The 45458-nt window shown below is 61.8% G+C and carries 39 protein-coding genes and 3 pseudogenes (1 of these 42 cut by a window edge); 21 read left to right on the top strand and 21 right to left on the bottom strand.

The features are described 5' to 3' along the window. Positions 1-1333, bottom strand: a 1333-nt coding sequence (locus tag SIL87_RS02225; RefSeq protein ID WP_319612643.1) for a DUF2786 domain-containing protein, incomplete at its 3' end; no start/stop codon positions are given. Positions 1334-1735: 402 nt separating this feature from the next. On the opposite strand from SIL87_RS02225, the gene recQ reads away from it, so the two are divergent. The 3 genes from recQ to SIL87_RS02210 all read left to right on the top strand — a co-directional run bounded on the left by recQ (position 1736) and on the right by SIL87_RS02210 (position 7457). Further along, positions 1736-3622, top strand: coding sequence for a DNA helicase RecQ (recQ, locus tag SIL87_RS02220; RefSeq protein ID WP_319612642.1), 1887 nt, complete (start codon positions 1736-1738; stop codon positions 3620-3622). 249 nt (positions 3623-3871) lie between these two features. Continuing rightward, on the top strand, positions 3872-4516 hold the full coding sequence (locus tag SIL87_RS02215) for a recombinase family protein (RefSeq protein ID WP_211477180.1): 645 nt from the start codon (positions 3872-3874) through the stop codon (positions 4514-4516). Next, positions 4467-7457: a Tn3 family transposase gene (locus SIL87_RS02210; RefSeq protein ID WP_319612641.1), complete on the top strand. Its 2991-nt coding sequence runs from the start codon at positions 4467-4469 to the stop codon at positions 7455-7457. Before SIL87_RS02215 ends, SIL87_RS02210 begins: the two co-directional genes overlap by 50 nt. An 88-nt stretch (positions 7458-7545) precedes the next feature. Here SIL87_RS02210 and SIL87_RS02205 read toward each other — a convergent pair whose 3' ends face one another. Beyond that, complete coding sequence (locus tag SIL87_RS02205; protein ID WP_319612560.1) at positions 7546-8949, bottom strand: ISKra4 family transposase; 1404 nt, start codon at positions 8947-8949, stop codon at positions 7546-7548. 159 nt (positions 8950-9108) lie between these two features. On the opposite strand from SIL87_RS02205, the gene SIL87_RS02200 reads away from it, so the two are divergent. Then, positions 9109-9915 carry a tyrosine-type recombinase/integrase gene (locus SIL87_RS02200; RefSeq protein WP_319612561.1) on the top strand — a complete coding sequence of 269 codons (807 nt, stop codon included), beginning with the start codon at positions 9109-9111 and terminating at the stop codon, positions 9913-9915. Here the strand turns inward: SIL87_RS02200 and SIL87_RS02195 are convergent. The 5 genes from SIL87_RS02195 to SIL87_RS02175 all read right to left on the bottom strand — a co-directional run bounded on the left by SIL87_RS02195 (position 9896) and on the right by SIL87_RS02175 (position 15044). Continuing rightward, positions 9896-10609 carry an IS1096 element passenger TnpR family protein gene (locus tag SIL87_RS02195; protein ID WP_319612562.1) on the bottom strand — a complete coding sequence of 238 codons (714 nt, stop codon included), beginning with the start codon at positions 10607-10609 and terminating at the stop codon, positions 9896-9898. The two genes, SIL87_RS02200 and SIL87_RS02195, sit on opposite strands and share 20 nt — an antisense overlap. Before the next feature lie 326 nt (positions 10610-10935). Beyond that, positions 10936-12201 carry a 3-oxo-tetronate kinase gene (otnK, locus tag SIL87_RS02190; RefSeq protein ID WP_319612640.1) on the bottom strand — a complete coding sequence of 422 codons (1266 nt, stop codon included), beginning with the start codon at positions 12199-12201 and terminating at the stop codon, positions 10936-10938. Continuing rightward, the gene (gene otnI / locus SIL87_RS02185) at positions 12198-12971 is read right to left on the bottom strand and encodes a 2-oxo-tetronate isomerase (RefSeq protein ID WP_319612639.1); all 774 of its coding nucleotides are present in this window, start codon (positions 12969-12971) and stop codon (positions 12198-12200) included. Before otnI ends, otnK begins: the two co-directional genes overlap by 4 nt. 41 nt (positions 12972-13012) lie before the next feature. Further along, entirely contained in the window at positions 13013-13915 is a 903-nt protein-coding gene (ltnD, locus tag SIL87_RS02180) for an L-threonate dehydrogenase (RefSeq protein ID WP_319612638.1), read from the bottom strand. A gap of 79 nt (positions 13916-13994) precedes the next feature. Continuing rightward, complete coding sequence (locus SIL87_RS02175; protein ID WP_319612637.1) at positions 13995-15044, bottom strand: LacI family DNA-binding transcriptional regulator; 1050 nt, start codon at positions 15042-15044, stop codon at positions 13995-13997. 179 nt (positions 15045-15223) lie between these two features. Between SIL87_RS02175 and SIL87_RS02170 the strand changes: the two genes are divergently transcribed. The 8 genes and pseudogenes from SIL87_RS02170 to SIL87_RS02135 form a co-directional block, all read left to right on the top strand. Further along, positions 15224-16816, top strand: coding sequence for a sugar ABC transporter ATP-binding protein (locus SIL87_RS02170; protein WP_319612636.1), 1593 nt, complete (start codon positions 15224-15226; stop codon positions 16814-16816). A 44-nt stretch (positions 16817-16860) separates the two neighbouring features. Beyond that, positions 16861-17793 carry an ABC transporter permease gene (locus SIL87_RS02165; protein ID WP_319612635.1) on the top strand — a complete coding sequence of 311 codons (933 nt, stop codon included), beginning with the start codon at positions 16861-16863 and terminating at the stop codon, positions 17791-17793. Beyond that, entirely contained in the window at positions 17790-18806 is a 1017-nt protein-coding gene (locus SIL87_RS02160) for an ABC transporter permease (RefSeq protein WP_319612634.1), read from the top strand. The genes SIL87_RS02165 and SIL87_RS02160 overlap by 4 nt, the downstream gene beginning before the upstream one ends. A 45-nt stretch (positions 18807-18851) precedes the next feature. After that, a complete protein-coding gene (locus SIL87_RS02155) occupies positions 18852-19838 on the top strand; it encodes an autoinducer 2 ABC transporter substrate-binding protein (protein ID WP_319612633.1) in 987 nt (328 codons plus the stop codon). A gap of 57 nt (positions 19839-19895) precedes the next feature. Beyond that, positions 19896-20786 carry an NAD-dependent epimerase/dehydratase family protein gene (locus SIL87_RS02150; protein WP_319612632.1) on the top strand — a complete coding sequence of 297 codons (891 nt, stop codon included), beginning with the start codon at positions 19896-19898 and terminating at the stop codon, positions 20784-20786. 63 nt (positions 20787-20849) lie between these two features. Beyond that, the gene (locus SIL87_RS02145) at positions 20850-21746 is read left to right on the top strand and encodes an NAD(P)-dependent oxidoreductase (RefSeq protein ID WP_319612631.1); all 897 of its coding nucleotides are present in this window, start codon (positions 20850-20852) and stop codon (positions 21744-21746) included. Beyond that, entirely contained in the window at positions 21743-21880 is a 138-nt protein-coding gene (locus SIL87_RS02140; RefSeq protein WP_319612630.1) for a hypothetical protein, read from the top strand. The genes SIL87_RS02145 and SIL87_RS02140 overlap by 4 nt, the downstream gene beginning before the upstream one ends. 31 nt (positions 21881-21911) lie before the next feature. Then, a pseudogene (locus SIL87_RS02135) lies at positions 21912-22497 on the top strand (IS6 family transposase); the annotation flags it as partial. A 340-nt stretch (positions 22498-22837) separates the two neighbouring features. Here SIL87_RS02135 and SIL87_RS02130 read toward each other — a convergent pair. Continuing rightward, complete coding sequence (locus SIL87_RS02130; RefSeq protein ID WP_319612629.1) at positions 22838-23284, bottom strand: alpha/beta fold hydrolase; 447 nt, start codon at positions 23282-23284, stop codon at positions 22838-22840. A gap of 86 nt (positions 23285-23370) precedes the next feature. Between SIL87_RS02130 and tnpA the strand changes: the two genes are divergently transcribed. Beyond that, positions 23371-23796 carry an IS66-like element accessory protein TnpA gene (gene tnpA / locus SIL87_RS02125; RefSeq protein WP_319612559.1) on the top strand — a complete coding sequence of 142 codons (426 nt, stop codon included), beginning with the start codon at positions 23371-23373 and terminating at the stop codon, positions 23794-23796. Positions 23797-23928: 132 nt separating this feature from the next. Here the strand turns inward: tnpA and SIL87_RS02120 are convergent, their stop codons facing one another. Genes SIL87_RS02120 through SIL87_RS02100 form a run of 5 tightly spaced genes read right to left on the bottom strand, consistent with a single transcriptional unit; the run spans position 23929 to position 28428 of the window. Continuing rightward, complete coding sequence (locus tag SIL87_RS02120; protein WP_319612556.1) at positions 23929-24939, bottom strand: tyrosine-type recombinase/integrase; 1011 nt, start codon at positions 24937-24939, stop codon at positions 23929-23931. Next, the gene (locus tag SIL87_RS02115) at positions 24936-25850 is read right to left on the bottom strand and encodes a tyrosine-type recombinase/integrase (protein ID WP_319612557.1); all 915 of its coding nucleotides are present in this window, start codon (positions 25848-25850) and stop codon (positions 24936-24938) included. The genes SIL87_RS02120 and SIL87_RS02115 overlap by 4 nt, the downstream gene beginning before the upstream one ends. Beyond that, the gene (locus tag SIL87_RS02110; protein WP_319612628.1) at positions 25844-26530 is read right to left on the bottom strand and encodes a tyrosine-type recombinase/integrase; all 687 of its coding nucleotides are present in this window, start codon (positions 26528-26530) and stop codon (positions 25844-25846) included. Before SIL87_RS02110 ends, SIL87_RS02115 begins: the two co-directional genes overlap by 7 nt. A 45-nt stretch (positions 26531-26575) precedes the next feature. Continuing rightward, positions 26576-27757 carry an IS256 family transposase gene (locus SIL87_RS02105; protein WP_319612316.1) on the bottom strand — a complete coding sequence of 394 codons (1182 nt, stop codon included), beginning with the start codon at positions 27755-27757 and terminating at the stop codon, positions 26576-26578. Beyond that, complete coding sequence (locus SIL87_RS02100; RefSeq protein WP_319612627.1) at positions 27709-28428, bottom strand: hypothetical protein; 720 nt, start codon at positions 28426-28428, stop codon at positions 27709-27711. Before SIL87_RS02100 ends, SIL87_RS02105 begins: the two co-directional genes overlap by 49 nt. A 184-nt stretch (positions 28429-28612) precedes the next feature. On the opposite strand from SIL87_RS02100, the gene tnpB reads away from it, so the two are divergent. Both tnpB and tnpC read left to right on the top strand, forming a co-directional pair. Further along, a complete protein-coding gene (tnpB, locus tag SIL87_RS02095; RefSeq protein ID WP_319612626.1) occupies positions 28613-28894 on the top strand; it encodes an IS66 family insertion sequence element accessory protein TnpB in 282 nt (93 codons plus the stop codon). 81 nt (positions 28895-28975) lie between these two features. Next, positions 28976-30493 (top strand): annotated as a pseudogene (gene tnpC / locus SIL87_RS02090) (IS66 family transposase); the annotation flags it as partial. Positions 30494-30632: 139 nt separating this feature from the next. Here the strand turns inward: tnpC and SIL87_RS02085 are convergent. Next, a complete protein-coding gene (locus SIL87_RS02085) occupies positions 30633-31634 on the bottom strand; it encodes a tyrosine-type recombinase/integrase (protein WP_319612624.1) in 1002 nt (333 codons plus the stop codon). Next, positions 31631-32443, bottom strand: coding sequence for a tyrosine-type recombinase/integrase (locus SIL87_RS02080; protein ID WP_319612623.1), 813 nt, complete (start codon positions 32441-32443; stop codon positions 31631-31633). The genes SIL87_RS02085 and SIL87_RS02080 overlap by 4 nt, the downstream gene beginning before the upstream one ends. A 100-nt stretch (positions 32444-32543) precedes the next feature. Between SIL87_RS02080 and SIL87_RS02075 the strand changes: the two genes are divergently transcribed. Further along, positions 32544-33725 (top strand): IS256 family transposase, encoded by a 1182-nt coding sequence (locus SIL87_RS02075; RefSeq protein WP_319612316.1) that lies wholly within the window; start codon positions 32544-32546, stop codon positions 33723-33725. 189 nt (positions 33726-33914) lie between these two features. Here the strand turns inward: SIL87_RS02075 and SIL87_RS02070 are convergent, their stop codons facing one another. Then, entirely contained in the window at positions 33915-35156 is a 1242-nt protein-coding gene (locus tag SIL87_RS02070; protein WP_319612622.1) for a site-specific integrase, read from the bottom strand. A gap of 123 nt (positions 35157-35279) precedes the next feature. Here SIL87_RS02070 and SIL87_RS02065 point away from each other — a divergent pair. Beyond that, positions 35280-35429: pseudogene (locus SIL87_RS02065) on the top strand (transposase domain-containing protein); the annotation flags it as partial. A gap of 52 nt (positions 35430-35481) precedes the next feature. Here SIL87_RS02065 and SIL87_RS02060 read toward each other — a convergent pair. Next, complete coding sequence (locus SIL87_RS02060) at positions 35482-35652, bottom strand: transposase family protein (protein WP_319612621.1); 171 nt, start codon at positions 35650-35652, stop codon at positions 35482-35484. Between the two features lie 604 nt (positions 35653-36256). On the opposite strand from SIL87_RS02060, the gene SIL87_RS02055 reads away from it, so the two are divergent. Next, positions 36257-36850 (top strand): PEP-CTERM sorting domain-containing protein, encoded by a 594-nt coding sequence (locus SIL87_RS02055; protein WP_319612620.1) that lies wholly within the window; start codon positions 36257-36259, stop codon positions 36848-36850. A 478-nt stretch (positions 36851-37328) separates the two neighbouring features. Here the strand turns inward: SIL87_RS02055 and SIL87_RS02050 are convergent, their stop codons facing one another. The 4 genes from SIL87_RS02050 to SIL87_RS02035 all read right to left on the bottom strand — a co-directional run bounded on the left by SIL87_RS02050 (position 37329) and on the right by SIL87_RS02035 (position 43551). Beyond that, positions 37329-37574, bottom strand: a complete 246-nt coding sequence (locus tag SIL87_RS02050) for a toxin-antitoxin system HicB family antitoxin (RefSeq protein ID WP_319612619.1) — start codon at positions 37572-37574, stop codon at positions 37329-37331. Further along, positions 37571-38020: a PIN domain-containing protein gene (locus SIL87_RS02045; RefSeq protein WP_319612618.1), complete on the bottom strand. Its 450-nt coding sequence runs from the start codon at positions 38018-38020 to the stop codon at positions 37571-37573. Before SIL87_RS02045 ends, SIL87_RS02050 begins: the two co-directional genes overlap by 4 nt. Positions 38021-38089: 69 nt before the next feature. Further along, positions 38090-43216 carry a MobF family relaxase gene (gene mobF / locus SIL87_RS02040; RefSeq protein ID WP_319612617.1) on the bottom strand — a complete coding sequence of 1709 codons (5127 nt, stop codon included), beginning with the start codon at positions 43214-43216 and terminating at the stop codon, positions 38090-38092. Next, positions 43216-43551, bottom strand: coding sequence for a hypothetical protein (locus SIL87_RS02035; RefSeq protein ID WP_319612616.1), 336 nt, complete (start codon positions 43549-43551; stop codon positions 43216-43218). Before SIL87_RS02035 ends, mobF begins: the two co-directional genes overlap by 1 nt. A gap of 281 nt (positions 43552-43832) precedes the next feature. On the opposite strand from SIL87_RS02035, the gene SIL87_RS02030 reads away from it, so the two are divergent. The 3 genes in view from SIL87_RS02030 to SIL87_RS02020 are tightly spaced (at most 14 nt apart) and all read left to right on the top strand, a layout consistent with a single transcriptional unit that may run on beyond the window. Continuing rightward, complete coding sequence (locus tag SIL87_RS02030) at positions 43833-44336, top strand: hypothetical protein (RefSeq protein WP_319612615.1); 504 nt, start codon at positions 43833-43835, stop codon at positions 44334-44336. A gap of 14 nt (positions 44337-44350) precedes the next feature. Then, positions 44351-45229 (top strand): DEAD/DEAH box helicase family protein, encoded by an 879-nt coding sequence (locus tag SIL87_RS02025; protein WP_319612614.1) that lies wholly within the window; start codon positions 44351-44353, stop codon positions 45227-45229. Continuing rightward, positions 45217-45458: the beginning of a hypothetical protein gene (locus SIL87_RS02020; protein ID WP_319612613.1), read on the top strand. It continues 466 nt past the right edge of the window; only the first 242 of its 708 coding nucleotides appear in the window; it begins with the start codon at positions 45217-45219; its stop codon lies beyond the right edge, outside the window. Before SIL87_RS02025 ends, SIL87_RS02020 begins: the two co-directional genes overlap by 13 nt.

Genomic DNA, 45458 nt, shown 5'->3' with positions numbered 1-45458 from the left:
GACCGATCTGAAACGAGTTTGTCGCGGATCTGCGATCGCCTTTCATCTCCTCGTAGAGATCGCTCCGGCGGAACATTGCCGTCTCGGTATCGAAGGCGCGCTCGACCATCTCGTAGAGATATTGCGCGGCCGTGACGTCGCCGCGAAGGCCGAAGAAGATGTAACGCAGCGGCGCGCCCTGGGCGCGCTCAGCCCAGACCCGGCAGTCGAAGAACGCCGCGATGGCCGGGATGCACTCGTCAATCGGTGCCATCCGGCGCCGATTGGTCTGGATGCCGATCCCTTCGCAGGGCTGCGCCTGTAGCTCGAGTTCGCTCAGGGACAGTCCGTACCGATCGAGCAATTCCGCGACTTTCTCCGCAGCCGCCATGGCCTCCTGCTCGGTACATCCCTGAGCCACGGTTTTTGCGCGCAGAGCCTGGATGCGCTGAACCAGTCGATCAAGAGGCAGGTCGCCATTGGTTTGCTGATTTCTATTCCGGGGACGGAGCCGGTCGAACAATGGGCGGACACGGGGCGGCCAGCCACGCGTGGCAATCGCTTCGTCGAGGGTGCAAGCAATGATATCCAGCGTCAGCCCGACGGATCCGCCGCGCTCCCGCAACGAAACGGTTTCCAGTTGCAGGGCGGCAATGCGTTCGAACGCCTCCGCCATGAGATCATCCCGGGCGTCGCGCGCGGTGAGCGCCGCGTCCAATGCATCGAGGATCCGGGTCTGGTCTGTCATTTGCCGCGCGCGCAATATCAGTTCGTGGGTTGGCGGTTTGCCCCCCAATGCGGCCCAGTCATGGGCAAGGTCGCGCAAAGCCTCATCGATCTCCTCGTAGAGATCGGGCTCATTGGCGTCGCCGGACGGTCGGTTAAGTCCGGGAATGTCCACCGTCCCATGGCGAACGACATGGGTATAGACCGCCTCAGCCCAGCGGGCGTTGGCAAAACTGCCTTTGCCCCCCGCTGCCGCATGGCTCTGGGCGACGGCCAGAGCGGTCGAATCGAGGGGGGTGATTGCGCCGATCAGGTAACCGCACCGATCACCGGTCATGGCGACGCGGGCAAAGAGGTGGATGTCCGGCGGAACTGGCGGCAACTCCGCACACTCGATCGAAATGATCTCCCCAGCCAGACGATCACGGACCGTAACGCGGCCCTCCGCATCGGTCTGATGAACGTGGAGCAACCGGAAGCGTGCCTTGCCAAGGGCTGCAAGCGCCGCCGCATCGTTGGACGATACCTTGCCGAGGCTGCGGGACAGGCGGTCGAACGCGGTCGAGCCGCTGGCCGCCGGTTGCGAGACGAGGAGGTCGGCCGACAGCAACATCGCATCGGCCATCATCGCCATCATCCGGTCATCCGTGATGGTCGAGTGAGACAGCTCTCGTGGCACCCATTTTCGCATGAGGGCATCGGCACGATCCGGCGCCACGAAATCGAGTGCTGCCGTGAACAACTCATGGAGACGCGCGTGGATCGCTAGTGACGAAAACATGGTCTGTGTCGTGGCGGGCATCATTTACTCCCCGATGAGGCGGTCAACGTAGCAAGCCTCGCATCGAGTCGCCTATGGGTGCAGCCAAGTCGATGTACCGAGCCCGCGGCGACCGCCCCGTCCCTAAACGTACCGGGTGTTCGGACGGCCCAGCATTCCGGGCGAGACTGAACCACGGGATTTCGCGCCGCCTTACCCTGGTGCGGTCCCCTGATGGCTGGACGGTCTCGATCGGGGTAGCATGATTTCATGGCGTCCCTCGAACCGACCCGGCATGCACAGCCCATCCAGACCACGGCGTCCGACCAGCCGCGCCGGATCCTGAACACGGTCTTTGGCTTACCGGGGTTCCGGGGGGATCAGCAGGAGATCATCGAGCATGTCGTGGCGGGTGGCGATGCGATCGTGCTGATGCCGACCGGGGGCGGCAAATCCCTGTGCTACCAGATCCCGGCGCTTTGTCGGTCCGGGGTCGCGATCGTGGTCTCGCCGCTGATCGCCCTGATGCGCAATCAGGTCGATATTCTGCGCCAGCTCGATGTCCGGGTCGCAACGCTGAACTCTTCGTTGTCGGGCAGCGAGCGCTTCAAGGCGAAAGCCGCGTTGCGGGACGGTCGGCTCGACCTTCTCTATGTCGCGCCGGAGCGGCTGATGATGCCGGATTTCCTGGAGATGCTCGATGGCGCGGAGGTCGCGTTGCTGGCGATCGATGAGGCTCATTGCGTCAGTCAGTGGGGGCACGATTTCCGGCCGGAATATCTTCAGCTCGGTGAACTCGCGGCGCGGTTTCCCGGGGTACCGCGGATCGCCCTGACCGCGACGGCGGATCGCCAGACCCGCGAGGATATCCGCCGTCGCCTCAAACTCGATACGGCCCGGCTGTTTCTGTCGAGCTTTGATCGACCGAATATCCGCTACGCCATATTGCCCAAGACCGAGCCCCGGCGGCAACTGATGAGCTTCCTGAAAACCCGTCAGGGTGAGAGTGGCATCGTCTACTGCCTCAGTCGCAAATCCGTCGATGAGACCGCAGCGGGATTGCAGGCGAGCGGGATCCGGGCGTTGCCCTATCATGCCGGGCTCGATAGCGCGATCCGATCGCACCACCAGGATGCCTTCCTCAAGGAAGACGGGCTGGTTCTGGTGGCGACGATCGCGTTCGGTATGGGGATCGACAAGCCGGATGTGCGGTTTGTCGCGCATCTCGATCTGCCGGGTAGTCTGGAGGCGTATTATCAGGAGACCGGCCGGGCGGGGCGCGACGGGTTACCTGCCGAGACGCTTCTGCTCTACGGCATGCAGGATCTGGTGCTGCGACGATCGATGATCGACCAGAGCCAGTCCCCGATCGAGGTCAAGCGGATCGAGCGGGCGAAGCTGGAGGCGTTGCTCGGGGTTTGCGAGACGGCGTCATGTCGCCGTCAGGCGATCCTGGCGCATTTCGGGGAGCGGATGGCCGAACCCTGCGGCAATTGCGACACCTGTCTGGCACCGGTCGAGACCTGGGACGGCACCGTGGCGGCACAGAAGGCGATGTCGGCGGTGTTTCGAACCAATCAGCGTTTCGGGGTGGGGCATCTGATCGACATTCTGCTCGGTGCGAATACCGAGAAGATGCGCCGGTTCGGGCATAGCCGGCTGCCGACCTTCGGCGTGGGCAAGGAGTTCGGCAAGCCGGTCTGGAGTTCGGTCTTTCGCCAGTTGATCGTCCAGGGAGCGGTCGAGATCGACCATGATCATTTCGGGGCGATCAAGCTGACCGCGTTGGGCCGCGATATCCTGCACGGCAAGGCGGCGATTTCGTTCCGGCGCGACCGGGCGACCCGAACGGCAACGGCCGCTGTTGCGAAGAAGAGCGAGCGGATCGAGCTGGGCAAACGCGACGCCCAGCTGTTCGCGATGTTGAAGGCCGAACGCACCTATCTCGCGAAAAGCCAGAACGTGCCGCCCTACGTGATTTTTCAGGATGACACGCTCGCCGCGATCGCCGTTGCGCATCCGCATAGTCTGGCCGAGCTGGAAGGGATACCCGGGATCGGCAGGACGAAGATCGACCGGTACGGAATGGCGATCCTCGATGTCATCGCGGCATTCGAACGCCCCGATGATGCCGATGCGAGTACCGGCCCGAAGTAACGAAACGCCCCAAATTGTAGCATAAGCGGACAAACCGAGAACGCTGGAGGGGCAAAATCGAGGGATTCTGCCGGTTTGATCGGAGATCCCGGTGCTGAAGTCAGAATTTCGGCTGTACGGAAAACACATGTTTTCCGTCAGGGGTACGGGCGGTGTCAGAAAACTCGATTTTATCCCCCGAATTATGTACGAGAAACCATGTCGGAATGGTATGGTGTACGGAAACCAATGTTGGGGGGTTTTCCGTACATGCTGATCGGCTACATGCGCGTCTCCACAGATAATGACCGGCAGGTGCTGGATCTACAGCGCGATGCGTTACTTTGCGCCGGCGTCGATGAACGGCACCTATTCGCGGACCATGCCAGTGGCAGCCGGCGGGATCGCTCCGGCCTTGCGTCGGCACTGGCCTATCTTCAACCTGGCGATTGTCTTGTGGTCTGGAAGCTCGACCGACTGGGCCGTTCGTTGCCCCATTTGCTGGAAACCGTGAACGGGCTCCGGGCGCGGGGGATCGCCTTCCGGTCTCTGACCGAACAGATGGATACCACCACACCGCAGGGCGAGTTCCTTTTCCACGTCTTTGGCGCCCTGGCGCAGTTCGAGCGTTCCCTCACTCAAGAGCGGGTGAACGCCGGTCTGGCTGCCGCCCGCCGACGCGGGCGGCAAGGTGGCAGACCTTTCGGAATCGATCCGGAGAAATTGGCCACCGTGATCACCGCGCTCGATGCTGGTGCCACGAAAGCGTCGGTTTGCCGGACTTTTGGCATCCCGCGCAGCACGCTGGTCGACTCCTTGGCCCGGATCGGCTGGTCTCCCGGCGCGAACGCTCAGGGAGAAAAAAGTGGGATATCGCCGAATACTGACCGAGGACCAGATCGTACTGCTGTTTGATCCGCCGACCGATCAGCGGGGTCTGATCCGCCATTATACCCTGTCGGCTGCGGACTTGGCGCTGATTCGACGCGGCCGTGGTGATCATCATCGCCTCGGCTACGCGCTGATGCTTTGCTATCTGCGCCATCCTGGCCGAGTGCTGCGAGCGGGTGAGATACCCGATCCATCTCTGGTTTCATTTGTTGCCGATCAGATCGACGTCTTGCCAGATTCACTCGTATCCTACCTGGCATCCGAACAAAATCGACGTCGTCATTCCGCGTCTTTGCTGAACCGCCTCGGGCTCCGGACATTTGGCCCCAAGGCCGCAAATGAACTGTCAGCCTGGCTGCTTCCCCATGCGATCGAGAACGAGCGTCTGCTTGATCTTGCCGCTCTGGCTATGGAGGAATGCCGGCAACGCGGCATCATTGTACCGGCGCCAGCGAGACTTGAGCGAATTTGCATCGAGGTACGACACAAAGCGCGGCGTGAAACTGAGCGTCGGCTGACCGACGGATTATCCACCAACCAACGACGCGGTTTGGATGCCCTGACAGCGCGGCGCCTGGAAACCAGTCAGAGCTGGCTGGCCTGGCTGCGCCAGATGCCGGAATCCGCAAAGCCTGGTTCGATGCTCGGATTGATCGAACGGTTGGCGCATGTGCGGGCGATCGGTCTCGCTCCGGCGCGGGGCCATCTCGTTAACCAAGCCCGTCTTGCACAGCTTGCCCGCGAGGCGGGACGCATGACGGTTCAGCATATCGCCGATTACGAACGCCGGCGACGCCACGCCACACTCACCGCCATCATCCTCGATCTGGCGGCTAACCTGACAGATCATGCCATTGATCTGTTCGAACGGTTGATTGGTGCGATGTTCCGGAAAGCCGAAGGCAAGCACGCTCGTGATTTCCAGGCTGATGGACGAGCGATCAACGAAAAGGTCCGGCTCTTTGCCAGGATCGGAACGGCCTTGATCACCGCGCGTGCCGGCAAGGGGGATCCCTTCGCGGCGATCGACAAGGTGATGCCCTGGGAGCGGTTCTGCACGACGGTCGCCGAAGCGGAGGCCCTGGCCCGGCCGGAGGAATTTGATCCATACCAAAAGTTGACCGAGCACTATGCTGGCGTCAGGCGATGGGCACCAGCCTTTCTCGAAGCTTTTACCTTCCAAGGCGTGGCCGCCACGACACCGCTGATGCGCGCCATAGATACGTTGCGCCGGATCAATAAAGCCGGTGCCACAACCCTGCCGAAATCCGCCCCGACCGCCTTCATCCGCCAGCGTTGGGTGCGCCATGTTTTGCCCGGGAACGGCATCAACAGGCGTTATTATGAACTCTGCGTGTTGGCGGAATTGTGCACGCGCCTACGCGCCGGTGATGTCTGGGTCATGGGCAGTCGGCAGTATCGGGCCTTCGAAGATCGTCTGATTTCCACGGAAACCCTGCAAACTATGCAAGGAGATTCCGGCATTCCGCTTGCCGTTGAGACCGATTTCGAACGGTTCATCGCGGAACGTCAGACCCGCCTCAATGAACGACTTGCCGCGGTTGAAGCCCGTGCCAAAGGCGGGTTGCTGCCCGACGTCACGATTGACAAAGGGGTTCTGAAAATCACGCCGATTGAGAAATCGACACCGCCCGAGGCCGAAGCATTCGCGGGCCGCCTGTATGCGATGTTGCCGCGTATACGGATCACCGATCTGTTGTCGGAGGTTGCCGGCTGGACCCGCTTCCCCGAGTGCTTCACCCATTTGCGGACAGGAGAGCTTGTTGATGATCCCAGAGTTCTCATCGCCGGCCTTCTGGCCGACCGGCTCAATCTGGGTCTGACCCGCATGGCCGAAGCGTGCAGTATCGCCAGCCTCGGTCAACTCGCCTGGGCGGCCGATTGGCATATTCGCGATGAGACTTACGCGCTGGCGTTGCGGCGCCTTGTCGATTATCAGAATCGCGAGCCGCTCGCCGCGATATTCGGCTCAGGATTAACCTCGTCCTCGGATGGACAATTCTTCCGGGCCGGTGGGTTCGGCCGCGATGCGAGTCAGTTCAACGCCCATTATGGCCATGAACCTGGCATCAAATTCTATACCCATCTCTCAGGTCGCTACGCGCCGTTCCATACCAAGGTTATCGCCGCGACCGCGAGCGAGGCGATCCATGTCCTCGACGGACTGCTCGATCATCACGGCGAAGTCATGTCACGCCAGCACCGCCACCATACCGATGGCGGAGGCGTATCGGATCACGTCTTCGCCTTGTGCGCCCTGCTCGGATTCCAGTTTGCACCAAGAATTCCCGACCTGAAAGATCGCCGCCTCTACAGCTTCGCCAAGGCCACGACCTACCCGACGCTCGGGCCGATGATCGCCGGCCGCATCAACATCGACCTGATCCGAGCGCACTGGACAGACATTCTGCGGATCGCCACGTCAATCCGCACCGGCACCGTGACCGCGTCGCTCATCATGCGCCAACTCGCCTCATATCCCAGACAAAACGGTGTCGCCGCAGCACTCCGGGAACTTGGCCGGCTCGAGCGCACGCTATTCACCCTCGACTGGCTGGAAGACCCCGAATTACGCCGCGAGAGCAGCCAGGAACTCAACAAGGGCGAATCTCGGAACAGCCTGGCGCGGGCGGTCTTCATCCACAGGCTCGGCGAAATCCGCGACCGGACATTCGAAAATCAGAAGCACCGCGCATCCGGCCTCAATCTGGTCGTCACCGCGATCATCCTCTGGAACACGCGCTATCTTGGCCGCGCCATCGACGCCTTGCGTAAGGTCGAAGATGTTCAAGATGCCCACCTTACTCACCTTTCCCCGATCGGCTGGGAGCACGTGAACCTGACCGGGGACTACATCTGGGGCAGCCAGCAGAAATCAACGGAAAACCCTGTCGGATTGCGCCCACTCAGACCCGTACCCGACACAGTATCGAGGGCCGCATGATGTTCTCCCTTTGTCCGCTTATGCTACAAATCGGGGCGTTTCGTTACTTCGGGCCTCAATGACGGGAGCATAAGGTTCTGTGGGGTATTCACGCCACGGCGGCATGATCAGCGTGGCCTCCATTGTCATTGGCCATGCCAGGATGCCAGCGTTCAAAGGTTGAGCGCAGCGTTCCGTCGAGTGTCCGGGTGCGGGTCTGTAGGAGCAGATGTGCCCCGCGCCGGGTCCACTGCATCTGCTGCTTTTTGGCGAACCGCTTGCTCACCACGGCATTAACTGTCGCCTCAACGAATGCCGAGGATATCCGCTCGCCAGATCGATATCGTTCGCCGTAGTTGATCAGGCTGGCCAGATTTGAGGTGATATAGACCCCGAACTCACGGGCGAGCGTGATGAATTTTCGAAGATTGGGGTAGTCCACGTCGAGATCGGCAAGGTCGGTTTCAAAATCGTTGATCAGCTCGCGGGCGCCGTGCCCGTTTCCGTGCCAGAGCTTCCATTTGATGCGATCGAGTTCGCTGGCCAGCCGGGCCCCGATTGCTTCGTTCCGCTGCCCCACCCCCTTTGCAAACTGGCCAAGCACGGTGATCCGCATGGTGATGTGAAACCAGTCCAGGACATGCTCGGCTATCGGAGTAACCAGTTCGGTCAATGCGCGAACCTCCTCCCCGCCGTCGGTCAAAAAGGTGACGTCCTGGTTCGCCTGTAAGCCCTGGCTCTTGAGCATTTCAAATAGGCGGCGCTTTGGTTTGCAATCGTATCCATGCACCATGCCGACGTAGCGGGGTGCGCGATCCTCGGGAATCGACCGTCCGACGATCAGCTCGAAGTTTGTCTTCTTTTCTTCCCAATTCCGAACGTAGCCGCCATCAAGACCGACCACGATCCTGCCTTCCGGTATCGGCAGCTTGGCCCATTCCGCCGGGCAACCATCGATGAAGCAAGGTCGCTCTTCCCCCAGTTCGGCCTCAGCGCGCGCCGCGACGCGCAAGGTGTGGTCGCGCAACGTCGTCGCGTTTGCGCCTGATGCGATCGGCAGGATGTCAGCCATCAGTCCCGCCGCGGCCGCATAGGGTACGAGCGATGACCAGCGCGTCTCCAGATACAGCCGTTCCGGGGCAATGTGCTCCGGGAAGAACTCGCCCAACGGTGACGTTGTGGCTGGCCCATGATCGCCTTGGCACGGGCAGCGATGCAATCGCAGACCGGCAAGCGGCACGTCGCCATACAGCGTTCGAAATATGAGCGGATAATTGCCTTTACTGCGCTGCCGGGCACCACACGCTTGGCAATTCCGGTGACGCGCCGTCCACGATGCGACCTGAGACCCGACGATCCGGCGCTGGACAGCCGTCATAAGAGTTTTCCCCTCGCTGATCGACAAACCCACGTCTTCCGGTCGTTCTGTCGCTTTTTCAAACACGGCAACTGGTTCGGCCGCACGGGCAACACCCTCATCATCGGTGATCTGGAGCAGGACACTGACACGCATTGTATATCTCCCATTTCGAGCTGGCGGTGCGGACGGGGCGAGTTTTCCACAAGCGCCGGAGTGGAAAGCCGACAGCCTGTGCGACACCCGATTTCGCCACCGGCCTAGCCCCAAAGAACCATCAGTTTGCATTCCGACCGAAAGATAGCAAACTGAATTATGGCTTCCATCACCCGCGCCGCCACTGCCATTGCCACCGTGCTCGTTCGCGAGGGGGTGGACTATGCTCAGAGCAAGGCTGTGTTCCGGGCGGCGAGGCAACGTGCTGGCCTGCGGGCACCGCCCGAGCGGCGCGGGAGTGTGGACAGGCTGACCGTCGAGGAAGAACTTCGCTTTCTCGATCAGGCATACGCACGGGATGGCAGGATCGGGCTGATGCTCCAGACCTTGCTGGAAACCGGTGCGCGAGCCTCCGAACTGGTGCAGCTTCGGGTCGAGGATGTCAGTTTGGTCGAGCGCATGGTCGTAATCCGCCAGGGCAAGGGCGGCAAACGTCGCGAGGTGCCGATCCGGCGTGATCTGGCGCAGTTGCTTCGGCTGCACATCGCCGCGCGCCGCGCCGGACCGCTCTTCGTCAGCCGCCAGCAGGGGTCCGGCCCGATACCCCACGTGTTAACCCGCCAGCGGGTCGGCCAGATTGTGCGGGACGTCGCCAGCGCGGCAGGGATCACCAAGCGGGTGTACCCGCATCTGCTGCGTCACACGGTCGCCACTCGATTGCTTGCGCTGGGCATGGACATCACCGATCTACAGCGCTTCCTCGGTCACGAAAGCATCGCCACAACGCGCTTGTATGCCGAAACCACGGCGGCAACGCTGCAGCGCCGGTTCGACCAACTCACTGACCCGGCAGCTCACGCACTGATCTCCGGCATTCGACAGCAACGTGGCGATGAGGCGGCGCTGCTGGCCGCCGAACTGCTCGCGCAGCGCAGGGCGGCTCGTGTCAGCATTGCTGGTGCATAAGCTCCCGATACTCGGCGCGGCGAAGTCGGGCGTTTACCGCGCGTCGTGAAAATGGCCGGCCTCGGGCACGTTCCCGCGCATGACTGCGATCGACAGCCTGTTCCAGCCGCCACATCGCCTCCTCATCGTTGAGAATTTCCTGACGGCCCTCAAGGACAACGCCCTCGATGATATCGATCATGGTGCCCAGATCCTCCAGGCCATCCATCGACAGGATACCATCCCGATTGACCATGAAGGCATCCGGGCCGCCACAATCCTCCGGTGGGCAGGCACCATCCCCGGCGACACAAGCAGGATATGCTTTGCCGTCCCCAGGGTTGAGCCAGCCCTCAATGCGAACCTCGTGGCGCCAGGGAATGTTCAGATCATATTCATAGGTAAACCGGGCGTTCTTTCGAAGCCGGAGCGCTGCCAGCGTCACGTCGGGCGAGGACGCCGAAAGCTCCACCGAACCGTATTCCGCGGCGCGGAGGCAGAATTGATAAAGATGAATGCCGTCCCAGCCCATCGCAACCTGGATCACCCCATGCAATTCACGAAGAGTGAGCGTCGAGGGCACCAGAACGCGCCGCCAGACCATCGGGCTGATCCCATGCAGCCAAACCTTGATCTGCACGATCGATTCCGGCTCCGATGAGGCGGATGCCGCCGAGCATTCCTTTGGCAGTGTCGATTTCAGCGTTCGCTTCATCCACCCAGATTACCCGATCTCGCTCATACCCCACAGATCCTTATGCTCCCCTCAATGACGAGGAAGCTTTCGCGTAAGGCCGCAGCCTGGTCGGATGTGGTCGTTCGAATGACTGACCGGGCGATGTTCTGGTCGTCAGTTTGGATCGGCGGTTGGGACGAGATCTGGTTCATCGCTCGGACATATCAATGAGACCACCTACATCGCATTTGAACCCTTAACGAACCACTAATGGCGCTAATGATTAATTATGTATCTGCCATGGCGCGACTAATTCGAGACCACCAGCCCTGCCGTATCGCGCATTCCGTTGATCGTGCCCCACCTCAAGCCGCAACGCCCATCGCGGCCAGAGCGCGGCGGAAAAAATCCGCCCCGCCGAAATTGCCCGATTTCAGGGCGAACAGCATCGGCGCGCCGCCGATGCTGCGCAGCAACGGCACGCCGGGCGCGATTTCAGGGCCGATTTCCAGCGCTGCGACCCCCAGCCGGTCGATCACCGCGCCGGAGGTTTCACCCCCCGCGACGATCAACCGCCGCACCCCTCGTTCGACTAGCCCGGCGGCCAGCCGGGCCAGCGCCGCCTCGATCCGCGCCCCGACATCATCGCCATGCGCCGCTTTCAACTGCGCGACCACATCTGGCGTGGCGCTGCTCGCGAGCAGCACCGGCCCCTGCGAAAGCTGTGCTTCGGTCGAGGCCAGTGCAGCATCGGCATAGACCGGATCGTTCAACAGCCGATCGATATCGAGGCGATGCACCGGCAGATCCGGCTCAACCGCAGCGATCTGTTCGAGCGTCGCGGCGGCGCAACTGCCCGCGATGATGGCGGCAGGCCCGCCGGGCGCTTCCCATACCGGCGGCGCCGTGCCCGCGCTTTCGCCCCGCGCGGCGCGGGCAAGACCGAGCCCGAGGCCGGAAGCGCCGGTGGACAATGGCAGCCTCAGGGCCGCCGCGCCCAGGGCGATCAGATCCGGCTCCGAGATCGCATCGACGATCGCGCTGCGCATACCGGATGCAGCGAGCGCCGCAAGCCGCGCGGCGATGGCGGCGGCTCCCTGGCTGACGACATCGTGCGCGACGAGCCCGACACCGTGCCTCGATTGCCGTGCCAGCACCCGTACCAGATCGGAATCGTGCATCGGGTTGAGCGGATGATCCTTCAGCGGGCTTTCATGCAGCGGGCGCGACCCGACGAACAGATGACCCTGAAACACCGTGCGCCCGGTTTCGGGGAAGGCGGGCGTCACCGGCACCACCGGCGCATCGAGGGCGGCGGCCAGCGCTTCGGTCACCGGCCCGATATTGCCGGCATCGGTCGAATCGAAGGTCGAGCAGATCTTGAACATGATATGCCGCGCGCCCTTGCCGCGCAGCCAGCCCAGCGCCGCCAGCGACCGTGCAACGGCGTCCGCTGATGATATCGAGCGGGTTTTCAGCGCGACCACCACGGCATCGACCGTCCCGAGCGCCAGCCCGGCATCGGGCACGCCGATCGTCTGGATCGTGCGCAGCCCCTGCCTTGTCAGCGTGTTCGCGAGATCGGACGCGCCGGTGTAATCATCGGCGATGCAGCCGAGCATCAGGCTCATCGCCGCAGGGTCTCGAACCAGCCGAGCCCGTCCCGCGTCGCCCCGCGCGGGCGATATTCGCAGCCGACGATGCCGGCATACCCCAACCGGTCCAGCTCCTCGAACAGGAACGGGTAATGGACCTCCTCGCCATCCGGTTCGTGGCGCGAGGGTACGCTCGCGATCTGCACATGGCCGATCGTCTTGATATGGCGGCGCAAGCGCATGGTGATGTCGCCGTGCATGATCTGGCAGTGATACATGTCGAACTGGAGCCGGACATTGCCGAGGCCCAACGCGCCGATCAGCGCTGCCGCCGCATCGATGTCGTTGAGAAAATAGCCCGGCATGTCGCGCCCGTTGATCGGTTCGAGCAGCAGATCGATCCCGTGGGCCGCGAGCGTTTCCGCCGTGCGGGTAACCGCATCGCGGTAGCGTGTCATCGCGGCGGGGTCGTGGCGGTCGCCCAGACCGGCCATGAGATGCAGGCGGGTCACCCCGGTCGCGGCGGCGTAGTCGAGGGCGAGGGCGGTGCCCGCGATCATTTCATCGCGGCGCCCCGGCAGGCATGCGAGCCCGCGCTCGCCCGCCGCCCAGTTTCCCGGCGGCAGGTTGAACAGGGCCTGGGTGAGCCCGTGTCGTGCGAGGCGCGCGCCGATCGCCTCGGGCGGATGCTCGTAGGGAAACAGGAACTCCACCGCATCGAATCCCGCATCCGCCGCCGCGGCAAACCGGTCGAGAAACGCGTGTTCGGTGAACATCATCGTCAGGTTAGCCGCAAACCGCGCCATGACCGTGATCCCCTGAATAAGTGAAAAAGGAACGACTTGCTCTATTTGCCGTCCGGCAGATCGATCCCTGAAATCATCGCAAACAACCGCGCCACCGAGGCATCGTCGTCCCGCCCCATCCCCGCTGCCGCCGTCATCAGGAACAATTGCAGCGCCGAACCCGCCATCGGCACCGAAAGCGGGGCCGCGCGCGCCATGTCGAGCACGATGCCGAGATCCTTGGTGAAAATATTCACCGCACTGCGCGGCGTGTAATCGGCATCGAGAATATGGGGCACACGGTTCTCGAACATCCAGCTGTTACCGGCGGACCCGGTGATCACCTCGTAGAGTTTCCGCAGGTCGAGCCCGAGCGACGCCCCGAACGCCACCGCTTCGCACGCGGCGGCGATATGCACCCCGGCGAGCAGCTGGTTGACCATTTTGAAGCCCGCGCCCACCCCCGGCGCATCGCCCAGCTCATGCAGGGTCGCCGCCATCGCATCCAGCGCTGGCCGGGCCGTTGCGAAGGCGGCGGCGCTGCCGGAGGCGAGGATGGTGAGCTTGCCCTCGGCGGCTCGTGCCGCGCCGCCGCTGATCGGCGCATCGAGATAATGCTGCCCCTGCGCTTCCAGCCGTGCGGCGAGGCCGCGCACCACATCCGGCGCCATCGTCGCGCAGGAAATGAACACGGCACCCGATTTCATCGCGGCCGCGCACCCATCCGGGCCGAACAGGACCGCTTCGGTCTGTGCCGCGTTCACCACCACGCACACCACCGCCACCGCGCCGGATGCGGCCTCCGCCGGGGTTGCCGCGATCCGGCCACCTGCCGCCGCGAGGCGTTCGGCATTGGCGGGGACCACATCGTAGCCTGAGACCGCGAAACCGGCACGCAGGAGTGACGTTGCCATGCCGAGTCCCATCGAGCCGAGGCCGATCACGGCGATGCGGGTGGGGGTCATGGCGAGCGCTCCAGAACGGGAATACGGGACAGCGTTAGTCTTTTGAAAAGGAGAAGCAGAAAACTTTTATTTGTCGGGGTCATGTGCTGCTGCGGGGTTGGAGGACGAACCCGACATCGATCCGGCGCTGCGGCGGGGATCTGCCATCGATCCGGCTCAGCAGCATCGCGGCGGCCTGTTCGCCGATCTGCTTGCGCGGCGAGGTGATCGTGGTGAGCGAGGGGGTGACCAGTGCACTCATCGGCAGGCCGTTGAACCCCGCGATCGCAATGCGCCCCGGCACGGCGATCCCGTCGCGCTGGGCGCGCAGGACCGCGCCCACCGCCATTTCGTCATTGGCGAAGAACAGCGCATCGACGTCAGAATGTGTTTGCAGAATATCGCCGAGCGCGTGCCATCCGACATCCTGCCCCGGGCCGCCAGGATATTCGAACAAGACATCGCTCGCACCGCCGATTTGGGCGATGTGCCGGCGCATGCCGTCATAGCGTTGCCGGGCCCGATAATCGCCGCGCATCCGAGTACCGACGAACCCGATCCGCCGATAGCCGCGCGCGAGCAGATGCGCCGCCATCGCGGCACCCGCCTGCACGTGCGACAGGCCGACATTCATGTCGATGCAGCGGGCACCGTATTCCATGAATTCGACCACCGGCACATCGGCGTTCTTCAATAAATTTGTGGTGCGCGGCAGATGCCGCAGCCCTGCGAGCAGAACGCCCGGCGGCGCCCAGCCGAGCAGGGTCGATGCCAGTCCGGCCTCGCGATCGAGATCGTAATCGGTGCTGCCCAGCAGCATCTGATATCCCGCTGCCTCGATCGTTTCCTGAATCCCCTCGATCACCTCGACGAACACGACATTCGAGAGGGACGGCACGATCACCGGAATCACCCGCGTTTTGGCCGAAGCCAGCGCGCCCGCCATCCGGTTCGGCACATAACCCAGAGCCTCGACCGCGGCATTGATCCGCTCGCGCAAGGTCTCGGAAACTGTATCCGGCGCGTTCAGGGCCCGCGAGACCGTGATCGGCGACACTTGGGCGGCGGCGGCGACATGGTTCAGCGTCACGGCGGTTCGGCGGCCACGCCGCGATTCGCGCGGGCGCAACGAAGCGGACATCGGGTCCATAACCGGCGTGGGTCTCCAGCATTATACCGCGATCGTGCGCGGCGGTTTCAATTGGCGCTGACTATCGCTAAGTTTCCCCTGCGGCGCAAGATGGTAGCGCTGTCCGATTCTGGTTGCGCTACCAAAAATGAGCGACTATATCGAATTGGCTAGGCACCTTAGGATAACGGCGCCGGGGCATGGGGAAACGAAAATTGCTTGCAAAGTCACCGTCAACGCTTGTGCTCGGTCATGATCAGCGACTAGCGGCATCGCCAGGCAACGGCACTGGTTGGCTCCGTGCAGTCGCTGTCGACAAAAGCTTTATCGCCAACCGTGTACTAAAACGCGTCAGCCTCAACCTCGCGCCCGGCGAGGTTCATACGCTGATGGGCGAAAACGGTGCCGGTAAATCCACTTTGTTTCGCGTTCTCGCCGGTATCCATCGTCCGGATGCGGGAACCATTACCCTAGACTCCGCACCGCTTGACCTGCGCAACCCGCGCGCAGCTCAGGCCCACGGTATCTATCTGGTGCCGCAAGAACCCGCCTTGATGGGCGAGCTTAGCGTCGCGGAAAACATGTATCTCGGAATGCTGCCCACCCGCGGCATAGCGGCCCGGATCGACTGGCACAGCATCCGCACCCGCGCCCAAGAGGCCCTGCGAACCCTAGGTCTCGACATCGACGTGCGCGACGACGCCCGCCATCTCAGCATCGCCCAGCAGCAGTTGGTCGAATGCGCCAAGGCCCTCTTGCGTGGCTGCCGCGTCATTCTGTTCGACGAACCGACCTCGCCGCTCACATCGCGCGAAGTGGGCTTCCTGTTCGGTATCATCCGCCGCCTTCGCAACGAGGGCTACACGCTCGGCTTCATAAGCCACCGAATGGACGAAGTCATGGACATCAGCGACCGCATCAGCGTCCTACGTGACGGCGCCGTGTCCGACGAGGTCGATCGCGGCCGGTTTGACCGCGCTCGCCTAGTCAGCGCCATGGTTGGCCGCACCCTCAGTTTCGACCGCAAGCGCATCCACCGCGCCGCCACCGGCACCCCCATCCTTTCGGTGCGCGGCCTCACCCACCCGACCGCCTTCCGCGCGATAGATCTCGATATCCGCCCCGGCGAAATTGTCGGCTTTGCCGGACTGATCGGTGCCGGTCGGACCGAAATCGCCGAAGCGATCTGTGGCCTGCGTGAAAAATCCGCAGGCATCGTGATGCTCAACGGGCAGGACATCACTCACGCCTCGATCCCGCGTATCATCGAATCCGGCCTCGTCTACGTGCCGGAAGACCGCGCCCGCCACGGTGCGATCCTGCCGATGTCGATCCGCGATAACGCTACCTCCGGACAGATCACCCGCCTGCAGAACCCCATCGGCCTACTCGACCGGGGACGCGAAGTCGACATCGCCGAACAGACCATCGCGCGTTTTCGCGTACGCGCGCGCGGACCGGAACAGCCGATGCGCGAACTCTCAGGCGGCAACCAGCAGAAAATTGTTTTCGGCAAATGGATGAGTACTAATCCCAAAGTCGCGATCCTCGATGAACCGACCCGCGGCGTCGATGTCGGTGCCAAGGAAGATATCTACCGCCTGATCGAGGAACTATCGCAGGCGGGCATGGCCATCATCGTGATTTCCTCGGAGCTCGAGGAACTGATTGCCCTATGCGACCGTATCCTCGCCATATACGCTGGGCGCATCACGGCCGAATTGTGCGGTGCCGAAATCAATGCTGCCAGCGTCGGCGCGGCGTTCCTGGGCGCTGGGAGTTCGGCGGCATGAGTGCGGCGTTATTGACCACCAGACCCCGGCGCGGACGTCGCGAGGTGCGGGAAATCACCCTCCTCGTCGTCACCGTTGCAATCGTGCTCGCGGTCGGTGTGTTCAAGCCGGGTTTCATGGCTTATGACAATCTCGAATTCATGGTGCTCGGTGCCGTCGTCCTCGGGCTGATCGCAATTGGGCAGACCTTCGTGATAATGACAAAGGGGATCGACCTGTCGGTCTCGGCCGTCATGGGCCTGAGTGCTATGATCTTCGGCCTCGCTTCGACTACGTCGCATCTAGGGCTTGCCGTTGCCTTGCCGCTCTGCCTCGTGATGGGGGCCATGCTCGGCAGTATCAACGGGTTGATGGTCGCCTGGGTGCGCATCCCGCCGATCATCGCAACGCTCGGCACCTACAGCCTGTTCGGCGGCATCACCTTCATTGTTTCCAACGGCACGCAGGTAGATCAGGTATCGCGCCAATTCGCTGCTTTCGGCAACGACAACCTGATCCCAGGTCTGCCGGTTCCGATCCCTGTCATCGCCCTCACCGTGGTCGCCCTGCTGGCCTGGTACGTGCTGCATTACACCATTTTCGGTCGCAACATCCTCGCCGTCGGCAACAACGCGAGCGCAGCCTATAACGCCGGTATCCCAGTCAAGCGCACGCTGCTCCGGGTCTATATGATCTCCGGTGCGCTGGCGGCGTTCGGCGGCCTCGTGTTCGTTGCCTATACCGGATCGGCAACTGCAACCACAGGCACGGGCGACCATGTTGAGTTGCAGACCATCGCCATCGCCTTGATCGGCGGAACCGCGATCAGCGGCGGGCGAGGTAATCTAGCAGGCACCGTGATCGGCAGCATTTTTCTCAGCGTAGTGATCACCGCTCTGGTGTTCCTACACGTGCCAGCTATCTGGTATTCCGCAGGCGAGGGCTTGATGATTCTTGCAGCGGTTTCGTTCGGCGGCACTCGGGGAGCAGCGCGATGAACAGGTACCTCCCGCAGGACCCCTGGGATCGAACCTTGTCCTTGATCACGGTCGCGTTACTGACCGGATTCTGTCTATTTATTCCCGGCTTCTATGACGGGTTCGGCGGCACACTCGCCATTACCGAGCAGTTTCTCCCTTTCGGCTTCGTTGCGATCGGCCTTGCCATCGTCATCTTGACCGGGGGCATCGATCTGTCGGTAGGGGCGATCGCGAGCCTTGCCGCCGTCATCATGGCCCTATTGACCAAGCAATCCGGGGTGAACATCTGGCTAGCCGCGCTCATTGCGATCGGTATCGGGGTGCTGCTCGGATGGCTTAACGGGCTGATCATCACCCGGCTGCGGATCGAACCGCTGATCGCCACCCTCGCGACCAGCTTCATCTACGCAAGCCTCGCCACCGCCTTCGCCGGCCCTGCGCCGCCTTACGGGTTCGTCAAGAGCTTTGCTGTTCTCGGCACCGGCACGATCGGGGGCATCATTCCGGTACCGCTGGTATTATTTGCTGCCCTTGCCTTCGCTTTCACCCTCTTGATCAAGCGAACTGGTTTCGGCCGGCGCGTGATAATGATTGGCTATAATCGCGATGCCGCGCATTACGCTGGCGTGGCGGTGCCGACTATGCTTCGGCGGGTCTATGCCCTGAGCGGGTTGATGGCGGCCATCGCCGGCATCATGCTGGCATCCTATTACGACGCTGTCCGACCTGACATGGGCAATATATTACTACTCACCGCGATCACCATGGTCGTGCTCGGCGGAGTCAGCATCTTCGGGGGAGAAGGCGGGATTCTTGGGGTCGTCCTCGGTGTTCTGATCCTCGGCATCCTTCGCCAGGGTATGCTGATCGCCGGATTTTCCGACATGATCACGACGATGCTCACCGGGGCGATACTCCTTGTGTCGATCGGCGCTAAAAACCTGCTGTCGGATCGCGGCTTCGGTTTTGGCGCGGTGCTGCTGCGCCTGGTCAATTCTCCTAAACAGGAGGTTCCGCCGCCGAAAACCTGAAGTGCCCAAACGCTAATCATAAAACACCATCAGTGGAGATCTTCCATGAAACCGTTTGTCAGAAACCTCCTGCTCTCCGCCACCCTCTTCGGCATCGCATCCGCTGCCCATGCCCAAGCACCGGGGAAGCGCATCAAGGTCGCGATGGTCCCCAAACTCATCGGCCTATCGGTCTTCAAGGCGAATGAACAGGGCGCGATCGAGGCCGCAAAAAAACTCAATATCCAGTTTCTCTACACCGGCCCGGTCACCGCGTCCGCGCAAGGTCAGGTCGACATCATCAACAGCCTGATCGCGCGTCGCTTCAACGTGATCACGATCACGGCCAACAACCCGACGGAGCCGGCGCCAGCCCTCGAACGTGCGATGAAACAAGGAATCAAGGTAGTCAGCTACGATTCCGATGTTGCACCGAACGCGCGTGACTTCTTTATCCAGGATACGTCCTATCCCGCGATGGGCAAAGCCCTGGTCGATTCGGTCGAGAAATACGCAGGCCCGGACGCCAAGATTGCCATCCTGTCCTCCACGCCTGACGCGACGATCCAGAACGCGTGGCTGGCCGCAGTTAAAACCTATATGACAAAAACGTATCCGAAAATGTCGGTCGTGACCACGCAATACGGTTATTCGAGCCCGTCAAAATCGCTTTCGGCGGGGCTGAATATTCTTCAGGCCTACCCCGATGTCACCGCGATCATCGCGCCAGACGGCGCAGCGGAAGTGGGCGCGGCGGCGGCAGTGAAAAAACTGAACCGGGTTGGTAAAGTCTTCGTTACAGGCTGCAGCGATCCGAATTCAATCCGTCAATACGTCAAGGACGGCATCATCAAGGCAAGTCCCCTCTGGAACGAAGTCAAGGAGGGAGAATTAGTCATGAACGTGGCCCGCCTCGCCGCCGACAACAAGCTCAAGCCCAATGACACATTCACGGTCAAAGGACTTGGAAATTACACGGTCAAAAATAAGGTCATCGTTTTCAGCAAACCGCTGATTTTCACCGCAGCAAACATCAGTCAATACCACTTCTAAAATAATCGCCGGCGGTTTTGCCGCCGGCGTCATTTTAATTGATACGGAGCCTCCCTCATGAAAAAAATCATCTTCACCGGCGGCACCGGCAAAGCCGGCAAGCACGCAGTCGCCCATCTGGTCGAACACGGCTATCGGGTGCTCAATCTCGATACCAAGCCGCTCGACAATCCCAAAGTCCGCACCCTGATAACCGACATCACCGATTCCGGACAGGTCTTCAACGCCCTGTCGAGCTACACCGGCCTGCATGAATTTGACCCGTCGCTGCGCCCGGAACCGATCGATGCGGTGGTCCACTTCGCCGCCATCCCCCGCATCATGATTACGCCGGATAACGAAGTGTTCCGCATAAACACCATGGGGACCTACAACGTGATTGAGGCCGCGGTGAAGCTTGGGATAAAAAAAATCATCATCGCCTCGAGCGAAACCACCTATGGTCTTGTCTTCGCCAACGAGCCACGCAATCCGGAGTATTTCCCGCTTGATGAGGAATACCCGGTCGACCCGATGGACAGCTACGCACTCTCAAAAATCTGCAACGAACGCACCGCGCGCGCTTTTGCGTTGCGCTCTGGCATCGACATCTACGCAATCCGCATCGGCAACGTGATCGAACCCCATGAATACGCACAGTTCCCGCAATTCTTTGCCGATCCCGGCTTTCGCAAGCGCATCGCCTGGAGTTATATCGATGCGCGCGATCTTGGCGAAATCTGCCGCCTTGCCATTGAGAAGGATGGTCTGGGCTATCAGGTATTTAACGCTGCCAGCGGCGATACCTCTTCGGACCTGCCCACTGCCGAACTGCTTAGCCGCTTCTACCCAGGCGTCCCTGTCCACGGCGAATTATCGGAATACGAAACTCTGCTGTCAAACAAAAAAACCAGGGAAGTCCTTGGCTTTAAACAAGCTCACCGCTGGCGCGACTATGTAAATCAATAAAAAACTTTTCAATCCCTTTTTCAAAAAAGGACAACTTCCTTCGTTTTCATATTAGGGCCTAACATGACCAAAGAGAAAATCGGTTTCATCGGCGTCGGCTTCATGGGCCACGGCATGGCGAAAAACATCATCGAGGCGGGCTATCCGCTGACGATCATGGGCCACCGCAATCGTGTGCCGGTCGAGGAGTTGATCGGGCGCGGCGCCACCGAAGCCAAAACGCCTAAGGCGCTCGCCGAAGCGAGCGATATCGTGTTCCTCTGTGTGACCGGCAGCGATCAGGTCGTGGCGTTGACCCAGGGGGAGGATGGCCTCGCCGCCGCCGGCAAGGCGCTGATCATCGTCGATTGCTCGACCTCCGACCCCTCGGTCACCACCAAACTCGCCGCCAGCCTCGCCGCACAAAACATCACCCTGCTCGATGCCCCGCTCGGCCGCACCCCCAAGGATGCCTGGGAAGGGACGCTCGATGTCATGATCGGTGGCGATGCCGACGATATCGCCCGCGTCCGCCCGATCATCGAAACCATCTCCCAGCGCATGATCCATACCGGCCCGACCGGCACCGGCCATACCATGAAGCTGTTGAACAATTTCCTTTCGCTCGGCTATGGCGCGCTTTATGCAGAGGCTCTCATGCTCGGCGAAAAATCGGGTCTCAGCGCGGAGACGTTCCACAGCGTCATCACCGGCGGCCGGATGGATTGCGGCTTTTATCAGACCTATATGAACTACGTGGTCGGGCGCGATCGCAATGCGCATAAATTCACCCTCTCCAACGCGCTGAAAGACACCTCCTATCTCAATGCCTTCGCCCAGGCGCAGGGGGCGGCCAACCCGATCGCCGCCGCGGTGCGAAATTCCTATGCACTGGCAATCGGCACTGGCCATGGCGACGATTTCGTGCCGATGCTGTCGGATATCATCGCCGAACTGAACGGGCTGCCGCCAAAATCATGAGCGACTCCGCGCTGCCCGAGGCGATCTGCCGGTTTGGCCTCTCTCTGTTCGAGCGGGGCCTGACGCCCGGCGCTTCCGGCAATATCACCGTCCGCCTCGAAGAGGGGTTGGTTCATGGGGCACTGTCAGGTTGATGCGTCGGCCGCGGGATCATAGTGATGTAGGATGATTCCCGTGTCCTCTCCGTTGCCTTTGAAGGGCTATCGCTTTCCTCGCCCCGTGATCTCTTTCGCGGTCTGGGCCTACTACCGCTTTGCGATGAGCCTGCGCGATGTGGAGGATCTTCTGGCGGCGCGAGGCGTGCTGATCAGCCACGAAACTATCCGGGCCTGGGTGAACCGTTTCGGGCCGCAGATGGCGGCCCCAGATCCGGCGTGACCGGCCACAAACGTCCGATAAATGGCATATGGATGAGGTCGTGATCACGATCCGCGGCGAGCGGCATTGGCTCTGGCGCGCCGTCGATAGCCGGGGCGATGTGTTGGAAATCCTGGTCCAAAGCCGCCGAAATGCCCGCGCAGCCAAGAAGTTTCTGCGTAAACTCATGCGCGACTTGGGTGTGCCGCGGGTGGTTGTGACCGACAAGCTCAAAAGCTACGACGTTGCCTTGCGCGAGGATTGCCCCAGTGCCGATCACCGTTCCCATAAGGGGTTAAACAATCGGGCCGAGGCCTCGCATCGGCACACCAGACGCCGAGAAAAGATCATGGCGCGGTTCAAATTAGCGGGTCATGCTCAAAGATTTCTCTCCGCCCCATGGACCTTCGGGGGGGCGCCCTTTGCACCATGCGTCGTCGGGGCGTTATCAAGTTGATCGGATGAGGTGCGATTTGACCGAGATCCGATCGATTAGGTGCCCAGATCCGCGGCGTTGTCGGTCCAGAGCGAAAACGCGTAGGCTCGTCTGCAATGGAATGATCAGGCGAAGAGGCGGTGGTCACTCACAATATGCCTGGAATGGCAGCACAAAGAGCGGGGCAGGGAGTGGCGATCCTCGGCATGATCGCGGCCTTCGAACGTCCGGACGACGATAAGGCTGATTCTGCTGATCGTTGGGCGGAGGCTGATCGGCGGATCGATTCGGTCCATGCTCACAAACCGACCGATGGTGGTCCGGTAAACAGACAATCGAGGATAGCGGTGCGATGTTGCGTCACCAGCGAAATATGGCCGTGCCCTTTCACCATCCTCAGCACCGCGCCCTGCACCCGGCCCGCAATCCAGGCGGCGTGGCCATGTGGCACCATCAGGTCGAGATCACCCTGCCAGATGGTTGCGGGGATGCTGATCGCATCAAGATCGAAGCCCCAAGGCCGCGTGAAGGCAAGATCATCGTCGACCCAGCCGTCAAACCCGCCGCGCAGTGCGCGGCGGATCACTGCGGCGAGCGTATCGGCTTGGCCGCCAATCAGTTCATCACGATCGATCTGCGGCACCAGACCGCCGAAGGCGGTGGCGAGTTCCGGCCCGGTCAGGCTGCGAAACCCTGCGGCGTTCGCCGCCTTCCACGCCCGCAACATGACCTCGCCCGTAACCATCCGGTCTGAGCCGCCTGCCGCTACGGGAAGAAGCGGCTCATAAGAGCGCTGCTATGAGCTGATTCATATGCAGGGAGCTGTGGCGGATGGAGATCATCACGGGGGCTGAGCGCCGGCGTCGCTGGCGGGATGAGGACAAGCTTCGGATTGTCGCGGAAGCTGAGGCACCGGATTCTGTATTTGCCTTGGTGGCACGGCGGCACGAGATTTCGCGAGGGCAGTTGTGGAAATGGCGCGGGCAGGTTCGGCGCGGTGAGTTGGCGCCAGTGCGGGTGGAGCCGGAGTTCATTCCGGTCCGCGTGATGGCGAGTGCGGCGCTGTCGATGCCGCGGGCATTGGGCAAATCAGCGGCGGTAAACGAGTCTGGCGGCGAGCCGGTACCTCAAAGCCGAGCGACGCGATCGGATCCGAGCCGGATTGAGATCGTGCTGCCGGACGGCACCTGTGTTCGGGTTGATGACGGGGTTGGGATTGCCGCCTTGCGTCGTGTGATGACGGCGGTGCGGCGATGATCCCGGTTCCGGCCGGCGTACGGATCTGGCTGGCGTCGGGCCATACGGATATGCGTCGTTATGCGGCGCGCATGATTATGTAGAGTCCTAAGCCGGCGACGCGGGGACCGCTTGGAATCCGGCCCCCTTTGCTCAGCATAATTTTTGGTGTTGCCGCTGCCCCGTGAGCATGGCGATAACCTTGTCCGGCGGTCTGAACTTGCCTGGCTGTAGCGTCGGCCCGCCGGCGGCTCCCAATGCTTCGAGTTTTTCGGTGGGGTCTGCGCGCAGGTAGGCCTCGGTGCTTTGGAGGCTGGCATGGCCCAGCCACAGGGCTACTTTCCGAACGTCGTGCGTGGCCTGCAGCATATGCATTGCGCAACTATGACGCAGAACATGAGGTGTTACTCGCTTGGTCGCGACGGACGGTAGGCGCAGGGCGGCGGTGGCCACATGCTTGTCGAGGATGTATTCGAATCCGGATCTGGTCATGGCCCGGCCGGCGGCGTTGAGAAATAGCGCCCCATCTTGCTGCTGCTGACGGACAGCAAGCCAAGCCCGGAGCGCGACCACGCTCTCCTTCCACAGTGGAAGCACGCGCTCCCGACGACCTTTGCCCATCACGTGGATCGTACAAGGATTTTGCAGATCGAGTTGATCTAGGCATAGTCCGACCAACTCCGAGACGCGCAGTCCGGCCGCAAAGGCGAGATGGAGCATCGCACGGTCTCGGGTGCCGGATAGAGTCTTGGGATCCGGCGCGTTGATCAGGGCCTGAATCTCCGCCCGGGTCAGCGAAGCGACCAACGCTTCGTCGGTTTTCTTCATCGGGATCGCGCGGACCCGAAGCGATTGATCGAGACAGGCTGGCACACGATACTCGATGAATCTGAAGAACGACCTGATCGCCGCCAATCGAGCATTGCGGGATCGCGCCGTGTTGCCGCGATCCTGTTCGATGTGATCGAGGAATGCCAGGATCATCGGTACACCGATGTCCTCGACCTCCAACCGCGACGGCCTCTTGTGAAGTCGCCGCGCCGCGAATATCACAAGAAGTTGAAAGCTGTACGCATAAGCATCACAGGTGTGAGGACTGGCGCCCTGATCGCGTGGCAGGTGCTCGCCGAGAAACAGGGATAGGGGTGGTGCGAGCGCGGTCATATCACACCTGTCCGGCCGAAGTCTTCACCGGCATCGGCGATCTGTGCCATCAGGCCGGGCGTGGCCTGAAGATACCAATAGGTATCGCTGACGTGGGCGTGACCGAGATAGGTGCTGAGAGCGAGGATGTGGCGCGATACAGCGTCGTCATCGCATGGACACTGTTCGAGCGACCGCACGGCGAAGCTATGTCTCAGGTCGTGGATGCGCGGCCCCGACTGGCCGGGCCCGCCCCGCAACCCGATCTTGCGCGAGATCTGGCGGAACAACGCGCTGACGGTATCATAGCAAAGCGGAGTTCCGGCGTTAGATACGAACAGGACAGCGGCGCACGTGCTGATCGGCAGGCGGGCCGAGAGATACCGATCAATCGCGGCGCGCGTCGTAGGATGCAGCGGAATTAGTCTGCTCTTCTTGAACTTGGTCTTGTTGATGATCAGGCCGTCGTCGGTGACATCGGAGAGCCGCAAAGCGAGAGCTTCCGATATCCGCATGCCGGTCGCGGCGAGTAAGCCGAGCAGCGTGACGTATGTAAGCGGTCGAAGCGTGGCGGCGGGCCCAAGCGAAGCCGCCTGCTGCATCAATTTGCCAATCTCTTCGGCGGAATAAATGTATGGCTTTGTCCGCCGAAAGATGCCTCGACCGAGCGCGTCAGCGGCGGGCACCTCGTGGCCGCCGTCCTCGGCGTGCATAGCGATAGCAAATCGACGCACCGTAAGAAGCCGGTTGCGTCGCTGCTCGGGGGAGGGCGCCTCGACTGCCCACGCGATTACCCGATTGCTCTTGATAAAGTTGTCGCCGTGGCGCTCCGCGTAAGCCACGAACATGCGCAACAAGATGCGCTGCGTCCGGAATTTGAAGCCCAGTACCTCATGAAGCGCGACATGACGGGAAAGATCATCGCTCAGCATGCCACATCTCCCGGCCAGGGCTGCGCGACCTGCATCAGCATGTTCAGATCAACCTTGGCGTAAACGGTTGTGGTGTCCAAAGACCTGTGACGCAGAACGGCGCCCACTGATTGGAGAGTTGCGCCTCCGCGGAGCATATGTGTCGCCGCCGAGTGCCGTAGCAGGTTGGCGCCGTGTGATGGGGGATTGTCGATGCCGGCACGCTTCAAAGCCAGAGCGACGATGTGGGAAACCGTGGGGGACGATGCGAATGGCCGAAATGGCGCATTTGACCTCAAGAACAGGCGGTCGCTATCGACCAAAGGGCGCGCGCCATCGAGATAGCCGAGCACGGCGTCGCCGGCGTCCTGGGGCATGGGAAGACGGGTCTCGCGGCGTCCCTTGCCCTTCACCCGCAACGTCGCTGAAGACCAATCGATGTCCCCCAGGCGCATCTCTAGAATGTCGCCTGCGCGCAGTCCCAGGCGCGCGAGGAGGAGCAGAATAGCTCGATCGCGGACGCCTCGCCCGGTACGAAGGTCACAAGAAGCAACCAGCCTCTCGACCTCATCGGGCGACAGATAGCGCGGCAATGATGAGAGTCGCCATTGGGGAATGTGTGGCACGGCGTGTTCAAGCCCCGGCCGACAAAGATCGGCGGAGGCCAGAAAGCGCAGATATCCACGCAGGGCGGTCGTCATTGTCGATTGAGCAACCTGATGTCTGGAAAATAGGGCGAGCGGGGGTCAGGCATCCTGGTAGTCCCACTTGATGTAGCCCTTGGTGTCGGCGGCCCATTTTTCATCGATTTCGACGAGGACGGCGCTGACGAGGCGTTCGAGGGAGGCTTCGTTGGGGAAGACCCTGATTTTGGTGGTGCGGCGTTTGAGTTCCTGCTGGATGCCGCGTTCCATGGGGTTGGAAGTGCGAAGCCGGCGCTGGTGGGGTTCTGGCAGTGTGAAGACGGTGAGGCCTTCGGGGATATTTCGTTCGAGCCAATCGGCGAGCTTTGGTGCGGTGTCGCGATAGGCATTGACGAGGGTTGTGAGAGCGATCTGGGCAGCGGCGAGGGAATTTGCGTTCCAGACGGTCCGGAGTTCTGCGCCGATGCGTTTGCGGATGGCGTGGTTGGGGGCGTGGTGGATGGCGTTTTGGGCGAGGTGGAACTGGCATCGTTGCCAGTGTGCGGCGCCGAAGACGGCGCGGCGTGCGGCGTGCAATCCGGCATGGTCATCGGAGACGATGAATTCGACGCCTCGCAGGCCACGCTGATGGAGGCTTTCGAGGAAGGCACGCCAATGGACTTCGGCCTCGGAAAGGGCGACCGAGACGCCGAGGACACGGCGGCGTTCATCGGGTCCGATGCCGATGGCCGAGAGCACGGCGGCATCGCGGACGACGCCATTATCGCGCATTTTTTCATATCTGGCGTCGAGGATGAGGTAGCGGATCTCGGCGAGGGGTCGGGTGCGCCAGGCGGCGAGTTCGTCATCGAGCAGCTTGCTGGCGCGGCTGACCTGAGCGGAGGAGAGGCTTTCGATGCCGAATTCGCGCATGACGGCCTCGACGTCGCGGGTGGAGACGCCTTTGATGTACATTTCGGCGACGGCGACCATGACGGCGCGGACCGAGCGTCGGCCGCGTTCGAGGGACTGTGGGTAGAAGGGTTCGCCCACGTGACCGGCGGTTTTGGGGACATCGACGGTGATCGACCCGGCCGGGGTATCGATCCGCTTGGGCTTGTAGCCATTGGCGTAACCCTGACGATCGGGGTTGCGCTCGTAGTGACTGGCGTGGAGGAAGCGTTCGCGCTCGATCTGCATGGCGAGTTCGAAGGTCCTGGCAAATACCGTGGCGATATCGCCTGCGCCGTTTTCGATCAGATGTTCCAAAAGTGCCTCGATAATCGTATCCTTTTTGGCGTCCATTCATCGGTCTCCATGTTGGTGTGAACAACTGCATGGAATACCAGAATGAACAGCCCTTGCCGGGGCATGCCCCGGCAAGGGCACCAACTCCCAACCCAAAATGAATTTCCAGACGTCTTCATGTACGGTGCCGAGCAACGCTCAGCTTCATGTATGATGGCAATCTTGATCATTGCCGGACCGTATGCGTGCGGTTCTGACCCCAACGAGAGAAGCAGGCGCGTGACCATCCTGCCATGCCGCGCTGCTGTACGCCCGCAAATGCCTCGATTGCGCGTGAGCCAATCTTGGTAGTCGCGGACGAGTGGATCGACAGGGGCGGCGACAACTTTGTCCAACAGCTTGATAACGCCGCGTCTCCCAAGAAAATCGATGAAGCGATGAACGCGCCTCAGATACTTGCCCGAGCGCGGCGTGGCAGGTCGATACCCGCCGCATCGGCAACGATGCGTCTTGAAGCGACCAAACGACCCATCACCGACATCATCGAGCCCGATGTTGTCGATCGCGAGCCAAGCCGCAAAATGGCGAGCGCAATCCGCGTAATTGCCGACAGTCAGATCCGTGTGGCCCAGCGATCTAAGCTCGTCTGCAAATGCAGCGACCCATGGGGCGAGGTCGCCGGCCTCCATGGTCCGTGGTGCCCTGGCCAACCTTTCAACGATGTTCATGACTTCTCTCCGTGCGCCGGATTGGCGCTGGAGATAGCCTAGATTATGCCGAGACCCCGTCATGATTGAGATGACCATCATGCTGAAATCATTCGATAAGCTTTGCGTCGCCAGCTTAGGACTCTACATAATCATGCGCGCCGCATAACGACGCTTATGTGGTGCACCACATAAGCGTCGTGGCATGAAGGGACTCGCGTTGCAGGTGCAGCAAGGTCTCGGCCGGGAGCCATTCTGCGGCGATGTGTTTTTCTTTCGTGGACGGAGTGGATCGTTGATCAAGGCGATCTGGCATGACGGCGTCGGGTTATCACTTTTTGCGAAACGTTTAGACAACGGGCGGTTTATCTGGCCGCAGACGGCGGATGGGGTGGTGTCCCTCACGGCCGGTCAGGTCGGTTATCTTCTGGAGGCGATCGACTGGAGAAATCCGCAACAGACCTGGCGGCCTCAGTCTGCCGGGTAAGCAAAAAAATTAGGGTAAAAATCGCTTTCTCATGCTGATTTCTGTAGCGAAACCCTCGCAATTCGTGATTCTATCAGGGTCATGGATATCGATTTGCTGGCGTTGCCAGACGACATTGCCGCACTGAAAGAGATCGTTCGAGGAGCGATGTCGCGGGCGGATGCAGCCGAAGCCGATTCAGCCGCAGCGCGCGCCGCACAGTCCGATACCGCCGCCTATATCGAACACCTGAAGCTGCAGATCGAGAAGCTCAAGCGCGCCCTCTACGGCCCCAGGGCGGAACGCACGGCCCGGCTGCTCGATCAGATGGAGCTGAAACTCGAAGAACTCGAAGCCGCCGCAACCGAGGACGAACTGCGCGCCGAGCAGGAAGCCGCGAAGGCCAAAACCACGACTGTCGCCGGCTTCACCCGCAAGCGCCCATCGCGCCAGCCCTTCCCCGAGCACCTACCCCGCGAACGGGTCGTCCTACCCGGACCCACCCAGTGCTTCTGCTGCGGTGGCTCGCGCCTTGCCAAGCTCGGGGAGAGTGTCACCGAGACGTTGGAATCCACCCCGCGAACGTTCAAGGTAATCCAGCATGTGCGGGAGAAATTCACCTGCCGCGATTGTGAGAAGATCAGCCAGGAACCCGCACCCTTCCACACCATTCCGCGCGCCTTCGCCGGCCCCAGCCTGCTCGCGATGATCGCCTACGACAAGTTTGGCCTCCATCAGCCGCTGAACCGCCAATCCGAACGGTTCGGCCTGGAAGGTGTCCCGCTCAGCGTCTCGACCCTGGCCGATCTGATCGGCGCCACCTGCGTCGCGCTGAAGCCGGTGTATGCCTTCATCAAAACCATGGTGTTCACCGGCGGTCGGATCCACGGCGATGACACCACCGTGCCTGTGCTGGCGCAGGGTCAGACCGATATTGCCCGCGTCTGGGTTTACGTGCGCGACGATCGACCGTTTGGCGGATCGGGTCCACCCTGCGCGGTGTTCTATTATTCGCGCGACCGCGCCGGCATTCACCCGCAAACCCATCTTGCCGAATACAGCGGGATATTCCAGGCGGATGCTTATGGCGGCTACAACAAATTGTACGTGCCGACCCGATCCCCTGGCCCGATCATCGAAGCGGCGTGTTGGGCGCACGGGCGACGAAAATTCTTCGAACTGGCCGACATCGCGCGAAACGCCAAACGCCGCGCGCAAGGCAAGACGCCTGCCTTCGTCGCCCCGATGGCGCTGGCCGCGGTGCAGCGGATCGACGATCTGTTCGAGATCGAGCGGGGCATTAACGGCCAGTCGCCGGCCGAACGCCTGGCGGTGCGCCAGCAGCGCAGCGTCCCGCTGGTTACCGAGTTGGAGAGTTGGATGCGTGCCGAGCGTGCCAAACTCTCGCGGCACAACGATGTCGCCAAGGCGATGGACTACATGCTGAACCGTTGGCCGGCGTTCACGCGGTTCCTGACCGATGGGCGGATCTGCCTGACCAATAACGCGGCCGAACGCGCCCTGCGGACCCTGGCTCTAGGCAGAAAATCATGGTTATTCGCCGGTTCCGACCGGGGTGGGGAAAGGGCCGCCATGATGTACACCCTGATCACGACGGCATTATGCCGGGCGCGGCATAATGCTGTTTATGCCGTCCGCCGAACTATGCCGAATGGTTTCCGAAAAATGCACGGTTGTCGAGTTTCTCTCGGTTCTTCCGTGGCAGTTGATTCCGTTTCATTCGGCATAGTTTAGCCAGTCAGAGCGCTTCCAAGAAGGCGAGTAATCGGTCGTCGGGGCGGAAGCGCGTTTTCTTTCCGCTCTGGTATGGCGTGAGCTTTGCCAATGCGGCCTCCTTGAGGGCGATATGTGCATGCAGATAGGTCTGTGTCGTCTCGATCGATTCATGACCGAGCCAAAGCGCGATCACGGAGCAGTCGACGCCCGCCTGCAGCAACTCCATGGCCGCGCTGTGCCTCAACACGTGGGGCGACACCCGCTTCGACTTTAACGACGCACAATTTTCGGTGGCGACCTTCACATACTTCGCCAGTAGCGACTGGACGCTGTCGGCACTGAGTCGCCCACCGTGCATGTTGGGGAACAGAACAGTTCCTCCTTTCCGGGCAGGCTCCTTCAGCCATGCCTGGAGCGCACCTCGAGCAATGGTGGATAGCGGCGTGGCTCGCTCCTTCCGCCCCTTGCCGACGCACCGGACATGAGCGCCGGCGCCGAGGTGGACTGCCTCCCTGTCGAGACTGATCAACTCGGAGAGGCGCAAGCCCGTCTGGACTGCTAGAAGCAGCAAGGTGTGATCGCGGCGGCCGAGCCACGTCGTCCGATCGGTCGCGGCGAGAATGGCCTCAATCTCGGGACGTGTCAGGAAGTGCACCTGTCGCTTATCGTGGCGCTTGCTCGGTATCGCGAGCACGCGCTGGATCAGCGCGCTGTGTGCCGGCTCCTCGAACGATACGAATCGGAAGAAGGCCCTGATGGCTGTAAGGCGCAGGTTGCGAGTCTTGGGGCTGGCACCGCGCTTCATCTCAAGATCGATTAAGAATCCACCGATAAACGGTGCATCTAGGTCGCTGAGTGCCAAATCCGAAGGGGGCTTATGGAGCCGCATTTGTGCGAACCTGAACAGTAGCCGGAACGTATCCCGGTAGGATGCGATCGTGTTGGAGCTGACGTTACGCTGGCGTATGAGCCACTCGGTGAAGTAGCGCTCGATCAACGTGGCGATATTGCAGGGGGGCTTCATGGCGTCGCCTCCCATCGCCGATCGAGGCACCGCGCCGCTTCTTCCATCAACTCAGGGCAGGCCGAGAGATACCAGTATGTATCGCGTACACAGGTGTGGCCGAGGTAGGTGGAGAGTGCCGGAAGTTTCTGTTCGACGTTCTTGCCTTCGCGATGCCAATCGAGCAGCGTCCGGATAGCAAAGCGGTGCCGGAAGTCATGCACGCGTGGCCCGGTACGATCGCCAGGGCGCCGCAGCCCGATCTCATGGGACAGGCGCCAGAAGACGCGATGGACGTACTGGTGCAGCAGGCGGCCACCCTGTTCGGCGACGAAGAAGGTCGAACCGCAGCGCGGGCCGAGATGCGCATCGCGCCGGTTGGCGTAGCTGCGCAGCGCGGCGCTGGTCGTTGGATGCAATGGCAAGAGTCGTGATTTGCCGAACTTGGTCAGCCGGACCGTCAGCACCCCCTTGTCGAGGTCGACATCGTCACGCTCAATCCCCATCGCCTCAGAGAGACGCATACCGGTGACCGCGATCAGGCCGAACAGTGTATGGTAGGTCCATCGCCGCAGGCCCCTCTCTGGCGGCAAAGCCAGAGCCGCCGCCAGCAGATCATCGATTTGCGCGTCGCTGTAGATATGAGGCTTCGCACGCTTCCATCCCGGCAGGACGCCGGCTGGGGGTACCTCCGTTGTCGGATCGAAGTTGGAGACATGGCGCGCGAACCCGCGCACGTCGCTCAACCGCAAAGCCCAATACGCATGCCGATCAGGCGGCAGTGTCGCCCATTCCATCGCGGTGGTGTAACCTGACGTCTGGAAATTCATTTTGGGTTGGGAGTTGGTGCCCTTGCCGGGGCATGCCCCGGCAAGGGCTGTTCATTCTGGTATTCCATGCAGTTGTTCACACCAACATGGAGACCGATGAATGGACGCCAAAAAGGATACGATTATCGAGGCACTTTTGGAACATCTGATCGAAAACGGCGCAGGCGATATCGCCACGGTATTTGCCAGGACCTTCGAACTCGCCATGCAGATCGAGCGCGAACGCTTCCTCCACGCCAGTCACTACGAGCGCAACCCCGATCGTCAGGGTTACGCCAATGGCTACAAGCCCAAGCGGATCGATACCCCGGCCGGGTCGATCACCGTCGATGTCCCCAAAACCGCCGGTCACGTGGGCGAACCCTTCTACCCACAGTCCCTCGAACGCGGCCGACGCTCGGTCCGCGCCGTCATGGTCGCCGTCGCCGAAATGTACATCAAAGGCGTCTCCACCCGCGACGTCGAGGCCGTCATGCGCGAATTCGGCATCGAAAGCCTCTCCTCCGCTCAGGTCAGCCGCGCCAGCAAGCTGCTCGATGACGAACTCGCCGCCTGGCGCACCCGACCCCTCGCCGAGATCCGCTACCTCATCCTCGACGCCAGATATGAAAAAATGCGCGATAATGGCGTCGTCCGCGATGCCGCCGTGCTCTCGGCCATCGGCATCGGACCCGATGAACGCCGCCGTGTCCTCGGCGTCTCGGTCGCCCTTTCCGAGGCCGAAGTCCATTGGCGTGCCTTCCTCGAAAGCCTCCATCAGCGTGGCCTGCGAGGCGTCGAATTCATCGTCTCCGATGACCATGCCGGATTGCACGCCGCACGCCGCGCCGTCTTCGGCGCCGCACACTGGCAACGATGCCAGTTCCACCTCGCCCAAAACGCCATCCACCACGCCCCCAACCACGCCATCCGCAAACGCATCGGCGCAGAACTCCGGACCGTCTGGAACGCAAATTCCCTCGCCGCTGCCCAGATCGCTCTCACAACCCTCGTCAATGCCTATCGCGACACCGCACCAAAGCTCGCCGATTGGCTCGAACGAAATATCCCCGAAGGCCTCACCGTCTTCACACTGCCAGAACCCCACCAGCGCCGGCTTCGCACTTCCAACCCCATGGAACGCGGCATCCAGCAGGAACTCAAACGCCGCACCACCAAAATCAGGGTCTTCCCCAACGAAGCCTCCCTCGAACGCCTCGTCAGCGCCGTCCTCGTCGAAATCGATGAAAAATGGGCCGCCGACACCAAGGGCTACATCAAGTGGGACTACCAGGATGCCTGACCCCCGCTCGCCCTATTTTCCAGACATCAGGTTGCTCAATCTCCATCGCGAGCTTGGTAGTGATGGTTTTAGCCTTGCGCTTCTCCATGAATGCGACAAAGTCGCGGAGCCGCCGGGTTTGTTGCTCGTACTTATATCCAAGTCCCTTGCGCATACTTAGATATTTCTCGAGAGCGGATCTTAGGTCGATCATTGCGCGCCTCCCGGCCAGGGCCGACTCAATGTCCGCAGCGTTTCGATATCGACCTTCGCGTATATCCGGGTGGTGTCGTGGCTCTCGTGCCGCAGCAGCTGACCAATCTGGGACAAGGTTGCGCCGGACCGAAGCAGTTCGGTGGCGAGGCTGTGCCGGAAGATATGGGCACCGCGGTGTGCGCAGCCCTCAATTCCGACGCGATCAAGAGCCATTTTGGCGATCATCGTGATCGCACACCCAGAAGCAAAGCCGAGATGAGGCGCGAGCGTGCGAATAAACAATTGCCGACACGAGGCCTGTGGACGGCCATCGCGTAGATATGCAACGATGGCCGCGCCAACATCCGGCAAGATCGGCATTCGTGCGCGCTGTCGGCCCTTGGCACGAACGAGAATCTCGCCGGTACGCCAGTCGATATCATCCAAGGTGAGGGTCGCTACCTCGCCGGCGCGGAGGCCGAGCTTAGCCAGCATCATCAGAATGGCGTAGTCTCGCCGTCCCATAGGGGTTGCCCGGTCGCAACCGTCAAGCGCCCTCTGAACTTGGGTGGCGGTCAGAAAAGTGGGCAGTGCCGCGAATTTCCATCGTCGCATGGACGGCACACAATGGGCCAACGCGCGAGGGTTCAGCCCTTGATGGTGGAGGTAACGAAGGAAGACTCGCAGCGACGAGCACATCCCCTTCCCAGTTGCAGGGCTCCAATCCTGGGCGTGGCGCTCGATATAGCGGATCACTTCCACCTGACTGATCTTGCCTAGGTCGGCGTCGCCGGCGGGGCACACCTCGTGCAGGAACCTGCGGATAGGCGGGAGATGACGAACGATGGACTTCGGGGTCAGGCCGCGCTCTGTCCTCAGATAGGCAGCGAATTCACTAAAAATCCGATCTCGCGAGGTGGCAGGCGGCATCACCGCTGGCGCGATCGCACCTTCCTCGCGCAATACCGATAGCCATCGCTTCAGCGCGGATCGGTCGCCAGGCTGGATAGACTGCTTCCGAGCCCGATGCCGGAGATATTTTTCGGTCACTCGTTCATCGAGATCCGCCACCGTGCTGCGACGGCTTGCGATCCAACTCAACAGCCCCCCGACCACATTGAAAGATCGCCAGACGCCGTGTCGAACGAGCCCGTCTCTCACAATACGTGCTGCGTAGCGCTCGACAAGCTGGCCGTGCTGCCCGCCCTTGAGACGCTGGTACAGCCGGCTTCTAAGCAAATACTCTTCACAATTCATGTTCCTATTCTCCGCTGTTGAAAGCGGAGGCAGGGGACAAACTATGCCGAACCCATCAAGTCCAGGTCATCGCCATTTAGGGCAAAAATAAAACCATTCGGCATAGTTCGGCGGACGGCATAAACGGCAAAGTTGAACGACGTCGATCCGCAGGCATGGCTCGCTGATATCCTCGCGCGCATCGCCAATCATCCGGTACACCGGATCGAGGAATTGATGCCCTGGAACTGGATCGCGCCACAAAGTCAGAGCTCAGCCGCACAGGTCGCCTGATTAATCCATACCGGAGATGCGCGAACGCCGACCGGCAATCAGACCGCGGTCCTCACCGGATGGGTACGATGAAGGTGACGATCCCGCGATAGAAATCGCTACCACTCACGATCGCAAAAATCGAAAACAGAAGCACGAAGGGCAGCTTGTAGATTTTGCCCTCCGCGCGGCGTGGGTCAGGGACATCAGTCAGGATGTCGAGCAACGGGGTGAACGTGGCCATGGCAACCTCCGAATCGGTTGCTGCCCTGCGAATCCCAGATCGATCGCTGTGGGAATCCACAAAATACTCGCCGTCTCACTGTCGGACGTATTGTTGCATATCGGGAGTCAGTAAATCGTCAGTTCAGAGGGTTGAACAGCCCTGCGAGGGGAGGCACCCGAAACAGTACGTGGGTGTATGAATAGACCGGAGGTTGCATTTGTCTAACTGTGGACGCAACTTTTGTATTGCTTGCGTTGGTGACGGCTTCCAAAACTTCTATTCTAAAATAGGAAAAATTTTGGATAATCCAAGGTTGCGTCAAAAAATACCAATCATAAACGTTAGAATCATACAACCTTAAATATATTTATACGCCAGCGCCACACGATTGATGAAGACTACAGCTACGCGCCCGTCCTCGACTCTTCCATTGACTTGAATACGAAACGATGATTAACTGTTTTTAGACACGATTAGTACAAGTTTTGGCACACTCTGGAGCATCGTCGATGTGCTGTGGCGTGTCTCGATAGGTAGCGCAACAAGTCGAAACCATTTGGTGCGTATCCTATCTGCGCGGGGTTATGGCTTCACTGGCTTATCACACTCGGAGGATCACCAAATGCTGCGTAAACTTCTGGTTGCCAGTGCTGCACTTGTACTGACAACAGCGGCGGCTCAGGCTAGTTTAATTGATAATGGAATAACTTATACGCTCACTGAAGCTGCGACCAGTAATCCGCTTATAGATCAGTTTACCCTTGGCATTTCAGGTATTAATGGGTCAAAGGATACCGAAGGCGGACGCTATGGTGTGCAGTCGCTTGCCTTCACACAACCCACGAATTTCTCAGCTGCCACCTCGCCGTCGGGATTCACCTATCAGTCTGGCGGCCTAAACGCCAATGGGTGTGACGGCAAGGGTAATTTCCTTTGTTTTTCGGCAAATACGACCCCAGCAGGTCCGGCACTCTCGGCTGACTCCATGCTCAGCTATACCTTTGGTCTGACACTCTCTTCCGGCACCTTTGCCGGATATGTCCCTGACTTCAAAATCAACTGGGTTGGAACAAAAAAACACTACAACCTTGTTTCGCTGCCGCTGACTCCAACGGCAGGTGGAAGCGTCCCCGTTCCTGAGCCGGGTTCACTGGCTCTCCTTGGCACTGCCCTGGTTGGCCTCGGCCTAGCAGTACGCCGTCGTCACATGGGCTAGAACGCGCTCGTTAAAGAGAGGCGCACAGGACGTGTTTCGTTAATGGCCCAATTCGGTCCACGCGGATCCCGCGGAACATCAACTGGCCGCATGAACCCGCTCGGAACCGCGCTCAGCGAAGCAACGCACACTCTGACAACCGCAGAGTGTGCCGGCGCATAGCCATGCGATCAACGCCCAAGTGAGTGGTGTGACCGGAGCCACAAATACCCCCGGAACCACGGTGATTCTCGATAGCGCCACCAGTGGCGAAACCGGGAACGCAGCCATATCCGTCTACGGAAACGGCACGCCTGGTGTCTCAATGAATCCGTTAGGCTCTACCGGTGGGAATCAACCCCATGAGAACCGGATGCCATTCCTTGTCATGAACTACTGTATCGCCCTGAATGGTATATTTCCTTCATGAAATTAATCATTAGCGTGCTTACGACAGATAAACTGGAACAGGATTTGTCTATTAATTCATGTGGATAGACTAATCAGTTACAACCGCATCGTCATGATCCGGTGCAACATCCGGGGCGCGATCCAGAATCTTGAGCGCCTTGGCGACATCTGCGCGACTGGCACGCTGCCGCAGATCGCGCAACCCGCGCCGATGACCCAAACCCTCAGCAATCAACGCCACGAGAAGCTGGTTGATCGACACCTGCTCCTCGGCCGCCGCAGCCTTGGCTTGATCAAGGATATGGTCCGGAACGCGCAATGCAAAACCACTCATGATGGTCTCCTTTCAGTCGATGACGCCGATCGCCGCTCATGCAGGTAATCGCCGGCTGACATCACCCTCAAACCAAACGCCGCAACCGCCGGATGCCTGAAATGTCGGTCGCGGGATAAGATGACCGTTGCTCCAGCTGCCAACGCGCAATCGATGTACGCATCATCCTTGGCATCATCGAGAAATGGCCGAAACCCGAACCACGGTTCGACCAACTTGGCGCAGGCACATAATGCGTCGAGGATGATATCGATTTCCTCGAGTGCTATCCACGTTACGGGCCCAAGAATTCCAGGCCCCTTCACCACGCTCTCGTACTCCAGAACAATAGCCGGCGAGATTGCGAATGGAACGTCACCAAGCAACATCCCGCGAAGCACCGCATGAGACGCCCCATTGCGGGACCGGAGCGCACTCAACAGGACATTGGCATCAGCAACAATCATTACGAGTGATATCGTATATGATATCGATCTACAAGTCTGGGATCTCGGCGCATTCGGCGCTTGTTGCCTTTACATTCCCATCCTCGGTCCCCGTCGCGGACGTGGGGCAGGAAAGTCGTCCGGTTTTTGTTCCGGCACCAGCTTGAGCACCAGCCGGGATGCCTTGGCCGCCGCTTCCTGCCGCTGGCGTTCCTGCGCGATCCGCGCCGCGCGCTCGGCCTCATGACGCCGCATGATCGCATCGATCCGCTCCCGCGCCACCCCGCGTGCCCGGTCCAGCAACGGTCGCGCCCGGCTGATGCGATCGGCCACCGCCCGCCGCACAACATCCCGGGCCGCAGTCAGCCGCTCGATCGTCCCCTGCGTCTGAAGCTGATGATCCGCAAAGTCACGATTCATCGTATTGATCTCGGGTGAAGCCGCCCTGATGTTGGTATGCTGGAATTTGCGCTGCAATTCCTCCCGTCGGTCGGTGGTCTGCGCCGTGGTCTCGTGCAACTCCTTGCCCGTCATGAACGACCGCGCGGTGCCGCGCCGAACCCGATCGGCCTGCGCGACGATATCCGTCGCATTCAGGATCTCCGGCCGGCGCATGATATTGCGGCCCCAGTTCGCCCAGATGTCGTGCTCGTGGATCGGCCGCGGATCCCCCAGCGGCCGCCGACCGACGATCTCCTGCCGCTCCGCCCCTTCCGAGGTCAGCCAGTAATCCCGCTCGCGGTGGCGCGATCCCGAGACATAGCTCTTGAACCCATCGGTCATCCGCGAACCCGCCGGCGTGACAAAGATATGCTCGGTGGTGGTGGCCCCCTGCGCCGTGTTGGTGGTCATCGCATAGCCATAGGTCAGGCGGACCCGGCCCGATCGCTGATCGGTCAACGCCTCCCAGGCCACCAACCCCTCGCTGCCTTTGTCATTGCGGAGGATCAGACCGTCCCGCTGGATCGCCCGGACCTCGAGGATCGAACCATTGTCACCGATGGCCCCGGACTGGCCCCCGGTCAGGCTGGCCTGGGTGCGGGCGAACAGACGCACCCGATCTCCAATGGCAAGCGGCAGGTCGTAATCGGCGTGGCTGTTCGGATCGGTCGCCGTAAGGACAGTCTCATCTCGCCCCAGTTCCCCCGATGCCTGCAACCGCGCCCGGATCGCCATCCCGATCGCCCGCGCATCCTCATTGGTCGGCGTACTGATACTTATACTGTAGCGCGGCCGGTCGGCATTCGCCTGCCGCCGCTCATGCCAGAGCGCGGCCGCGCGCTCGACGATCTCGCTGACCCCGCCCGGCACGATTTCCGCGGTCTTGTCCTGATATTTCATCGCAAGGGCTTCCGCTCCCTTGCCCGCCCGCAGCAGGCCCGCGATCTCGCGGGCGCGCGGGTTGGTCTGGCGCACCGTCGTCTCGATCGAGGGGATCTTGCCCAAGGCCGTTTCCAGAAGCCGGATCACCGAACCCGCCTCGATCGACTGGCATTGCTTCGGATCCCCGATCGCCACCATCCGGAACTGATACTGATCCTGCAGCGTGAGCAGCTCAGCCAGCTGCCTGGTACCGATCGTGCCCAGCTCGTCGATCACCACCACGCTGCCATGGCTCAGCACCAGACGCCCCGACTTCACCCGGTTGATGAACACGCTCACCGCCGCCACGCTGTCGCGATGGCTGTTCGACGATCCGTCCCGCAGATGACGCGGGATCGCCGCCTGCCCCGAAACCTCCCCCCATGCCTTCGGCGGAACCGGATTGCGGCGCCGGATCGGATCGGCGATGCGCAGCCCGGACTCACGCAGGTCGCGCGCCTGACGCCAGCCGAGACTGATCCCGTGAATATCCGCCCCCTGCTCGTGCCAGGCCGCGACCAGCGGCTTGAGCAGCGTCGTCTTGCCTGAACCGGCGGCACCAATCGCCACCGCGAACCGCCCGCCCATGCCAAGATGATCGATGACCCGCCGCTGCGCCTGACCATGCGCCCCGGTCAGATCGAGATCGGTCGCCGCAATGCCGCGCTGGATCGCGGGCGGCGTCAGCAAACCCCGGGCATACCCGGCGTGTTTGCGCGCGAGTTCGATCACGCGCTGTTCCTGATCGAGTTGCGCCTGAGTGGTCAGCCGCGTCTCGGTCATCGTGGCCCCTTCGACCGCCGGATCATCGCTCACCAACGCCACCTCGATCAGCGCGGTCTGCGGCCTGATCGCGAACAGACCCCCGCTGACCTCGCTCCAGGTATCCGTCACCCCGCGTTCGTTGAATGCCGCGCGCACCCTGTCGATATCCGCCGCACCGCTCAGACCCGATGCGATCAGACACCGGGCCGCCGCCACCCGTGCATCGGCTTCCCCCAGCACCGCCCGATGTTCAAACTGCCGGCCGAGGATCCGCGCCCCCGCCCGATACGCCACATCGATCCGCTGTTCCGCGCTCAATTCCGCCTTGGGGTTCAACGGATCGAGCACACTCTTATGCTGATAGCCCAGCCGCTCCGCCTGACGCTGCCAGCCGGTAAAATCGCTCAGATCATCCGCCTTGGCGCTACGGCTCGCAAAAGCGCCCCCCTTCAGCAGCATGATCCGCTCATCCGGCGACATCCGGTCCCAGTTAGCCCCGGTCTCCTTCGCATAGGATCTGGCATCGGCCAGCGCATCACGGGTCCGCTTGCTGAACGCGGTCCGCACCGCATCCGGCACCGCGGTCAGCCGCGCCGATCCCAGCGTCTCATCAAGGGTGACCGCAGCCCCCAGCGCCCGCAGGTTCTGCGCCAGATAAGCCTGATACAGCGCCCCCCACTCATGAATGCGATCATGCATCTGGAGCATATCCAGCGAGCCCACCCGGCCTCCCGGCGTCAGCACCACGTTCGGGACCGCGACATGGGTGTGCAGCTGCGGATCGCCGGCGACTTTCATCGTGACCAGCTCGGTCTCCATCCGGCCATCCGGACCGGGCCGGGCGATCTCCAGCGTCGGGCGGGCCGTATAGTGATCGAAGGTGATCCAGCCGATCGCGCCTTTCTCCGCGCCATCCCGCCCGCCCTTGCCCATCCGGGCCTGACCCACCGTCTCCGCTACCACCTGCATCGCCGCATGCACCGCATCGCGATGCGCCTGCGCGATCAGATTGCGCTCCGCCTCGGTCGGCGCGAACGCCCACGCCAGCGAGACCGACTTATCAGCGGAGAACGTGTAATCGACATAACCGATCGGCGTGCGGGATCTGGTGATCGCGCGCTGCCACTCCCGCGCCGTCTGCTCATCGCCATTGGCGAGACGCCCGGCCAGGATGTTCTCGCGCGCGGTGGCATCCAGCGCCCTTGGGTCCTCGACGCCCATGGATTTCAGGAAGCGGATCAGATCGCGATGCAGCGGTGCCTGAGGATCATTGGGCACACCCGTTTCAGGAGCGGTGGCGGTGGCGGTTCCGGCACCGGGGGCGGGCGCGGAGCCGGCAGCCAGTGTCTGCGGGACCAGAGCCAGATCCGCCTCGCTGCTCGCGGCGGCCTGGGTGAGTGTCGCTCTCAGGGTCTCGGCCGTGCCCTCGGTCAGCGCATCCGCCCAGTCCGCCCCTTTCCGGCCACCGGCCACCGACGCCGGTGGCAGCAGATACACCGCCTCATTGCCCGCCGCGCGGATCACCTCGATCGCCGCAGCCGCCGCGCGTTGTCCCGCCAGACCGACCTGACGCCCGCCATAAATCTTCGGATGGTCGCGATCCACCAGAAACCCGATCGGCTCGCTGCCCCGATACTTGCCGGCCCACGCCACCACCCCGCCGGCATTATAGCCCACCACCCCGGCATGACCGGTCGCCTGCACCACGCTGGCCACCGTCTCGAACCCTTCCCCCACCAGCATCATCCGGGCATGACCCGCGATCGGCAGGGCCGCCTGACCGGACGCAGCCGGGGGGGCGAGCCACCAGCTGCCCGCCTGTCCCAACATCTTGCGGCCTGATTTTTCGCCCGCCTCATTCAGATAGGTCCGCTGCACCCCGGTCAGTCTGATCCGGCCCGCCTCATCCAGCCCATACATCGGCGTCACCATCGCCACCGCGGCACCCGCAGCGATCTCGGTCGCATCGTATTTCCCATGAAGAGATGCGAATTTGACCTGGGGCAGCAGCCAATCCGCATCCAATCCCCGCCGCTCGAAATACCGCCGCCCGATCGCCCGCCACACCTCCGTGGCCTCGACCTGCGCCCGCCATTCCGCCCGCTTGCGGCTCTTGACCCCGGCACTGCCCTTGAACACCGGCGCGACCATTCCCCCGGCACCATCCGTCGCGTCCCGCCACACCCGCCGCGCCGTCGCCTGGCGGGCTTCGTCCTGTTTGATGGCCTGAGCTGCCGCAACCTCGGGATCGATCGTGCCGATCTCGCGCGCCGCCCCCAGACTCAAATGCTGGCGCAAGGACGCGAACCCGCCGACATCCCCGGTCGCAAAATCCTTCCACGCCCCGGTGCTGGCATTCACCGAGACGGTCCAGCCCTCGCCACCCCGCCAACTGGCCTGAAGCCGCACCCGATTACCCCGCTTCTGATACCGCACACCCGCCGCATCGAGCGCCTCGGTCACCGCGATCTGCTTCACCGGCATCGCCGTGGGCGCGGCGGCCGGCATCGCGGGATCCACCGGCAGGGGTGTGCCATCGGCACGCTGTCCCGCAAGGATGTTCGCCAGTTCCGCCCGTGTCGGCACCCGCATCGGATCGAGCCCGAACACGTCGGCCAGCGCTTCGGTGCCGCGTTGATACTGCTTGCCGGTGATCCGCGCACCATCGGCCCGCTGCCCGGCCAGCAGATGCGCAATCTCATCGCGGGTCACTGGACGGGTCAGGTCGATCGCCAGAAGGTCCGCCAGACGCGGATCCATGTCCCGGCGCGGCTCGGGGATCATCCCCGGACGCACCACGTCGCCCGCCCGCGGATCGTCCGACGCCGGTACCGGCCCTGCCTCAGCAACACCAGCACCGACGTCGGCAGAACCATCGCGCTGGATGCCCGCTGCCGTAACAGCTTGGCTATCCGCTCGCGCGATGATGGCCCCACCGGGCTGCCACATACCGTCCTGATAAGTCATTCCGCGCTGATAATAAAGCGCCAAATCCTGCGCCGTCGCCGGCAGGGTCTGGGTCATCAGGTGATCGGCCATCTTGGTCGCCGATCCCGTCGATAACGCCGCTCCGGCCCGGAACGTCAGCATCAGCGCGACCCGCCCGATCCGGTGGCTGGCGCATCGGGGTCGATCCCCAACGCCACGTTCATCCCGCGCACCACCCCGGCCTCGATCTCGACGCCCAAACCGCCCAGCTTCTCCTGGACACGGACAAGGGCATTCGTCTGATCCCGTAGCGCCACCGCCACCGACCGCATCGAGGCCTCCAGCGAACTCTCCCCCGTCGGGGTCGCCGCCTCGATCACCTGCGCCAGCATCTCCGTATGGGTCTGCTGCGTCTCCAGCATCAGCCGCAGGACCTGCGTGATCTGGTCCAGTCGCGCCTCCATCGAACTCGCAGCAGGGGCCGTCGGCCGGGCCATGCAATTCTCCTTGCCTGCCACCATCCTATCCGGTTATCACTATCTGAAACAAGCACCATGGGTGCAATGGTCTGTGACTACCTCTACCGACTATCCGAGCCGTTTTTGAGCCGGTCAACCACCGGGTATCGAGCCGATTTAGAACGAGATCGGAGCCAGACCCCCATCGTTCCAGAGCCGTCCAATAGCCGAACCATCACCAATATTTGAACCGTGCGGCCACCGGATGATCGGAGATTTCATGAAAAGGACCGCCGGATTTTGCCTATGATCCCATCCCCATGCTGAACCAGTCTCATCACACCCCGACCATCGATCTCGCCGAACTCGACGCCGCCATGCATCAGGCGCCCGGTGCTCGCGCCCCCCTCATCGTCTGGATGATGGATCACCACGACGATCTCATCGCCCTCTTCGCCCGACGACGCGTCAACTGGACCCGCTTCTGCAGCTACATCGCCGATCACGGCTTTCTCAATGGCAAAGGCGAACCCCTCAAACCCGAAGCCGTCCGCCAGTGCTGGAAACGCGCCCGCGCCGTCATCGCCCGCCAACGCGCCCTGCCTCCATTGCCCAGAACATCACAGTCGGTCGAGCAAGGTGCTGCGACCGGACGCCCGAGTATGAACACCGCCCCGGTCTCGGGGACGACACCATCACCCGCCGCTCCCGCCAAATTCAAACCCGTCAGCCTCAAACCCCTGCAACCTGTTTCGCTCCCGACCCCGGAGGAAGAGGCCGAACGCGCCGCTCTTCGTCAACGCCTGTTTGGATCATCCGAATGAAAGGATAAACGCCTATGGCCGACGCCAAATTACCCGCCGCGCAACCCGCCATGGGCAGTCCGGTCAAATTCAACCGTGCCGCCGCTTCCCCTCTCCCGGCCCGCGCCCAGGATGTCACGGCACTGATGCCCCAGAAGGAACCCGAACCCCCGATCGAAACCGGAATCGATCTCTCGGACAAACCAAAAATCATCTTCGCGGCCGGACGCGGCAAGACCGGCAAAACCACCCTGCTGCGCTGGCTGACCGAAACCTCACTCCGCGCCGGCCACTCGGTCCTCCTCGCCGATATCGACCCCTCCAACGCCTCGTTCTCCGGCTATTTCAACGACGTCGCCCGCCCCGATACCGACAATGCCGCCGGCGTCACCACCTGGCTCCAGGAACTCCTCGAACATTGCGTGATCACGAAACAATCCGCCATCATCGATCTGGGCGGGGGTGATACCACCCTGCGCGCCCTCGCCACCGAAATGCCCGATCTCGCCGCCACTCTCGAAGCCGCCGGCATCGCGCCGGTGATGTTCTATCTGCTCGGTACCCAACCCGAAGACCTCACCCCCGCCATGACCCTCACCTCGCGGGGGTTCATGCCTGCCGCCCAGGCCCTGGTTCTCAACGAGGTCAGCATCCAGACCGGCCAGACCCGCCGCCACGCTTTCGCACGCCTGATCGATACGCCGGGCTTCCAGAGCATCGCTCGCAACAGTGTCCAGCTCTGGATGCCCCGCCTGTTCGCAGCCGACGCGATCGAAAGCCGCCAATGCCGGTTCTACGAGGCCATGGAAGGCCGCATCGAGCTCCCGCTCGGCATCTTCGATCATGCCCGGATCCGCATGTGGCTCGAGCTGATGACCCACCGGTTCAGCGGGGTAGCGTCATGGATACCGTGATCGCCGGTCAGCCGGATCAAGGCCAGGATTTCGACCGGATCATCCGAACCGCCCAGGATGAATTCATCCGCGCCGCCGATCTCGGCGGCATCGCCGGAGATCCGGCGGAAAAACTGTTCCGCGCCTTTACGACCCATCTGACCGCCCTACGCGCCGTCCACTTCAGCGAACGCCAGATCGCCGGCCAGCGGATCGACAGACTCGATGCAAGGCTCCTCAGTATCAAGCA

Source organism: Acidiphilium acidophilum, from assembly GCF_033842475.1.
In the GTDB taxonomy this organism is placed as follows: domain Bacteria; phylum Pseudomonadota; class Alphaproteobacteria; order Acetobacterales; family Acetobacteraceae; genus Acidiphilium; species Acidiphilium acidophilum.
Note: the sequence above shows the minus strand (reverse complement) of the source record. Positions and strands in the feature narration are given on the sequence as shown.

Coding starts and splice junctions, on each gene's coding strand:
- SIL87_RS02160 (WP_319612634.1), top strand. CDS start 17,790: ATGAACAGGTACCTCCCGCAGGACCCCTGGGATCGAACCTTGTCCTTG.
- ltnD (WP_319612638.1), bottom strand. CDS start 13,915: ATGACCCCCACCCGCATCGCCGTGATCGGCCTCGGCTCGATGGGACTC.
- SIL87_RS02100 (WP_319612627.1), bottom strand. CDS start 28,428: ATGAACATCGTTGAAAGGTTGGCCAGGGCACCACGGACCATGGAGGCC.
- otnK (WP_319612640.1), bottom strand. CDS start 12,201: ATGAGCCTGATGCTCGGCTGCATCGCCGATGATTACACCGGCGCGTCC.
- SIL87_RS02025 (WP_319612614.1), top strand. CDS start 44,351: ATGGCCGACGCCAAATTACCCGCCGCGCAACCCGCCATGGGCAGTCCG.
- SIL87_RS02170 (WP_319612636.1), top strand. CDS start 15,224: ATGGGGAAACGAAAATTGCTTGCAAAGTCACCGTCAACGCTTGTGCTC.
- SIL87_RS02205 (WP_319612560.1), bottom strand. CDS start 8,949: ATGCGTGTCAGTGTCCTGCTCCAGATCACCGATGATGAGGGTGTTGCC.
- SIL87_RS02035 (WP_319612616.1), bottom strand. CDS start 43,551: ATGGCCCGGCCGACGGCCCCTGCTGCGAGTTCGATGGAGGCGCGACTG.
- SIL87_RS02045 (WP_319612618.1), bottom strand. CDS start 38,020: ATGATTGTTGCTGATGCCAATGTCCTGTTGAGTGCGCTCCGGTCCCGC.
- tnpB (WP_319612626.1), top strand. CDS start 28,613: ATGAAGGGACTCGCGTTGCAGGTGCAGCAAGGTCTCGGCCGGGAGCCA.
- SIL87_RS02200 (WP_319612561.1), top strand. CDS start 9,109: ATGGCTTCCATCACCCGCGCCGCCACTGCCATTGCCACCGTGCTCGTT.
- SIL87_RS02075 (WP_319612316.1), top strand. CDS start 32,544: ATGGACGCCAAAAAGGATACGATTATCGAGGCACTTTTGGAACATCTG.
- SIL87_RS02140 (WP_319612630.1), top strand. CDS start 21,743: ATGAGCGACTCCGCGCTGCCCGAGGCGATCTGCCGGTTTGGCCTCTCT.
- SIL87_RS02155 (WP_319612633.1), top strand. CDS start 18,852: ATGAAACCGTTTGTCAGAAACCTCCTGCTCTCCGCCACCCTCTTCGGC.
- SIL87_RS02145 (WP_319612631.1), top strand. CDS start 20,850: ATGACCAAAGAGAAAATCGGTTTCATCGGCGTCGGCTTCATGGGCCAC.
- SIL87_RS02150 (WP_319612632.1), top strand. CDS start 19,896: ATGAAAAAAATCATCTTCACCGGCGGCACCGGCAAAGCCGGCAAGCAC.
- SIL87_RS02215 (WP_211477180.1), top strand. CDS start 3,872: ATGCTGATCGGCTACATGCGCGTCTCCACAGATAATGACCGGCAGGTG.
- SIL87_RS02080 (WP_319612623.1), bottom strand. CDS start 32,443: ATGAATTTCCAGACGTCAGGTTACACCACCGCGATGGAATGGGCGACA.
- SIL87_RS02115 (WP_319612557.1), bottom strand. CDS start 25,850: ATGCTGAGCGATGATCTTTCCCGTCATGTCGCGCTTCATGAGGTACTG.
- SIL87_RS02050 (WP_319612619.1), bottom strand. CDS start 37,574: ATGAGTGGTTTTGCATTGCGCGTTCCGGACCATATCCTTGATCAAGCC.
- SIL87_RS02110 (WP_319612628.1), bottom strand. CDS start 26,530: ATGACGACCGCCCTGCGTGGATATCTGCGCTTTCTGGCCTCCGCCGAT.
- SIL87_RS02085 (WP_319612624.1), bottom strand. CDS start 31,634: ATGAAGCCCCCCTGCAATATCGCCACGTTGATCGAGCGCTACTTCACC.
- SIL87_RS02060 (WP_319612621.1), bottom strand. CDS start 35,652: ATGGCCACGTTCACCCCGTTGCTCGACATCCTGACTGATGTCCCTGAC.
- otnI (WP_319612639.1), bottom strand. CDS start 12,971: ATGGCGCGGTTTGCGGCTAACCTGACGATGATGTTCACCGAACACGCG.
- mobF (WP_319612617.1), bottom strand. CDS start 43,216: ATGCTGACGTTCCGGGCCGGAGCGGCGTTATCGACGGGATCGGCGACC.
- SIL87_RS02030 (WP_319612615.1), top strand. CDS start 43,833: ATGCTGAACCAGTCTCATCACACCCCGACCATCGATCTCGCCGAACTC.
- SIL87_RS02055 (WP_319612620.1), top strand. CDS start 36,257: ATGCTGCGTAAACTTCTGGTTGCCAGTGCTGCACTTGTACTGACAACA.
- recQ (WP_319612642.1), top strand. CDS start 1,736: ATGGCGTCCCTCGAACCGACCCGGCATGCACAGCCCATCCAGACCACG.
- SIL87_RS02105 (WP_319612316.1), bottom strand. CDS start 27,757: ATGGACGCCAAAAAGGATACGATTATCGAGGCACTTTTGGAACATCTG.
- SIL87_RS02070 (WP_319612622.1), bottom strand. CDS start 35,156: ATGAATTGTGAAGAGTATTTGCTTAGAAGCCGGCTGTACCAGCGTCTC.
- SIL87_RS02130 (WP_319612629.1), bottom strand. CDS start 23,284: ATGGTTACGGGCGAGGTCATGTTGCGGGCGTGGAAGGCGGCGAACGCC.
- SIL87_RS02120 (WP_319612556.1), bottom strand. CDS start 24,939: ATGACCGCGCTCGCACCACCCCTATCCCTGTTTCTCGGCGAGCACCTG.
- SIL87_RS02175 (WP_319612637.1), bottom strand. CDS start 15,044: ATGGACCCGATGTCCGCTTCGTTGCGCCCGCGCGAATCGCGGCGTGGC.
- SIL87_RS02195 (WP_319612562.1), bottom strand. CDS start 10,609: ATGAAGCGAACGCTGAAATCGACACTGCCAAAGGAATGCTCGGCGGCA.
- tnpA (WP_319612559.1), top strand. CDS start 23,371: ATGGAGATCATCACGGGGGCTGAGCGCCGGCGTCGCTGGCGGGATGAG.